Genomic DNA, 55,910 nt, shown 5'->3' with positions numbered 1-55,910 from the left:
AATTGCCGCGCTGCTCATCATTTCCGTCCTGGTGCTGCTCTTTGTGGTGCGGCCCTTCATCAGAGGCTTGAACGCGCCCGCCTCGACGGGCACCAACCTCGCCCTGCCTGCCGGTACGCAATATACGGCCGAAGACGGCACGCAGATGATTGCGCAAGGAACCGACGAGCAAGGTGAGCCCATTGCCGCCCTGCCCGGCCCTCAGGTGCAGCGCACATCCGACGTGGAAAGCATGATCGATATCGCCCGCGTCGAAGGCAAGGTGCGCGAATCCTCGGTCAAGAAAGTCGGCGAACTGATCAGCGGCCATCCTGACGAGACCCTGGCCATTATCCGCAACTGGCTGCATGAGCAGCCGGCATAAGGGGAGATGGGCACATGGCTGAACAATTGAAAATCAAAGTCAAGGAAGACCTCGATAAACTCACCGGCCCTGAAAAAGCCGCGGTCTTCATGCTCTCCGTTTCCGATGACAGCGCGTCTGCGATCTGGGACAAGCTGGATGATGAAGAAATCCGCGACGTCTCGCAGGTCATGTCGAACCTCGGCACCGTCTCGGCGCAGCTCGTGGAACGTTTGCTTGTGGAATTCACCTCGCACATGTCCTCCACCGGCGCGCTGACGGGCACGTACGAATCCACCGAACGGCTCCTCAAGCGCTTCCTTTCCGGCGAGCGTGTAGATGCCGTCATGGACGAAATCCGCGGCCCTGCCGGGCGCAACATGTGGGAAAAGCTCGGCAATGTGAATGACGAAGTGCTCGCCAATTACCTGAAGAACGAGTACCCGCAAACCGTTGCCGTCGTTCTTTCGAAAATCCGTTCCGAACATGCCGCCCGCGTGCTCAGCCACCTGCCCGAAGATTTTGCGCTGGAAGTCGTCACCCGGATGCTGCGCATGGAAGCAGTGCAAAAAGACATTCTCGACAAAGTCGAGCAGACCTTGCGCGCCGAGTTCATGTCCAACCTTTCACGCACGAACCGGCGCGATGCCCACGAGATGATGGCCGAAATTTTCAACAATTTCGACCGGCAGACCGAATCCCGCTTCATGACCTCTCTCGAAGAGCGCAACCGTGAAGCAGCCGAACGCATCAAGGCGCTGATGTTCACCTTCGAGGATCTGCGCAAACTCGATCCGGGCGGCGTACAAACGCTCTTGCGCTCCATCGACAAGGACAAACTGGCCATCGCGCTCAAAGGCGCGTCCGACACGATCCGCGATCTTTTCTTCGCCAATATGTCCGAACGCGCGGCCCGTATCCTGCGCGAGGACATGGAAGTCATGGGGCCGGTGCGGCTTCGCGATGTGGATGAAGCCCAGATGGCCATGGTCAATATGGCCAAGGACCTGGCCGCGCGCGGCGAGATCATGCTGGCCGACAACAAAGAAGATGACGAGCTCGTGTACTGATGAGTGCGGTAATGAGAGAAGAAAAAGAGAAAGTGAAATTCATGTTCGACAACGTCTTCCGTGCCGAAGACGCGCCCGTCGTCGTGAATGCGCCGCGCAAGAAACACGAGTTGACGGACGAGGAGATCGACGCCATCCGCGCCGAAGCGCGCGCCGAGGGCGAAGCCATCGGCCATCAGCGCGGGTATGCCGAAGCTGAGGCAAGTATCGAGCAGCAAACCGCGCAGACCCTTGCCGCCATCGGCGAAGCGCTGGGCGCCAGTTTCGTTCAGCTCGAGCAGGAGAACCGCGAGGTGCGCGAGTTCGCCGCCCGTCTCTCTCTCCTCGCCGCCCGCAAGCTCGCTGCCCGGCTGATCGCCGAGCGCCCGCAAGCCGAAATCGAAGCCGTGATCGAGGAATGCGTCACCCATCTCAACCGCGAACCGCACCTGGTACTGCGCGTCGCCGACGGTCTCTCGGGCCTGCTCAAGGGATATGTCGACCGCCTCTGCCATGAGCGCGGCATGAGCGAGCAAGTCCTTCTGATCGGCGATCCGGAAGTCGCCTTCGGCGATTGCCATGTCGAATGGGCCGATGGCGGGATCACCCGCTCTCTCTCTGCCATCGACGGAGAATTGACGCAGATCGTCGATCGTTACGTTCAAAGCCTGAAAGGCGAAAGCGAAACCGCCACTGCCCCTGCTGCCCAAAAGGAGCCGCAACATGTCTGAGAATGAAACCGGCATGGATCTTCCTGATCTTTCCAACACCGACGCGCCGCACGGCGCCGAGGATAAGAGCGATGCCGCGCAGAATGCAGCCGACCCGCAGCGCTCGGCAGCCGACCTGGAAGCCGTTTTCGATGTACCGGTCAACGTTTCCGCCGTGCTGGGAAAAGCGCATATCGAAGTGTCCGACCTTTTGAAGCTGGGACGCGGCGCCGTGGTGGAGCTCGACCGCAAGGTCGGCGAGGCCATCGACATTTACGTCAATGACCGGCTGGTCGCCCGCGGTGAGGTCGTCATTGTGGAAGACCGTCTCGGCGTGACGATGACGGAAATCATCAAGACGGGCATCAGCGGATGAGCGGAGAGCGCACATCGGCAACGGATCTGGCAACGCCGATCGGCCTCATCGCCGGTTTCGGCTTTGTCGGCACGGCCGTGTTTCTGGGCGGGGATTGGGAAGCCTTTCTCAACCTGCGCGCCTTCCTGATCGTGATCGGCGGCACCATTGCCATGACGCTCGTTTCTTACCGGTTCGATGAAGTGATCGAGGCCGTCCGGGCCGTTGGCCGCGCGCTGGCCTCCCGAACCGCCAATCTGTCCGAAGCCGCCCGCCGCCTTATTCTGCTTTCCGAGGCCGCCCGCAAGGAAGGCGTGCGCGGCGTCGAAAAGCGACTGCCGCAGCTGAGGCGCGATGCCGCCCTGTCCCGCGCGCTGACCCTGGTGGTCGAAGGCGTGCCGGCCGAGGAAGTCGAGCGCCTGCTCGGCGCCGAGCTGGATATGGCCAAAGGCCGCTGGGTGAAATCCGCCGCGATCCTGCGCCGCGCTGCCGAAGTTGCGCCCGCCATGGGCCTGATCGGCACGCTTGTCGGCCTCGTGCAGATGCTCACGCATCTCTCCGATCCCTCGAGCATCGGCCCGGCCATGGCCGTCGCGCTGATCACGACTTTTTACGGCGCTATTCTCGGCAACATGGTCTTTGCCCCGCTGGCCGCGAAAATCGAACGCAATTCTCAGGAAGACGGGCTGCGCCTGGCCATCTACGCGGCGAGCGCCGCCGCGATGACCCGTCAGGAAAGCCCGCGGCGCCTGCAAATGGCCATCAACGCCATGCTGCCGCCTGCCGACCAGATTCAGATCTATACGTGAGTAGAAGGAAAAAGCGACATGCGACTTCTTATTGTAGGAACGTTGAACGGCCAGCTCTCCACCGCCACGAAAATGGCGATGGAAAAGGGGGCCAAGGTGACCCACGCCGCCAATATCGACCAGGCGATGGATATCCTGCGCTCCGGACGCGGCGCCGATCTGCTCATGGTGGAAGTGTCGATCGACATTAACCGGCTGATCGCCAACCTGCAGGCCGAGCGCGTGCATGTGCCGGTCGTTGCCTGCGGTGTGGGCACCGATGCGCAGGCCGCCGTCAAGGCGATCCGCGCGGGCGCCAAAGAATATATCCCCCTGCCCCCGGATGCCGAGCTCATCGCCGCCGTGCTGGAAGCGGTTGCCGATGAAAGCCATCAGCTCGTCTTCAAAGACCCGAAAATGGGCGGCGTGCTGGAGCTTGCCAAACAGATCGCCGCCTCCGAAGCCAGCATCATGATCACGGGCGAATCCGGCTCCGGCAAGGAAGTCATGGCGCGCTATGTGCACCGTAAGTCGAAGCGGGCCGACAAGCCGTTCATTTCCGTGAACTGCGCCGCGATCCCCGAGAACCTCATCGAATCCGAACTTTTCGGCCACGAGAAAGGCGCTTTCACCGGTGCCATCGCCCGGCGCGTCGGCAAATTCGAGGAAGCCGATGGCGGCACGCTGCTGCTCGATGAAATCAGCGAGATCGACGTGCATCTGCAGGCCAAGCTGCTGCGCGCCATCCAGGAAAAGGAAATCGACAGGGTCGGCGGTAAGCAGCCGGTGAAGGTCAACATCCGCATCATCGCGACCTCCAACCGCGACCTTGCGGATGAAGTACGCGCAGGGCGCTTCCGCGAAGACCTGTTCTACCGCCTCAATGTCGTCAATCTGGCGCTGCCGCCGCTGCGCGAGCGCCCGGCCGACATCACGGCGCTGGCCGATCACTTCGTCAACAAATACGCCAATGTGAACGGCCTTGCCGCCAAGCCCCTGTCGGTGGAAGCCCGCCGCCATCTTGCCAAGCATGCCTGGCCCGGCAACGTGCGTGAGCTGGAAAACACCATGCACCGCGCCGTACTGCTGGCAACGGGCGATGAAATCGGCCTGGAAGCCATCCGCCTGCCGGACGGCACGCGCCTGGAAGAAGCCGCAGCTCCCTCCGTCGCGACCCTGGCCGCCGTTACCGCCGATGCCGTTTCCCGCTCCTTCGTCGGGCGCACGGTCGCGGAAGTCGAAAAAGACCTGATCATCGGCACGCTGGAACATTGCCTCGGCAACCGCACGCATGCCGCCAATATTCTGGGCATCTCGATCCGCACGCTGCGCAACAAGCTCAAGCAGTATAACGACGAGGGAACCGCCGTTCCTGCCCCGGCCAACGCCGCCTTTTGAGTAACCAGGGAAGCCCGGCTTCCATAAGGACGAAACGAGCATGAGCGACATCAGCGTCAATCAAGGCAAACTGACCGGCTTCGGCCCTGCGCGCATTCTGGGCGAGATCACCAAGCGCGGCGATCTGGCTCTTGCGCTCGGCATCATCACCATTCTCGTGGTGCTGATCCTGCCGATGCCCGCTTTCCTGCTCGACCTGTCGCTTGCCATTTCCATCACCTTCTCGGTGCTGGTGCTGATGACCGCGCTCTTCATCCGCACACCGCTCGAATTCAGCGCCTTTCCGACGGTGCTCCTCATCGCCACGATGATCCGCCTGGCGCTCAACCTCGCCTCCACCCGCCTCATTCTCTCTCAGGGCCATGAAGGCACGAATGCGGCGGGCAAGGTCATCGAGGCGTTCGGCAATTTCGTGATGCAGGGCAATTTCGTCATCGGCATCATCGTCTTTGCCATTCTGGTGATCGTGAACTTCGTCGTCATTACCAAGGGTTCGGGCCGTATCGCGGAAGTCGCCGCCCGCTTCACCTTGGATGCCATGCCCGGCAAACAGATGGCGATCGACGCGGATCTTTCCGCCGGTCTGATCGACGAGGAAACGGCCCGCACCCGCCGTAAGCGGCTGGAAGACGAGTCCGCGTTCTTCGGCTCCATGGACGGTGCCTCGAAATTCGTGCGCGGCGATGCCGTGGCCGGTCTTCTTATCACCTTCATCAATATTATCGGCGGCATCATTGTCGGCGTCGGCCAGCAGGACATGCCTTTCGGTGAAGCCGGGGCGACCTATTCGCTGCTCACCATCGGTGACGGTCTTGTCAGCCAGATCCCGGCGCTCATCGTGTCGACCGCCGCAGGCCTCCTCGTTTCCAAGGCAGGCGTTGAAGGCGCCGCCGACCGCGCGCTGTTCGACCAGCTTTCCGGCTACCCGCAAGCGCTCGGCATGTCCTCTTTCGTCATGGGCGTCATGGCGGTGCTGCCGGGTATTCCCGCCGTGCCGTTTCTTTTCCTAGCCAGCTGCACCGGCGGGCTCGCTTACTATCTGACATCCGCGCGCAAGCAAAAAGAACAGGCCGAAGTCGATGCCGCGCAAGCCGAAGTCGAAGCAACACCGCCGGCCGAAGAGCCGATCTCGACCGCGCTCAAGATCGATGAGCTGCGCCTTGAAATCGGTTACGGGCTCCTGCCGCTCATCAATGACAGCGAAGGCCAGAAGCTGACCGATCAGATCAAGGCGCTGCGCCGCCAGTTCGCCACCGATATGGGCTTCGTCATGCCGCCCGTGCGCATCCTCGACAACATGCAGCTCGATGCCAATGCTTACGTCATGCGCATCAAGGAACTGGATGCGGGCCGGGGCGATGTCTATATCAACCAGCTTCTCGTCATGGACCCCCACGGCACGAAGATCGAACTGCCGGGCCTTCACACGACCGAGCCCGCCTTCGGCCTGCCCGCGACCTGGATCGACGAGAACCTGCGCGAGGAAGCCGCCTTCCGCGGCTACACCGTGGTGGACCCGGCAACGGTCATCACCACGCATCTGACCGAGATCATCAAGGACAACATGTCCGAGCTGCTTTCTTATGCCGAAACGCAGAAGCTGCTCGACGAGCTCAGCCCGGAACACAAGCGCCTGGCGGACGACATCATCCCCGGCCAGATCACCGTCACCGGCATGCAGCGCGTCCTTCAGACGCTGCTTTCCGAGCGGGTCTCCATCCGCGACCTGCCCTCCATCCTGGAAGGGGTGGCCGAAGCCGTTGGCCATACGCAGAATACGACGCAGATCACCGAACATGTGCGCATGCGCCTTGCCCGCCAATTGGGCGCGGCCTATGCGGACGCCGAAGGCGTATTGCAGCTCGTCACGCTTTCCCCGCAATGGGAAGAAGCCTTTGCCGAAGCGCTTATCGGCCAGGGCGACGAGCGCCAGCTTGCCATGGCGCCGAGCCAACTGCAGGAATTCATCATGACCGTCCGCGACACGTTCGAGGAAGCAGCAGGCCTCGGCATCGTGCCGGTTCTGCTCACGAGCCCGGGCATCCGTCCTTATGTGCGCTCGGTGATCGAGCGGTTCCGTCCGCAAACCATCGTCATGTCGCAGAATGAGATTCATCCGAAAGCGAAGCTGAAAACCGTCGGAACGATTTAACCGGGAAGGCCGTTGCGTTAGACTTTCCTCTTGCTCCGAATTTTCAAATTTGAAGAGTGTGCCTTGCGTCTTAGAACTTTCACCGCGCCCAGCCTTGCCGAGGCCATGAACGAGGTTCGCCGCAGCCTGGGCGAAGACGCGATCATTGTCTCGACACATGAAGCGGCGGGGAAAGTGGAAGTGACCGCCGCCATTGAAGGCCGCCGCCGGGAGCCTGCGCCTCTGCTCGCCCCGGAAACCGGCCGCTCGCTCGATGATATTCTGCTGGAGCGGTTGCAAAACTCCCTGCGCGAGCCTGAAGCGCAAGGCGAGCGCTCTCTGGTCAAGACCTCTGCGCCCGCAGCACCCGCCGGGGCACGGCGCGTTGCTCCCGCCTCTCCGCGGGAAGCAGCCCGGCACGAACCGGCAGAAACCCGCTATGCCTCCTTCGATAGCGAGGAACTGCACCGGGCACTCAGCGATCATGGCACCCCGCCCGCACTCACCGCGTCGCTGGTGCGCACGGCCAGCGCGATGGACGCGGACGATCCTTTAAACGCCCTCGCCTTGGCGCTTGAAACCCGTTTCAATTTCGAGCCGCTTGCGCCCCTGCCGCAGCGCCCGCTGCTTCTCATCGGCATGCCGGGCGCGGGCAAAACCGTCACGCAGATCAAACTTGCCGCACGGGCCATGGGTGAAGGCGCCAAGATTACGCTGATCACCGCCGATGCGGTGCGCACCGGCGCGGCGCTGCAAAGCGAGGCTTACGGCGCGCTTCTCGAAGCGCCGGTTCTCAAAGCCGAAACCGCCGATGAACTCACCGGTCATCTTGCCGAATATCGTGAAGCCGCCTCCATGCACGGCGCGCGCGCCTGCCTCATCGACACGGCAAGCTTCAACCCTTTCAACGCCCAGGAAAGCGCAGAGGCGGCAGAGATGATCGCGGCGGCCCGGCGCGGCGGCAAAGCCGAACCGGTGGCCGTGCTCTCCGCCGCCATGGACCCGGTGCTGACCGCGGAAGTTGCCGAAGAAATGGCGCAGCTTGGCGCGCGGCGCGTGATCTTCACGCAGCTCGACCTTGCCCGGCGCATGGGCGGGCTGCTTGCCGCCGCCGACGCCTCCGGCCTGTCGCTTTCGCAAATCAGCATCAGCCCCTATCTGGGTCAGGGCCTTGCCCGGCTCGACCCGGTGCGTCTCGCCCAGCTTGTGCTTGGCGAAACCGGCACAAGCGGCAGCCGCAAGGCACGATCCGCATGACCCAACCAGCATGTCCGAGGACAAAAGCATGACCCGCGCAAACATCATTTCCGTTGCCTCCGGCAAAGGCGGTGTCGGCAAGACGTGGTTTTCCGTGACGCTTGCCCAGGCGCTTGCGCTGCGGAACGTCAAAACGCTGCTCATCGACGGCGATCTCGGCCTTGCCAACGTGGATGTGCAGCTCGGCCTCAGCCCGCGCCACGACCTTGGCAGTGTGATTGCCGGGCGCGTCTCGCTGAAAGACGCGCTCTTTACCTTCCGCCCCTTCGGCGAGGAGGAAGGCGGTGCGAGCTTCGACATCATGACCGGCCAGTCCGGCAGCGGCACGCTCAGCGCCTTGTCGATCGAAGAAGTCGCGCGCCTTAAACGCGGCATTGAAAAGCTCGCCGGTCATTACGGCGCGGTCATTCTGGATCTTGCCGCCGGGCTCGATGGCGCCGTACGCAAATTGTGCGAACATGATGGCCGCCATGTCGTGGTGGTCACGCCCGATCCGACTTCGATCACGGACGCCTATGCTTTCATCAAACTGCTTCTGCGGCAAAACCCGCGCGCCGATATCCGTCTCGTCATCAATCAGGCGGCGGACAAAACCGAAGGTCAGCGCACCTATGCAACCCTTGCCAATGCCTGCCGCAATTTCCTCGGCACCGAGCCCCTGCTTGCCGGGATCGTTCCCGCCGACACGCAAGTGCGCGATGCGATCCGCCGCCAGGCGCCGCTTTTCTTCCGTCACCCGCAAAGCACAGCGGGCGAGGCTGTGAAAAAAATTTCCGGCCTGCTTTTGGAAGATCCGCCCGTGCTTTCAAGCCAATCCGGCGGCAACCCGCCGCTTACCGGCTCTTCGGCACGTTAACCGAGACATCAATCTCCGCTGACACTCTGTCATAAATCCGTAGAACCCGTGATGCAATTTACACGCTGATCGGTTAAGCTGCGCCGATAACGTGGTGGATCGGATAGGGGGGATTTCCGATGAATAACGAATATGTCGCCCAAGCTCTGTCGCTATTTCAGCAAGGGTTCGACACTGTCAATTCCATTCAAGGGCTCATCATCGCCGCCCTCGCGGCCTATCTGATGAAGCGCTACAACCAGATCCTGGTCTGGACGCTGGTTGCAACCATTGCCCATGAGGCCGTCAATGTCGGCCGGCGCATCATGGCCGATGCACCCAATCCACTTCCCAATCTTGCCGATGTGGACGGCGATCTGAAACTGATCGGCATCCGTTTTCTCGGATACCTTATCGCCATCTCGATCCTTTACATCGTCAAACGGATCGTCTTGCGCGGGTAAATACCCCCGCTCCGGTAAAAAGATCAAAGCCCGGCTTAAGAGCCGGGCTTTTCTATTGGCGCGTACGTCGCCTCAATCTCTGAAATTCACATATTGCAGCGGCTGCTCGTCGGGCCGGGTTTTCAGATGCTGGATCACGTCCTGCAAATCGTCCCGCTTCTTGCCGGTGACGCGCAGCTCGTCGCCCTGAATGGCGACCTGCACTTTCAGCTTCTTGTCCTTGATTTCCTTCACCAGCTTTTTGGCCAGCTCCTTGGAAAGACCCTGCTTGATGCCGACCTTCTGGCGCTGGGACTGACCGGCGGCATTTTCGGCGGGTTTATAATCGAGGACGGAAGGTTCGATGCCGCGCTTGGCCAGGTGACCCTGCAAGACTTCATGCATCTGTTTCAGCTTCAACTCGTCATCGGCAAGGATAACAAGTTCCTCGTCATTGCGCTCGAGCGAGCATTTCGAGCCTTTGAAATCATAGCGCTGCTCGATTTCCCGGCGCACGTTCTGAATGGCATTGTCGACCTCGGAAAGATCGACTTTGGAGACAACGTCAAAAGAAGGCATGAAGAAACATTCTCACGAAAATGGATGAACTTGCCCGCATTATGCCGTGCCGGTTCCCATTCGTGAAGGCCTGAGCTTTTGAGGGATGTTCCCCCGTCAGCCGCCCATATTCTGGCGATGCATATTCAGCGACACTTCATCGAGCACATTCTGCTCGATCCGCGCGGCCTCGCGTTTCGCCCGGCGCTGGCGGCTCTGCTCCACAAGCTCGTATTTCTTGAGTTCGCGGTAGGCATCGGCCAGTTCCTCACGGGCCTGCTCCAATTGGCGGCTCAGCTCGCTCATGGACTCGATCATATTGTCCCGGCGCGCGCGCATGGATTTGGCGAACATCGGATAGGCATAATGGGCGACATCGGAGATGCCGGCCTTTTCCTGCTCCTGCACCACCTGGGCTTCCAGGTCGCGCTCCTTGCGCTGAAAATCTTCGAGCATGCTCTCGATATCGGCCACCTGCCGCCGCTTTTCATCTACTTGAAAGCGGTGCAGCCGGATCAACGATTCACGGCTTTTCATTAGTCAGTCCCCTCCGTCGCGCTGCGCCCGTCCTCGAGTCCTTCGAGAATTTGAGCGAGCTGAACAAATCCTTCGTCCAAGCCCGTGCACTCGTTCTGACCCTGGGCCAGAAACGCATCGAGTGCCGGCTGATAGCGGATGGCCCGATCCACCAAGGGATCGGAACCCGACCTATAGGCCCCCAGACGTATGAGTTCTTCCATATCGTCATAGGCGGCCATCAATCCCCGTGCCTTCCGGATGAGCTCTTGCTGCTCCGGCCGGTTGCACCCCGGCATGGTACGGGAAACCGATTTAAGAATGTTTATCGCGGGATAACGCCCGCGTTCGGCAATCGCCCGTTCAAGAACGATATGCCCGTCCAGGATCCCGCGCACCGCATCGGCGACGGGTTCGTTGTGATCGTCCCCTTCCACCAGAACGGTGAAAAGACCGGTGATCGAGCCTTCCCCCGTGCCGGGACCGGCACGTTCCAGAAGACGCGGCAACTCGGAAAAAACGGTCGGCGTATAGCCCTTGGCCGCCGGCGGCTCACCGGCGGAAAGACCGATCTCGCGCTGCGCCATGGCAAAACGGGTCACGCTGTCCATCAGGCAGAGCACTTCCTGATGCTGCTCGCGGAAATATTCCGAAAGGGTCAGCGTCAAAAGCGCCGCCTGACGGCGCATCAAGGCGCTCTCGTCCGAGGTCGCGACCACGATGACCGAGCGGGCAAGCCCTTCGGGGCCCAGATGATCCTCGATGAATTCCTGTACTTCGCGTCCACGTTCCCCGATCAGCCCGATGACCGAGACATCGGAGGCGGTGTTTTTGGCCAGCATGGACAGAAGCACCGACTTACCCACACCGGAGCCGGCGAAAATGCCCATCCGCTGGCCCTTGCAGCAGGTGGTAAACGTGTTCATGGCCCGGATGCCGAGATTGATCGGCTCTTTGACCCGCGCGCGCTGATGAGCAGGCGGCGGCGTGCCGCGGAACGGCATGGGCAGCGCCCCTTGCGGCAGCGGGCCCTTGCCGTCGATCGGCTCGCCCATCGCATTGACGACCCGGCCAAGCCAGCCGCGGGAAGGATGCACCACGGGCTCTGCCGCCTCGATCCAGGCCCGGCAGCCCACCCCTACCCCGTCCAGGGTAAGGAAAGGCAGGCAAAGCGCCGTTTTCTGGCCGAACCCCACCACCTCGCACGGCACGGTCTTGCCGGAGCGGCTTTCGATGACAATGCGGCTGCCCACACTCATGGCATAAAGAGGCCCGGCCACCTCGACCATGAGCCCCTGAATGCTGGCGACCCGGCCATACGACCTAACCTCTTGAATTTTCTCTACTTCTGCTAGAAGCGCCTGCACCGGCCACATCCCCGTTGAAACGACTCGCGAGATCGTCATTTTGGCCGGAACATGCTTAAAGGGCCGTAAACCCCCGCCTGATATTCGCGGAAAAGAAAAATTTACGTATTTACAATGGTTTAGCGGATATCACCGGGCTTCTTACAGTTCGGATAAAAATTTTTCTAATTTCTTCATTCTGATTAACCTTTGTTAACCAAATCATCTTAAAGTGGTATAGATGGATTAACGATAAGGGGAGCCATTAAGGACCTAAGTCCTTGGCTCGGATGAGGATTTCGATGCGGGTACTGCTGATTGAAGATGACAGCGCAACAGCGCAGAGCATCGACCTGATGCTCAAATCCGAAGGCTTTAACGTTTACACTACGGATCTGGGTGAAGAAGGCGTCGACCTGGGCAAGCTCTATGATTACGACATTATCCTTCTCGATCTCAATCTGCCGGATATGAGCGGCTATGAGGTGTTGAAAAGCCTTCGCACAGGAAAGATCGGCACGCCGATCCTGATTCTTTCCGGTATGGCGGGAATCGAGAACAAAGTGCGCGGTCTCGGCTTCGGCGCCGACGATTACATGACCAAGCCCTTCCACAAGGATGAGCTGGTGGCACGCATTCACGCCGTGGTCCGCCGCTCCAAGGGCCATTCCCAGTCGGTCATCACCACCGGCAAGCTCACCGTCAACCTCGACACGAAAACCGTGGAAGTGGACGGCCAGCGGGTGCATCTGACCGGCAAGGAATACCAGATGCTGGAACTGCTTTCCCTGCGCAAGGGCACGACCCTGACCAAGGAAATGTTCCTCAACCATCTTTATGGCGGGATGGACGAGCCGGAACTCAAGATTATCGACGTCTTTATCTGCAAGCTGCGCAAGAAACTGGCCGCGGCGACGGACGGCGAACATTACATCGAAACGGTTTGGGGCCGCGGCTATGTGCTGCGCGACCCGCACGAACAGACCCAGGCGACCAAAGCCTCGGCCTAAGTAGACCCGCGTCAGCGCGCCTGAATTTGCGTGCGAGGGGAAAATAAAGGCGTCTCTTCGGGGGAGGAGACGCCTTTATTATTTGGCGCCCCCAAATAAAAACCCGGCATAAGCCGGGTTTTTTCATGGCAGATTTCAGCGCCGATCAAGCAACGGCCGCCCGCTCCAGCTTGGAGACATCGGCCTCCGCCGGCACATAAAGCCCGCGGCAGCCTTTCAGCGGCTTGAAGGCCTTGGTGATGCCAATCACGGTTTCCGCCGCCCCCAGCACCAGGAACCCGTCGGGGGCCAATTGCTTGGCGATCCGCTCCAGCACCTGCGCTTTGGTTTGCTGGTCGAAATAAATCAGCACGTTGCGGCAGAACACCACATCGAACTGGCCGAGCGCACTGAACTCTTCCAGAAGATTGAGCTTGCGGTACTGCACCATCGAGCGGATATCGGGAGAAATCTCCCAATCATGGCCAATCTGCTTGAAATATTTCACCAGGAGTTGGATGGGCAACCCGCGCTGCACTTCGAACTGGGTATATTTGCCCAGTTTCGCCCGGCGCAGCACATCTGCGGACAGGTCCGTCCCGATGATTTCCTGACGCCAATTGGCCAGCTTGTGGCCCATTTCCTTCATCTGCATCGCCAGCGAATAAGGCTCCTGGCCCGTGGAAGCGGCGGCGCACCAGATCCGGAAGCGCTTCGTGCCCGAGCGCGAGTCCAAAAGATGCGGCAGGATCACTTTCTCGAACATTTCAAACGGCGTCTTGTCCCGGAAGAAGAAGGACTCGTTCGTCGTCATCGCCTCGGTGACCTGCTCCAGCAGCGCCACAGCGCCCGGCCGCATGGCCCCGACCAGTCCCTCAATGTCTTCAAAGCCATTGTCGCGGGCGATCGGCAGAAGCCGGCTTTCGATCAGATATTCCTTATTCGGCGTCAGCACGAGGCCGGAGCGCTCTTTGAGGAACTTAGCGAGATATTCAAAGTCCGCCTGCCTCATGACACGCCTCCAACAATCAACCGGGCCATCGTTTCGGCAAGCTGGCCGAGCGGCAGCACTTTGTGGCAAATCCCTGCCTGAGCGACCGCTCCGGGCATTCCCCAAACAACACTGGTCTCTTCGTCTTGCGCCAGCACCGTTCCCCCGCCCTGCTGCACACGGCGCGCGGCATCGCGCCCGTCATGGCCCATGCCGGTCAGAATGCAGGTCAGGATCGCAGGCCCGTAAATCGCAATCAGACTGTCGAGCATCGGATCGACGGAGGGCCGGCAGAAATTCACCGGCGCTGAATCGTCGAGCTTGATGAACGTATCCGTGCCCTTCGCCTCGAACATCATGTGAAAACCGCCCGGCGCGACATAAATCTTGCCCGGCTCCACTTTCATGCCCGTTTGGCCTTCCACGCAGGGGCGTTTCGCCACCCCTTCGATATGCTCGGCCAGAATGGAGGTAAACGTCGCCGGCATATGCTGCGTGATCACCACCGGCAACCGCGCAAGCGAGGGCGATAGCGCGCCCAGAAGATCGAAGAGAGCGCGCGGACCGCCCGTCGAGCTGCCGATCGCCACAATGCGCGGGCGCGTCTTGGAGGCAGGCTGCAAAACGATGGGTTTGGGCGCTGCGGCAGGCGCCGGGCTGAGCGGACGGCGGGCGGCAGCCGGAGAAGCGGCACTGCCCGCCCGCATGGCAGGACGGCGGCGCCGACCGAGGCCGCGGATCTTTGCAACGAGCTCGCGCTGAAACTCTTCCGGCGCATTGCCTTCCCGCGTGCTTTCGGGCTTGGGCACATAATCGGCGGCGCCCAGCTTCAGCGCTTTCAGGGAGATATCGGCATTGCGGCGCGTCAGGGTCGAGGCCATGAGAACACGCACGCCGGGCGCCGCTTGCAGCAGTTTCGGCAAGGCCGTCATGCCGTCCATCACCGGCATTTCGATGTCCAGAATGACGATATCGACATCGGCATCCGCGATCTTCTTGACCGCGTCTTCACCGTTCCGGCAGGTCACGGCGACCTCGATATCGGGCAGCGCGTCCAGCCAGCGGCTGATCAGCCCGCGAATGACGACGGAATCGTCGACGACCATAACGCGAACAGCCTGGTCGTTCCGGGGTTTGGGTGTTGCGGGTACGGCGTTCACTTAGATCAATCCGGTTTGAGCAAACTTGGACTCGATGATTTCCTTGTCGAACGGCTTCATGATGTATTCGTTCGCACCCGCGCTGATCGCTTCGGTGATATGCGACATGTTGTTTTCGGTGGTGCAGAAGACCACGATGGGTTTTTGACCGCCGGGCTTGGCACGCAATTCTTTCAGGAAATCGAGCCCGTTCATCACCGGCATGTTCCAATCGAGGAGAACGGCATCGGGCATCGCGCCCAGGCAACGGTCGAGCGCTTCTTTCCCATCCTCGGCTTCTTCGATGGAGAAATTCATTTCCTCCAGAATGCGCCGGGCTACCTTACGGATAACCGAGCTGTCATCCACGACCAGACACGTCTTCATGCCATTCTCCTAATGCCTGGACTTTCTCAAGCCGCCAGCGTTTGACCCGTAAAATTCAAAACCCGTTCGACATCGATCACGATCATCAGCCGCGATTCAAGGCGCTGCACCCCGGCGGAAATTTCGCGCCAGCGCGGATCGAGATTGGCCGGATTGCTTTCCATATCCGCATCGGCAACGCGCAGAACTTCACCGACGCTATCGATGATCAAGCCGTAAGACTCGCCTCGGTGCTCGACGCCCACCGCCATGCATCCGGCCGTACGGTCGCGCGATTGCAGACCCAGACGGCGGCGCATGTCGATCGCCGTGACGATGCGTCCGCGAAGGTTCAGAACGCCCGCCACTTCCGGTGCCGAAAGCGGCACCCGCGTCATGGATTGCGGCATGAACACGTCATGCACGCGCGGTACGGGAATGCCGAAAAGCTGGTCCTCGATCACCACGGTGATGTACTCGGACATGCCGGCACCGCTGACCGCAGCTGCGGCTTTCTTGCGCGAAGTACGCGTCGAAGCTGCTTTGGTGTCGTGCTCGCTCATGCCGCCTCTCCTTTGGCATCAAGAATTTCATTGAGAACCTGGATCAAACCGTCGCGGTCGTATTTGGCGACATAATCGTCGAAGCCCGCCTGACGGCCCTTTTCGATGGCTTCCGAAGACCCGAGCGCGGAAAGCGCGATGATCGGGATATGCGACCAGCTATCGTCTTTTTTGACCGCAGCAGCGAATTCGAAGCCGTTCGTCACGGGCATTTCGATGTCCGAAACGATGATGTCGAAGGTCTGGCCCGCATCGCGCAGTTTCCATGCCGCTTCCACGCTGGCGGCATGCACGACCTGATAGCCGGCCATCGCCAATTGCGGCGTCACCATGGTGCGGAAGAAGGGGCTGTCATCGACAAGCAAAAGCCGCTTGGCAGCGCCCGCCTGCAGCGCCGCTTCCTTGCGGCGGAACCAGTCCGCGAAAACGCGCGTCAGATAATGGGCAACGTCCAGAACTTCCGTCGCCTTGTCGCGGATCACGGCGGAGCCCAGGATGCCCGGCACTTCCGAGGTCAGCTCGATATCGAGACGGTCCGTAACGATATCCACGATCTCGTCCACCGCGAGGCCGACGGAACGTTCTTCTTCCGTGAAGACGAGGATCGGCTGGCGGCCTTCGCTGCGCAGCGCGGTGCCTTCGGCCACATGCATGATGGGCATCAGCTTGCCGCGATACTGAATGACGTTGGAGCCGTTGGAATATTCGATTTCGGAGATATCGAACTCTTCCAGGCGCGTAACCAGCGAGAGCGGTACGGCCTTGGGCTCTTTCGAGCCGGCATAGAAGACCAGAAGCGAGGTTTCGCCGTCGGAGGTAAAGCCTTGCTGTTCTTCGGCCACGATCTCTTCCATTTCGTTGAGCTCGCCGGAAATGGCCTGTGCAACACCGTTCGGGTCCATGATCATGATCACCGAGCCATCGCCCAGGATCGTGTTGCCGGAGAACACCGTGATATCGCGCAGAAGCGAGGCCACCGGCTTCACCACGATCTCTTCCGTGTCGAAGACGCTGTCCACGACGATGCCGAAAATCTGCTCGCCCACACGCGTCACCACGATGAAGGCTTCATCGGAAGTTACCGTGCGCCCATCTTCGGACAGGGCTTCGGCCGAGGAGCGCAGCCCCAGGAACTGGTCGAGGAAGACCAGCGGCAGGAGACGGTTGCGCAGACGCAGAACCGGCGTGTTGTTGATATGCTCGATACGGTGATCGGAATCGGCTTTCGTGCGCACCAGCTCCACAACGGCAAGCTGCGGAATGGCGAAACGCTCTTCGGCCGCTTCCACGATAAGCGCGGAAACGATCGCCAGCGTGAGCGGGATTTTGATGGTGAAGGTCGTGCCTTTGTGATGCGTCGAGCGCAGGTCGATCGATCCGCCGATCAGCTCGATATTCGTGCGCACCACGTCCATGCCGACGCCGCGGCCCGATACGTTCGTGACCTTGGCAGCCGTCGAGAAGCCCGGCGCGAAGATATAGCGGTGGATCTGCTGCTCGGTGAGCTTTTCCGCTTCCGCTTCGCTGACAAGGCCGTTGGCGATCGCCTTTGCCTTGATTTTTTCGACATCGAGGCCGCGTCCGTCATCGGCAATTTCGATGATGATATGGCCGCCTTCGTGATAAGCGCGCAGCGTGATGCGGCCCTTGTCGGATTTGCCCGCCGCAACGCGTTCGGCCGTCGTCTCCAGACCATGGTCGGCAGAGTTGCGCACCATATGGGTGAGCGGGTCCTTGATCAGGTCAAGCACCTGACGGTCGAGCTCGGTTTCCGCGCCGATCATTTCCAGATCGATCTTCTTGCCAAGCTCGCGGCTGAGATCGCGCACGATGCGCGGCAGCTTCTGCCAGGCATTGCCGATCGGCTGCATGCGCGTTTTCATCACCGCTTCCTGCAGTTCGCCCGTCACATTGGACAAACGCTGCAGCGGCACTTTGAATTCGCTGTCATCGAGACGGCGCACCATTTCCAGAAGCTGGTTGCGCGTCAGCACAAGCTCGGAAACCATCGTCATCAGGTTTTCAAGCGTGTCGACATTCACGCGGATGGACTGGTTGGCGACGCTTTCCTTCTTGCCGCCTTCGCCCTCACTCTCCTCCGCGCTTGCTGCGGCAGGTTCTTCAACCGGGGCCGGCGTAGGCTCGGGAGCCGGCGCGGCAAGCTCGGGGCCTTCGGCTTCCTGGAATGCGCGCTCAAGCTCGTCCAGCGAAACCTCGCCGGGACGCAGCGGGCGGTCGAGAAGCGGATCGATAGCAGCGCTGTCATCGCTGGCCGCGGTTTCGGCAGCGGGAGCTGCTTCTTCGGCGGGGGCAGCCCCGGGGGCAGGCGCGGCAGCCGCTTCAGCTTGCGAAAGCGCGTTCAGCTGATTGATCAAATCGTCGTCAGACCCGTCGGGCTCGGCTTCATTGGCCTCCAGTTCGGAGAGAATGAGCTTCAAGCGGTCGATGGAATGCAAGATCGCCGTCACGCCGCCATCGGTCACGCCCATGCCGTCGCGGTACTTGCCCATCAGCGTTTCGGCTGCATGCGCCAGCGCTTCCAGACGCGGCAAACCCAAGAACCCGCAAGTTCCCTTCACGGTGTGCACGAGACGGAAGATATTATCCAGAATCTGCGCGTTATTGGGTTCCTGCTCGAATTTCACGAGCTCGACGTCGACAACGTCGAGGCTCTCTGTCGTTTCGGTCAGGAATTCGCGAAGTAGATCATCCATAACGTCCCCTCGGCACTCTCGCATTGCGCGCCCCATGGCCAGCCATAAAGGCTTGCATGCGGGCGTGCTGTGGTTGGGTCCCTGCCTCACGGGATGGAAGGCACTGGACCGGATTGCATTCGATTGTTGGGGAAACTCGTTAAAAAGCTCTGAAATCGGGCATAGAAAAACGGCACGCGCCGCCGGGACACATGCCGCTGAAAAGCCCGAAAAACAAAGGGTTCCGGGTCACTCAGAAAACCGGTTAAGCGAAGGTAAAGGCCTAACGCGCCTGTTTCGCCGTAAAAGTGAAGTCCTCACCCGTCATCGCCGCATCGAGCTCCATATCAAGGCTGCGGGCGACAAGGCCGGTAAAATAAGGCTGTACCCCGCGCGCGTCGAGCACGTCTTCCGGACGCACGCCGCCGAGATATTTTTCCGTCTCCAAAGGAATGCGCGCAGCCTTGCCGCTGGCCCGCAGCGAAAAGCTCGGTGTGTCCGGCACCCCGTCCACCTTGACGGAAATCGTGCCGCCGCGCGGGATGGAGGCAAGCGCAATGACGATCATGTTCAGCAGCAGCTTCACATAGTCCTTGCCGATCGTGGCAACCGGTGCTTCCCACGTCACCTCGGCCTTCTCGCTTTGCGCATAGCCAAGTGCCACATCGCGTGCATCGGTGAGCTCCAGATGGGCCCCGGCAGACCCCGCCGCGCCGAACGCCAGCCGCGCGAATTGCAATTTCGCGGAAGCCTGGCGCGCGCTCTGGCGGATCAGATCCATGGCGTGGCCGCGCATTTCCGCATCGTCGTCTTCATCGTCATCCAGCACTTCAAGGCCGTTGGCGATGGCGCCCACCGGGCTGATGACGTCATGGCAGACGCGCGAGCATAAAAGCGCCGCCAGTTCGAGAGCTTCGATTTCGTAATTATCGGCCATGATTCGCTTCTCCCAGGGTCTGCAAGATTGTGATTAACACCCCCTGCCCCGCCTTGCCAGCCTTCAGCTTACACGGGCCAAACCCGGGCGGGATATAGCCCCCCTCCCCCGCGCCCGGGCCCTTCCTGCTTGACCTTGCCCGGCTGGGGTGGTGTTCTCCGGCCAGTTTCGAATGCAGCGCCACCGCCGCCCAACCTCAGCCAGAAAAGATATGAGCATAGATTACCCTTCCTTGAGCGCCGGCCTGTGCCGCATCGCCGTGGCCGCCGGGGCGGACATTATGCGTCATTATGAAGGCGGGCCGGTGGACGTCACGCAAAAGCAAGACGACTCGCCCGTCACCGCCGCCGATCAGGATGCCGAAGCGCTGATCCTGAAGGGCCTCGCCGAGCTTGCCCCCGACATTCCCGTCGTCTCCGAAGAAGCGGCCGCTGCCGGTCACATCCCGGTTTTCGGGGACGTGTTCTTTCTGGTGGACCCGCTCGACGGGACCCGCGAGTTCATCAACAAGAACGGCGAATTCACGGTCAATATCGCCCTCATCGAGAAGGGTGAGCCGACCTGCGGCGTGGTCTATGCGCCCGCCAAGCAGCGCCTCTTTTATGCCTGCGGCCCCGCACAAGCCTATGAGCAGGACGTGGAAGCGAATACGGCAGGCGATCTGAGCAAGGCGCCGCCGCCGCGCCGCATCAAAGTGCGCGCGGTTCCCGAAACCGGCATGGTCGCCGTTGCCAGCCGCTCCCACCGCGACCAGAAAACGGACGAGTATCTCGACCATTACAATGTCACCAGCTTCATCACCGCCGGCTCATCACTGAAATTCTGTCTGCTGGCGGCAGGTGAAGCCGATATTTATCCCCGCCATGGCCGCACGATGGAATGGGACACGGCGGCGGGCCATGCGGTGCTGTCCGCAGCAGGCGGCAGCGTCACGGAGCTTGACGGCACGCCGCTGCGCTACGGCAAAACCGAGCGGGGCATGGATAACCCCTACTTCGTCGCCAAAACCTGGAAGGGCCGTTAGGGCGTTAGCTCAGATCCTCGCCATCGGCGATGGAGGACAGCGTCTCGCGGTCGCAAATCTCGATCTCGTTGTGATCGCAGAGCCGGATAAGACCGCTGGTTTTGAACTTCGTCACCGTGCGGCTCACGGTTTCCACCGTCAGGCCCAGATAATCACCCATATCCGCCCGGCTCATCGGTACGGAAATCCGGTCAAGCGGCTTGGCCGCCTCACGTCCCTGCACGGTCGACAGCCAAAGCAGGAAGGACGCAAGACGTTCTGCCGCCGTCTTGCGGCCGAGCAGCAGCATCTGCTCTTGCGCCGAGGCGATGCCGGCAGAAGCCAGCGTCAACAGCCGGTGGCCAAGCTGCGGCGCATGATCGGCCACGTTTTCGAATTTCTGTTTCGGCAATTGACACAGCTTCGAGCTTTTCAGCGCTTCGGCGGTAAAGATGTGATCGGTGTGAAATGCCAAGCCGACAAAATCGCCCTTGAAAAGAAAGCCGGTGATTTGCCGGCGTCCATCGGCAAGCAGCTTGTAGAGCTTCAGCGCGCCGTCCATCACCACATAATAAGCTTCGGCCGGATCCCCCTCGAAGAAGACCGTATCGCCAGCTGAAAGATCTTTGTGGCGCGAGTGCTGGGAAAGCTCCGTCAACTCCGCATTGCTGAGCGCTGCGCAAACCGCGCGCGTGCGTACGTCGCAAGCAGCGCACGGATTGGCAATTTCAAACGTGCCATTGAGCTGCTGGACCGATGGCAATCCATTGCTGTCTGTTTTCATCAAGCTTTTGCCGACCTCAAAAGCCAGCCTCCAGAAAAAAGGTCAGCCTCAGCTTAGTGCGAAGATGAATCCACGGCAATGGGCTGTTGAATTACCGCCGCCTCACAAGACGATATGACGCAGAAAGCGCCGAAGCGCGCCACAAAGCAGAGGCGCAATCAGGCCGCTGCGATTGCCTCTCATTGTTGCGAAGAGGTGGCGCTGCGAAAGACAGCAAATCTCCGAGGCAATAGGGCGGCTGGAAAGTGGCTGGCGGCGAGGCCGGACCAAGCCCCCGTTCGGTCCAACCCCGCGCCAGCCCCACTCGAGCGCCGGCAAGCCGGGCGAGTGGAAATGATGCCGAAGACGCCCCCCAAACGTCACGTCTTCGGGCTGCCGGGCGCCATATGCGCGAGGACAAGGACATGAGGCCCGGCCCTCAACAAAGTGCAATGCCCGTGCCGCGCCGCAGATCACGCGCAATGCGCGTGATTCGGCGAAAAACAGACATAGGGGAGAGAAGGCGCTCCGCCTGCCCCGTGCCTGCAAGGGACAGGACCGGCGCCTCTGTGCCCATTTGGCACAGGCTCGGACCGAGAGTGCCGGGACCGGAATGAGAAGATCAGGAAAGCCTCAAGGCTTCTTCACCCAATTGCCCGAGGCATCTTCCACATAAGTGCCGGAGGCGGCATTGCCGATCAGCTTGGCGCCCGCAAGCTGCTCCACGGCAGCCAGCGTCGAGCCGGGGGTTTTTTCCGCAATCGAGCGGTAGGCATCGCGCCGGCGCAGATTGATGTCGTCCACCAGGCGCACAAGATCGGCGGAGGGCGCGGAAACCACGATCCCCACATAGCCGTTGCGCTTCTCGCCCACTTCCCCGCGCGCTTTGGCGCCGTCGAGACTGTCGGCCAATGCAGGCAGCGTCAGCCCCGCCACCATCAGCGTCAACGCCCCGAAAAAAAGCGCGGTGAGAAAGCGGCGGCGCGGCTGGCTCGCGGGCCGCTCGGCGGCAAGCGTGCGGGCGCGGGCTCTTGAGAAATCACGCATCAGAAAATCTCCGGGTTCTGGGCCAGCAGATCGTCGAGTTCGCGGTCCACTTTCACGCGCACTTCCTGCTCGATCTTGACGTTGAGATTGATTTCGATGGGCTTGTCCGGCGCCTCGATTTTCACCGTGGGCTGACAGGCGCCGAGCGCCAGCGCCAAAGCGCCCAGAAAAGCGCCAAAAGAAGAGTAACGGAGGATAGCTGTCTTCATGGCGCAGGCGTTCCTTGCTCGCGAATGACATCCAAGGCTCTAAAGCCCACCGTACCACGCTGCAGAAGTTCGGCAAACGCCGCTTCGGTGCGGATGTTTATTTTGAAGGGGTAGCCGTCATAAAGGTCCGGGTTCGCCCCTTCGATGAAAAGACCGAGTGTCAGCCTGTCGAGCGCATTGCCGTTCAGTGTCATCTCAAGCCCCTTGTAATGAAAATTCTTCAGCGCCTGGAAAACGAGATCGCTCTGCCCGCCGGTCTGCGCTTCGCCCGCAGGCCCATTATAGGCAAGAACGCCTTCGCCTTCCGCTTTGAGCTTGCCTTCTTTGACGAGCACCTTGCCCTCCTCGATAACGACCGGCACATAGCCGCTTACCCGGCCCGTGCCGCTTGCCCCGTCGAGCGCCAGAAGATCCAGCAACTTATCCAGCGCCACCTGGCGCACGCGCAGCGTGAATTCCTGCGACGGGGCGGCCGGCTCGATCGTGCCTTCATCAAGCGAAATCGTACCGCCTGCAAAAGGCCATGATGCTTCTTGAACCTGAACCGCGCCTGAAGGCTCGAGCTCGAATTGCACCTGCCCGTCCAGAAGCTCGATCCCGGCGGAAAGGCGCCCCACCTCAAGCCGCTGCGGCCCGGCCGTCACAGGCGGCATGAGCGAGGCCAGCGCGACGGTGCCATCGATCCCTTCGATCCGCGCGGCGGCCGTCGAAAATCCGAACCCGCGCAGCGCCGCCTCGCCTTTGCTCGTGAGCGTGCCGCCCTGCCAGAAAAGCCGCGCCTCGCCGGAAAGCTCTCCTGCCGCCCGCGTGATATGCCCCCTGAGAAGCGGCACGAGGCGCGCCAGCTCAAGCTGCCTCGGCGCGAATGTCGTAAGCGGCAGAGTAAGCGTGAGCCCGCCGCGCTCGTTTGAAAAATCGTGCCGGGCGCTCAGCCGCGTTTCAAGCCGCCGCTGCGGCGCACCTGCCGCGCTTTTCACCATGCCGGTCCAGGTGAGCGTATCTTTTTCCACCATGCCTTGCCCTGAGAGCTGCAAGGGCGCGAAGCGGTGAACGGGCGCGCTGTCTTTCACCGCAAGACTGGAAAGCGTGAAGGCAGACGTCAGCGCGCGCTCACCGGCCCCGGCTGCAAGCGATGCCTTCCCCTCCATCTCGATCCCGCTTAAAGCCAGCGCATAATCAATGAGCGCGATCTGCCCGCCCTTAGCGCGCCACGCAAGGCGGGCCCCCTCCGCGCCGTTTTCGACCTTCACTTCAAGCGCCGGCATCTGCCCTTTGGCGAAAGCCCGGCGCGCGCCTTCCCGGTGCACTTCAAAGGGAAAAGAAGGAAGCGTCAAAGACGCCTCGCCCGCGCCGGTGCCGGGTGAAAAGACAAACGCGCCGCCCTCACCGGGGCAAAGCTGCAGCGCCCGGACCCGCGCGGCATAAGGCACACCTTCCCATGCAAGCCCCGGCGGCAGTTCGAGCTGCGCGCAGTCTTCCAACGCAAGGGACAGCGTGCCGTCCTGCCAGCGCACATCGCCGCTCGCCCCGAGCCTTGCATCGCCGAGCGGCGTTTGCGCCTCGAAGACCGCATTTTTAAAAAAGAACGGCGGCAGGAGCCCCATTCCCCCTTGCGTTTCACCTTCCCCGCCCCCGTCAAGAAAGGGCGCAAGCGCGCCGAAGCCGATCCCGTTTTCTTCGTCATATGAAAGACGCAAGTAAGGAGAAACGACCTCGATGCCGGAAAGCCCGGCCATGCCGGCAAAAAGCGAGGTAATACGCACGCGCACCCGCTCGGCGCTGAAAGTGGGATTTTCCGCCGGGCCGATGCGCAAGGCAGCGATATCGACGCCGCCGAAACCCGCCTCCTCGACCTTGAAAGAAAAATCCTCCACCCCCTGCCCGGCCAGATAATCGCGGGCAAAGGCTTCCAGCAGGCCGGCCCGGTTCTGCCAGCTCCAGAAAAGCCCGGCCCCAAGCACCGCCAGAAGCAGAAGGATGAACAGGGCAAGCCGGCGCCCTTTTCTGCGCCCGCGCCGTTTCCCGCCCGCAGGTCCGGAGGCTAAGGCCGCCTGCGATGGACCGGTATCGTCTTTATCCAGGCTCAATTTGTCCCCCACAAGGTGCCGCGGGCAGCTGACCCCGCGCTCCTTCTGAAGATGGCGGCCATATGGGCCAAAAAATAGGCAAAAAGCGCAAATTTCAGGATTTTCCCCCAGAAACCAGCTGGCCCCGTTGCTGCCATGTTTCGCAGGCACAAAAACGGCTCGCTTTCGTTATTTTGCCGTTTTACCGGGCGAGGATGTGTGCGAATACGGCACAGTGCCGGGTTTCAGAACGGGTAGCGCACCCGCCTCCAGGAAAATCGCGAAGGCAATTTCCGGGGGGCCTTGCAGAAAAGGATAGTGGAATGCCGCGTTTGAAAACATTTGCCGTCTTGGGGATGCTGAGCCTCGGAACGCTGGGGATCGCCGCCCTTGCCGCGCCTGCGGCCAAAGCCGCAGCGCCGAACGAGCCCGCCCCCAACGTCGAAAGCCGCAATGAAGGCAAGACCTTTTCCGAGGACGAGGTTTTCCAAGCCGCCAGCAATTTCCTGGGGGAAACCGCCGAGGGGCTCGCCGAAGTTATCCACGCGGTCTTCGCTGAATATGGTGAACCCAATGCCTATATAGCCGGGCAGGAAGGCAGCGGCGCCATCGGCGTCGGCCTACGCTACGGCTCCGGGCAGCTGGTCATGAAGGACGGCCCGCGCACCGAAGTCTTCTGGCAGGGGCCCTCCGCCGGCTGGGATTTCGGCGGCAATGCGTCGAAAGTCTTCACGTTGGTCTATAACTTGCCTGACACCGGGCAGATCTACCAGCGGTTCCCTGGCGTGGAAGGCAGTGCCTACTATGTCGGCGGCGTTGGCGTGAACTATCAGCAGCGGGGCGATATTGTCCTCGCACCCATCCGGGCAGGCGTCGGCCTGCGCCTCGGGGCGAATGTCGGATATTTGAAATATACGCGCGAGCGTGAGTGGCTGCCCTTCTGAAGCAGCGGTAAAAACGAGGGAGAGGGGAAAAGATATGATTGAAGGGCTGATGATCTTCGCCCTGGGATTTTTCCTGGCGACCCTCTTTGCCATCATGAGCGCGCAGTTCATCTGGCGCCGCGCCGTGGCCGCAACGACAAAGCGGCTTGCGGCGGGCGAGCCCGGTGAAGAAGGCGAGACGGAAGGCGGCCCCTCGGCCCGTATCGGCGCCTTACAAGCACAAGTCAGCGCGCTGGAGGAAGAACTGGCCGCCAAAACCTCCGAAATCGCTGCCCTTTCCTCCCGCAACCGGAAGATCGGCACCCACCAGGCCGAAGAAAATGCGGCCCTCACCCGTGAAGTGAGCGGGCTGCAGGAAGCGCTTGCAGGCGCCAGAGCCGACCATGAAGCGGCCAATGCGGAGCTTGCCGAACAGCGCGCCCGCATCGCCTCTCTTGAAATCGCGCTCAAGGAAGCCGAAGCCCGGCGCAAGGAAACCGGACGCCAAGCGCGCGATGTCGCCGAAAGCGCCCGCAAACTTGCTGCGCTTCTGCAGGAGCCCGAAGAAGCCCCCGCTTCTGCCCGGCCTCACAGCCGCCCGCAAACCGCGGCCCGCCCTGCCGAACCCGAAGCGCCCAAAGCAAGGGAAGAACGCCCCGCGCCGATCAAAGCGCAGCCGCCCGCCTGGGCGAATGTCGTTCCAGCGGCAGGCGCCGCCGCGTCTGCCGGCATTGCAAGCGCGCGCCATGCCGAGAAGGCGGCGGAGGGAGAAAACACCGCCGCCCTTTCCAGCGAGGAATATGAAGAAATCAGAGAATCGCTTCTCTCCTTCTCCGACGGCGTGAAAGAAGAATTCGGCGACCGGCAGGACGAAAGCGAAGAGGAAGAGCACAGCCCTCACACGCCCGCCTCGCTCGAACAGAATCTCGAAGACCGCATCAAGGCGCTGCAAGAAGGCTCACCCATCGCTTAAGCATTAATAGAACGTAGCCACAGCTCTCTTTCGTCTGGCGCCTTTTGCAACTCACCATCTGTTGCCACGCTAAAACAAATGCCGCATCCTTCCTGAGGTGCGGCATTTTGCGTAAGGACTGTGCGCCCGTGTCGCGTTGCCCGGTCATTGATAAAGACCGACAAGACGATCTGATGGATGCGACTTCTGGGGGTGGCAGATATCGTTGCCGGAGGGGCACATACGCAAGTCGAGGGGAGAGAACCGGCGCCAGCCGCCCTTCCACTTGATCTATGCCAAAGCGTGCCTCTCTGCCCCGCCCTAAAAGAAGCCGCAGAGGCAATATTCAGGAGATTCCGATGGCGGCTTCCAAAGAAGCAGGCGCGGGCACATTCGGCGCGGCGACGCTGGGCGTCGGCGCCGCATTTGTACTGGGCGCGTTCCTAAGCATTTATATCGCAGCAAAAACGCATGAAGCGGCGATGGCCACCCATGCGACCTTCTTCCTGCTGTTCTTCGTTTTCGGGCTCTTTGCGCTGGGCAAGCGTCATTTCGATGCGCTGGAGCGCGGCCCCGCCCCGCAGGCCCAGGACGGCGTGCAATATAGCGACGGCGTCATCCGCGCCGGCGTCATCGCGACGCTCTTCTGGGGTATTGCCGGCTTTGCCGTCGGCGTGCTCATCGCCTTCCAGCTCGCCTTTCCGGTGCTCAATTTCGACGTTTCCTGGCTGTCCTTCGGCCGGCTGCGTCCGCTGCACACCTCGGCGGTGATTTTCGCTTTCGGCGGCAACGCGCTGATCGCGACATCTTTTTATGCCGTGCAGCGCACCTGCAAGACGCGCCTTGCCGGCGACATCGCCCCCTGGTTCGTCTTCTGGGGCTACCAGCTCTTCATCGTGCTGGCCGCCACGGGCTACCTGATGGGCGTCACCCAGTCTAAGGAATATGCGGAGCCCGAATGGTATGTGGACCTCTGGCTGACCATCGTCTGGGTCGTCTATCTTTTGGTCTTCCTCGTGACGCTTGCCAAACGGCGCGAGCCCCACATTTATGTGGCCAACTGGTTCTACCTCGCTTTCATCGTCACCATCGCGATGCTGCATATCGGCAATAACCTGTCGATCCCGGTCTCGCTGCTTTCCGTCAAGAGCTACACGTTCTTCGGCGGCGTGCAGGACGCGCTCATTCAGTGGTGGTACGGCCATAATGCGGTGGGCTTCTTCCTGACCGCCGGCTTCCTCGGCATGATGTATTACTTCGTGCCGAAGCGCGCCGAGCGGCCGGTTTATTCCTACCGTCTGTCGATCATCCACTTCTGGGCGCTGATCTTCCTTTATATCTGGGCAGGTCCGCACCACCTTCACTTCACCGCGCTGCCCGACTGGGCGCAGACCCTCGGCATGACCTTCTCCATCATGCTCTGGATGCCGTCCTGGGGCGGCATGATCAACGGTCTGATGACGCTGTCCGGCGCCTGGGACAAGCTGCGCACCGATCCTGTCATCCGCATGCTTGTCGTCTCCATCGCCTTCTACGGCATGTCCACCTTCGAAGGCCCGGTCATGTCCATCAAGGCGGTGAACTCGCTCAGCCATTACACGGACTGGACGATCGGCCATGTGCATTCCGGCGCGCTCGGCTGGGTGGGCTTCGTTTCCTTCGGCGCGATCTACTGCCTCGTGCCCTGGCTTTGGCGGCGCAAGGAGCTTTACTCCCTTGCCCTCGTCTCCTGGCACTTCTGGGTCGCGACGCTCGGGATCGTGCTCTACATCACCTCCATGTGGGTCTCCGGCATCATGCAGGGCCTGATGTGGCGGGCGTATAACGACCTCGGCCTCCTCGAATATTCCTTCGTGGAAACCGTGGAAGCGATGCATCCCTTCTACATCATCCGTGGGCTGGGCGGCGTGCTGTTCCTGCTTGGCGCGCTGATCATGGTCTACAACGTCTACCGGACCATCCGCGGCGATGTGCGCCAGGGCGAAAAGCTAGACGCAGCACCCGCAGGCTCCGGCCAGATCATCGCAACACCGGCCGAGTAAGGAGGCTCTCACGATGGCTAGATTCAAGCATGAAACCATCGAGAAGAATTCGATCCTTCTTCTCGTGCTTACCCTGATCACGGTGGCGATCGGCGGTATCGTCGAAATCGTCCCCACCTTCCTCATCAACACCACGATCGAGGATGTGGAGGGCGTGCGCCCCTATACCCCGCTCGAGCTCAAGGGCCGCAACATCTATATCCGTGAAGGGTGCTACACCTGCCACAGCCAGATGGTGCGCTCGCTGCGCTCGGAAGTGGAACGCTACGGGCATTATTCGCTGGCCGCGGAAAGTAAATACGACCACCCCTTCCAATGGGGCTCGAAGCGGACAGGGCCCGACCTTGCCCGTGTCGGCGGCAAATATTCGGACGAATGGCACCGCATTCATATGCAAAACCCGCGTGCGGTGGTGCCCGAATCCATCATGCCCGGCTACGGCTTCCTTGCCGAAACGCCGCTCGAATACCGCGACATCGAGAACGATCTGAAAGCCATGCGCCTGACGATCAGCCAGGCCTATAGCGACGAGCAGATCGCCAATGCCCGGGCCGACCTTGAAGCGCAAGCCAACCCCGACTCCGATTATGACGGGCTGCAGGAACGCTATGCCAAGGCCGTGGTGCGCGATTTCGACGGCAATCCGAACGAGATCACCGAGCTCGATGCGCTCATCGCCTATCTGCAAATGCTCGGCACGCTCGTCGATTTCAGCGCTTACGAAGACGCCGTCTTCGAACAGCAATAGGAGGTGCCAGTGACCTATGAAGATTTTTCGCATTTTGCCGGCACCTGGGGTCTCGTTTTCCTCTTCGTCTTGTTCATCGGCGCGATCGCTTACGCTTTCTGGCCGTCCAACAAGAAGAAGTTCGAAAAAGCCTCCCGCCTGCCTCTGAACGATGAAGAGCCCCTCAACGATGAAGAGAATGGGGAAGAGAAGAAATGAGCACCCCGCATAAAGACGAAATCACCGGCGTCGAAACCACGGGTCACGAGTGGGACGACATCCGCGAACTTAACAATCCGCTGCCCAAATGGTGGGTCTACACTTTCTATGCCACCATCGTCTGGTCGCTTGCCTATTTCGTTTTCATGCCGTCCTGGCCCGTCTTCTGGAACGGCGAATGGACGGCGCTGGAAGGCGTTCTGGGCTACAGCCAGCGCGGCGCCGTGACGGAAGAACTGGCCGCCATCGAAGAAGGCCGTGCCGATTACATGCAGGCCATTGCAGCGACGGATATTTCCAAAATTCAGGCAAACCCGGAATTGATGGAACTGGCCGTTGCCGGCGGCAAGGCGCTTTTCGGTGACAATTGCGCACCCTGCCACGGTTCGGGCGCCCAAGGCTTCAAGGGCTATCCCAACCTCAATGACGACAACTGGATTTGGGGCGGCACGCTCGAGGCCATCCAGACCACGATCACCCACGGCATCCGTTGGGAGCTGGACGATGACACCCGCTTCAACATGATGCCGCGCTTCCTCACCGACGGTATTCTAAGCCGCGAGGAAGTGGGTAATGTCACCGATTACGTCTTAGCCATTTCCGGCCAGGGCGAGATGACCGAAGGTGCCGAGGCGGGCGCTGAAATTTTCGCCCAGCAATGCGCCGCCTGCCACGGCGAGAGCGGCGCAGGCAATCAGGAACTGGGCGCGCCCAACCTGACCGATGCCATCTGGCTTTATGGCGGCAACCGCTCCGACATTTACGAAAGCATCGCCAAGGCACGGGCGGGCGTGATGCCGGCCTGGGGCGGGCGTCTGACGGATGCGGAGATCAAGGAACTGACGCTTTACGTGCATACGCTGGGCGGCGGCCAATAAGGCCCCGCGCAAGCGGATAAGACGATCCGGCAAGGCCCTGCCCTGAAGGGCGGGGCCTTGCTCTTTTAAAGACGGCAGAAAGGCGAACTTTCGCTGGTGACAAAATGGCGCAGCGTCAAATCGCCGGATCGTTCACCTTTCAGCCCTCTTTATAAGAGCAAGAGAAGGTCCATTCTTGCCACCCGGAGAGTTTTATGGCGAGCGATGTCTTGAATGCCTCCCCTGCCGACAAACTGGCTGGCCTTGCCCGCCAGGCCGCCGATTTTGACGCTGCCCATGGTACGGACGGTGAAACGATCACGGCGGTCAACGCCGAGCAGAACCGGCCGCTTTTCGCCAGCCGCGTCAAAGTCTACCCGAAGCTCGTGCACGGCACCTTCCGGCGGCTGAAATGGGCCGTCATGGCCATCACACTCGCCATCTATTACATCACGCCCTGGCTGCGCTGGGACCGGGGACCGAACGCGCCCGACCAGGCGGTGCTGCTCGACCTGCCCGCGCGGCGTTTCTATTTCTTCTTCATCGAAATCTGGCCGCAGGAAATCTATTACCTGACGGGCCTGCTCATTCTGGCATCGCTGCTGCTCTTCCTCGTCACCTCCCTCGCCGGGCGTGTCTGGTGCGGTTATACCTGCCCGCAAACCGTCTGGACGGACCTCTTCATTTATGTGGAGCGGCTCTTCGAAGGCGAGCGCGCAGCGCGCATCCGCCTCGACAAAAGCCCCTGGTCGCTGGGCAAACTTGCCCGCAAGACCGGCAAGCACATTGTCTGGCTCCTCATCGCCATTGCCACGGGCGGGGCCTGGGTCTTCTATTTCGCCGATGCCCCCACGCTTGCAAGCGATCTCGTCACGCTCGAGGCGCCGCTCATCGCTTATATCTTTATCGGCCTTTTCACCGGCACGACCTATCTGCTGGGCGGCATCGCCCGCGAACAGGTCTGCACTTACATGTGCCCCTGGCCGCGCATTCAGGGCGCCATGTTCGACGATGATTCCCTACTCGTCTCCTATAAACCCGACCGGGGCGAACCGCGCGGCCCGCACAAAAAGGGCACGAGCTGGGACGGGCGCGGGGATTGCATCGATTGCGGCCAATGCGTTGCCGCCTGTCCCATGGGTATCGACATTCGCGACGGCATGCAGCTTGAGTGCATCCAATGCGCGCTTTGCATCGATGCCTGCAATGAGATCATGGACAAGGTGGAGCGCCCGCGGAACCTGATCGGCTACGATACGCCGGCCAACAAGGAAGCCCGCCGCCTCGGGATGAAGGAAAAAGTGCGCCTCATCCGTCCGCGCACCGTCATCTATTCCGGCCTTTTGCTGCTGGTCACCGCCATCATGGTCAACACCTTCGCCACCCGCGCCCAACTCGAGGTGAATGTGCTGCGCGACCGCAACCCGCTTTTCGTCCAGCTCTCCGATGGCAGCATCCGCAACGGTTATCAGGTCAAGATCCTGAATATGGACCATGAAGCGGCCGATTTCCGTGTCGCCATCGAAGGCCTGCCCGAGGGCGTCTTGACCGTCCAGGGCCGCGACACCCAGGGCCCGCAAATCGTGGCGGCGGAGGCCGACAGCCTGAAATCCATCAAAATGTATGTCATTCTGCCGGTGGACGCGCTCGGCCGCCTGGACGACGGGGAAGCCGAATTCGCCTTCACCGTCGAAAATCTGCGCACCGGCGAAGCCGTAGAAAACGCCACGGTTTTCAGAGGACCGCAAAAATGAGCCAGCATCCGGATTTCAAACCGGCCACCTGGGCGGGCGTCCTCACGGGCCGCAAGTTTCTGCTCTATCTCGGCGCTTTCTTTTTCGTCGTCATCGGCGCCAACATCATCATGTCCTATTACGCCCTTTCCACCTTCGACGGAGTGGAAACCGAGAACGCTTACAAAAGAGGCCGCGCCTATAACGACGTGCTGGCCGCGGCCAAGGCGCAGGAAGAGCGCGGCTGGTCGCTCGATATCAGCCACAGCGTGGCTGGCGCCCTCGACACGACATTTCTTTTGACCATGCAGGACAGAAACGGCGCGCCCGTCAGCGGGCTCGATCTCTCGCTGGCGCTGCGCCGCCCGGTTGCCGAAGGTAAGGACCAAGCGCTTTCGGCGGTTGAAACCCGCCCCGGCACGTATGAAGCTGTTCTGACGCTGCCCGCCCCCGGCAATTGGCTGCTCGATGTTTCGGCCCGCCGGCAGGGCGAGCTTCTATATGCCGAAGAAAAAAGAGTGTTCCTGACGGCAGAGAGCGCATCTCCCGCCGGAACGGACGAGGCGAAAGCGCAGTAACGCCATGGCTCAGGCCCTTGCCGATCATTATGTACGCCCCCATGGGGAAGACGAGGCCGAGCTCGACCTGATCGTCGACGGCATGCATTGCGCCGGCTGCATGAACAAAATCGAAAAGGGCCTCGGCGCGCTCGACGGCATTACCTATGTGCGCGCCAATCTTTCCACCAAACGCGTCGCCGTGCGCTGGCAGCGCCGCGCGCATATTCCCCCCATCACCGAAAAGCTGAGCGAGCTCGGCTTTGAAGCCGTGCCCTACGACCCGCAAATCATGGGCGCGCTCGATGAGGAACAGGGCCGTGATCTTTTGCGCGCCACGGGCGTCGCCGGTTTTGCAGCCGCCAATGTCATGCTGCTTTCCGTCTCCGTCTGGTCCGGCCTTGTCAGCGACATGGAAGTGGAAACGCGCGCGCTTTTTCACTGGATCTCGGCGCTGATCGCTCTGCCCGCCGTGGCCTATGCGGGCCAGCCCTTTTTCAAATCCGCCTTCAAGGCCTTGAGAGCCGGGCACACCAATATGGATGTGCCGATTTCCCTCGCCGTCATTCTTTCGGCGGGCATGAGCCTCGTTCAAACCATCACCCATGCCGAGCACGCCTATTTCGATGCGAGCGTCAGCCTCCTCTTCTTCTTGCTGATCGGGCGCTATCTCGATGTCAAAGCGCGCAGCAAAGCCTGCTCGGTGGCGCAGAACCTTTTGGCGCTGCGGGCCGTTGCGGCCAACGTCATCATGCCGGACGGCACCATCAGCGCCGTGCCCGTGGATAGGCTCGATCCGGGGATGAAAATATCCGTGGCAAGCGGCATGCGCCTTCCCGCCGACGGGGTGGTGCTGGAAGGTGTGAGCGATATCGACAAATCGCTCGTCACCGGCGAGACGGTGCCGGAAACGGCGGCTCCCGGCACGAAGGTTTTCGCCGGCACGATGAACCTCGGCGCCGCGCTTACCGTGCGCGTCACCGCGCGCAACGATGAAACCCTGCTTGCCGAAATCGTGCGTCTGATGGAAGCGGCCGAGCAGGGCCGCGCGGGCTATGTGCGCCTTGCCGACCGTGTCTCGCGCTATTATGCGCCCGCCGTGCACGCGCTCGCCGCCGCCACACTGCTTCTCTGGCTGGCGCTTGGCGCAGGCTGGCAGACAGGGCTCATTAACGCCGTCGCCGTGCTCATCATCACCTGTCCCTGCGCCCTTGCCCTTGCCGTGCCCATCGTGCAGGTCGTGGCGACGGGCCGCCTTCTCCAGCGCGGCATTCTCGTCAAATCTTCCGACGGGCTGGAAAAACTCGCCGATATCGACACCGTGTTTTTCGACAAGACCGGCACGCTGACCGAAGGCAAGCCCGAGCTTTGCAACCGCGAAGAAATTTTGGACGCCGACCTGTCGCTCGCCGGCGCGCTTGCCGCCCGCTCCAAGCACCCGCTCTCCGAAGCCATGACGCGCGCTGCCGCGGGCATGCCACTTGCCGAGATAAGCGATCTGCAAGAACATCCCGGCCTCGGTCTCTCCGCCACTTGGCGGGGGCAGGAAATCCGTCTCGGCAAAAAAGCCTTCGCGCTGGAAGGCTTGGCCGAAGCGGAAAATGCGCAGCCCGCGCACAGCACAAATGCCTCCGAATTCTGGCTGTCAGGCCACGGCGCGCCTTGCCGTTTCCTGTTCACCGACCGCCTGCGCCCCGATGCCGAGGCGATTGTCCATGCGCTGCAGGCGCGCGGCCTGCCTGTCAAATTGCTTTCCGGCGACAGAGAGGAAATCGTTGCCGCCACCGCAAAGCGCCTTGCCATCACCGACTGGCAGGGCGAGTGCACGCCCCAGCAAAAGATCGCGGCGCTGAAGGCAGCGGAAGCGGACGGCAAACGTGTGCTGATGATCGGGGACGGGCTGAACGATGCGCCCTGCCTGAAAGCGGCTTACGTTTCCATGTCGCCGGCCAGCGCGGCTGATATTTCCCAAACGGCGGCGGATTTCATTTTCCAGGGCCAGAAACTTGCCCCGGTTCTCGAGGCGGTACGCATTGCGCGCATTTCCCGCCGCCTCGTGTTGCAGAATTTCGGCCTTTCCTTCGCTTACAACGCTGTGGCCATCCCGCTCGCCGTGATGGGTTTCGTGACGCCGCTCATCGCAGCCGTGGCGATGTCCGCTTCTTCGCTCTCGGTGATCGGCAATGCGCTCAGGCTCAACCTGACCCGCTTTCAGGAACGCTGAGCCATGGAAGCGCTGCTCTTCCTCATCCCCATCGCTCTCGGCCTCGGCCTTCTGGGACTTGTCGCCTTTCTCTGGTCGCTCAAGACCGGCCAATATGACGATCTCGACGGGGCGGCCGAGCGCATTCTCTTCGAAGATGACAACGAAGAGGCGCCCGAAGAGCCCAAAGAAAAATAGAAGACGCCGCTAGTTTTTCTGCGCGGTGATATCCCGGTAGGCATGCCAGGTCGCATGGCCGATCAGCGGGAAGGCGATAATCATCCCCACCAGCAAAGTGGCAAGGCCGGCTGCCATGATGACGGCAATGAGCCAGGCCCAAAGCAAAAGCTCTTTGGGGTGGCGCAACACGGCCAGCGCGCTTTCGCCCATGGCACTCACCGCATCCATATCCCGCTCCATCAGCATGGGAACGGAAATTGCCGAGATCGCGAACACGAAAGCGGCAAGCACCGCACCGACCGCCGTGCCCACAACCATCAGGCCGAGCCCGTGGCTGGTGAAGAACAATGTTTGCAGGAAATTGGAAAGCGGCGGAAAGCCTTCGCCGCCGAAAAAGAGCGCAAAAAGCAGCGTGGCAAGGCGCATCCAGATAAGCAGCACCAGCATCAGCGCGCCGCCCAAGAGGGCAAGCTGCGAGGGGGATTTCGTGGCGACGAAAAAGATATCGCGCAAATGCAGCGGTTCGCCCGCTTCAAGCCGGCGGCTTGCCTCGTAAAGGCCGACGGCCAGCATCGGGCCGACCAGCATGAACCCCGCCGCCATGGCCAGCGCCACCGCGCTCCAGCTGAGCACGGCAAGTCCGGCGACGATCGCCGCCGAGACACCGAAAAAGACCAGTCCATAAGTCAGGCTGATGCCCGGCACGGCCCACATGTCCCGCCAACCAAGCGCCAGCCAGCGCCAAGGCGAATCCATTGAAAGCGGTGCCCCGGATGCCCGTTCTCTTGCCTGTCCCCCGGCCTGTCCCCCGGTCTGTCCCCCAGCCTGTCCCATCACCATGCTCACGCTCATTCCTCCCGCGCAAAACCAGCCCCTGCCTCAGGCTGTTTCACGACCACCCGCCATGAGCATAGCGGGGAAAATGCGCCCGGCAATCCCGCTGCATCTCCGGCCCGAAAGAAAGCGCGCCAGGAGCGCCAAAAGCCCGTCTCCGAAATCGGCAAAAAAGCGGCCGCAGTTTTCCGCCGATTTTGCTTGCGTCATTTGGGCGCAGAGCGGAGCAGCGCACAACTTGACCCTGCGTCATATGGAAGAAAACAGGAAAACCTCTGCAGTTACAAAGTGTTAACCAGCGCTTAAAGAATTAAACAATGTGCTGCAATGCAAAAAATTGGAATTGACAGGATGTCAGAAATGGCCGATAAAAAGCTCACCAAGCCCGGCAGCCAACCTCCTCCCTGGCTAAGGGCTTCGAAAAAAGAACCGCCTGCGCTCTCCTCCTCCTCCCCCCGCGCAGGCGGTTTCTTTTTGCCTGAACGGCAAATACCGCCTGCCGGAGCGCGCACCCGGTTTCCCGTCCCGGATCTATTCGAATCGCGTGGCGCTCAGCGCGTGCCGCGGATCACCTCGATCTGGCGGACCACCGTGCCGGTCTTCGCATCGACTACGCGGATTTCCTCGCCCTTATCGGTATGAAGATAAAGCACCAGCCGTTCCTCATCCCCGCCAAGCGAGAGAAGCCGCTCGCCGGCTTTCAGATGAATGCGGCCATCCGGGCCCGCCTCTTCTGCCGGCCCCTCATCGGCGCGCGGCGCGGCGATCTCGCCGGTGTCCTCGCGGGCAAGGCCGCGCGGGTCTTCTTCATCGCTTTTCGAGGCGCGCAGCGCCATAACGACGACGACGAAAACAAAACCGAGCAGCAGTACCAGACCCATGGCAATGACGATGGCAAGCTGCACCATCTGCCGGGTGGACAGCGCCGAGCGGCCCGCTTCGGCCGCGCCTGCGCTTTCTGCTTCATTCGTTTCCATCTCACTCCCTTCAGGGATATTGTCAGGCATGATGTCCTCTCACGATTCTTCACCCGGTTCTTCTTCCCCGCCCGCGCCTGATGCCGCATCGGGCGGCACCACCATAACCATCTGCGTGGAAGAAGACGACAAAGGCGTCCGGCTGGACAAACTTTTGACCGACCGGCTGGCGCATCTGCCCGAGCCGCCGAGCCGCTCGCGCATCCGCGTGCTCATCGAAACAGGTCAGGTCAGGGAAGCGGCGGGCGGAACGAGCGGCATGATCATCGAGCCATCGGCCAAGGTAAAACCGGGCGCGGCCTTCACCGTCACCCTGCCGCCGCCCGCCCCCGCCGAGCCGCAAGCCCAGGACATCCCGCTCACGATCGTTTATGAGGACGAGACGCTCATCGTCATCGACAAGCCTGCCGGGCTCGTCGTCCACCCCGCTCCCGGCAATCCGGACATGACGCTCGTCAACGCGCTGCTTGCCCATTGCCCGGATGGCTTTACCGGCATAGGCGGGGAAATACGCCCCGGCATCGTTCACCGCATCGACAAGGACACGAGCGGCCTTCTCGTCGTCGCCAAGACAGAAGGGGCGCTGAAGGCCCTGCAGGCCCAATTCGCCGCCCATGGGCGCGACGGGCGCCTCTCACGCGCCTATATCGCCTTTGTCTGGGGCAAGCCCGGCACGTTCCGCGGCACGATCGACGCGCCCCTCGGCCGCTCCGCCCAGAACCGGCGCAAAATGGCCGTACGCAAGGACGGGCGCGAGGCGATCACGCATTTTCAAGTTGCCGAAAGCTATGGCGAGCCGGAGGCGCTGGTAAGCCGCCTCGTCTGCCGTCTTGAAACCGGCCGCACCCACCAGATCCGCGTGCATTTGACCCATAAGGGGCACCCGCTGCTCGGCGATCCCATCTATGGCGGCAGCCATGCCACCCGCAAGGTGAAGCTGAGCCCGGACGCCCAGGCCTGCCTTGCCGCCCTTGGCCGCCAGGCGCTGCACGCCTGTGAACTGGGCTTTGAACACCCGGTAACGGGCGAGCAAATGCTCTTCGAAAGCCCGCTTCCTGCGGACCTTGCCGCCCTTGAGGCTGCCCTAAGGCAAACCTAACGCTGGGGCGTCAAGGCCCTTTAAGCCAGTTTAGAATTGCTATAGAATTAAAAATACAAACCCTTTTATCCGGTGACAGGCTGCTTATATAGGCCTGACGCCAGACGGCGCTGTTGCCCTGACCGGGCGACGCCGCCGCTTTTACCGATCAGCCAAACGAGGGGGCTCCATGGCGACGAAATCGATTCCATCGCTGACGCCCGAAGGCTCGCTCTCCCGCTATCTGCAGGAGATCCGCAAATTTCCCATGCTCGAGCCGCAGGAAGAATACATGCTCGCCAAGCGCTGGAAGGAGCATGACGATTCGGAGGCCGCGCATAAGCTGGTCACGAGCCATCTGCGCCTCGTGGCGAAAATCGCCATGGGCTACCGCGGCTACGGCCTGCCCACCGCCGAGGTGATCTCGGAGGGCAATGTCGGCCTCATGCAGGCGGTCAAACGCTTCGACCCGGAAAAGGGCTTCCGCCTTTCCACCTATGCGATGTGGTGGATCCGCGCCTCCATTCAGGAATATATCCTGCGCTCTTGGTCGCTGGTGAAAATCGGCACCACGGCGGCACAAAAGAAGCTGTTCTTCAATCTGCGCAAAATGAAAGGCCAGCTCAAAGCCTTCGAGGAAGGCGATCTGAACCCGGAAACCGTGACGACCATTGCCGACCGGCTCGGCGTGACGACGGATGACGTCATCTCCATGAACCGGCGCCTTGCTGGCCCCGACAATTCCCTGAACGCGCCTTTGCGCCAGGACGGCGAACAGTCGGGCGAGTGGCAGGACTGGCTCGTGGACGAGGAAGCCGACCAGGAAGTGCGCCTTGGCGACAGTGAAGAGCTGGAACAGCGCCGCTCCATGCTGCAAATGGCGATGCAGAGCCTCAACGAGCGCGAAATGCACATCCTCACCGAGCGCCGGCTGAAGGACGAGCCGGCAACGCTGGAGGAACTGAGCCAGGAATATGGCATCAGCCGCGAGCGTGTGCGCCAGATCGAGGTGCGCGCCTTTGAAAAACTGCAAAAGGCCATGCGCGATTCCATGAAAGAGCAAGTGCAGGCCCAGCGCGAGGCGGCCCGCGCCGAGTAAGCGCGGATATCCGGGTCTTTTGCCCGCCGGAACATTGAAAACCGGAACCGGAGTGTTTGAGCACCGGTTCCGGTTTTTTCTTGTCCCCGCTTAGGCTCATAATGGAAAGGGGTGAGCCCCCAGCAGGAGAGACGAATGCACGGCGCCAAAACAGCACTGAGAGCAGCGGACACGCGGCAAGCCGGAAACCTGCCCGGAGAGGAAGACATCCGCCAGCTTTTCTACCGCGCCATAGAGCAGCGCGACGGAAGCTATGACGGGCTCTTTTATACCGGTGTCCTCACCACCGGCATTTACTGCAAACCCTCCTGCCCGGCCCGCACACCGAAGCTGGAAAATATCCGCTTCTTCCCCACCCCCGCCGCTGCCGAAAAAGCGGGCCTGCGCGCCTGCCTGCGCTGCAAACCGAGCGCGCCCTTCGCCGGCGAAGGAAGCTGGAAAAAAGTCCGCGCCATGTGCGCGCTTTTCGAGGAAGCAGAAGAAACGCCCTCTCTCGGCGCTCTTGCAAAAGCCGCCGGGCTTTCCGAAGGTCATGCGCAAAAGCTGTTCCGCAAAACCTTGGGTGTCACACCGAAACAATATGGCGGCGCCATGAAGCTCGAGCGATTCCGCAAGGCATCGCGCGCCGGCCATTCCGTCACCCGCGCCATCTACGAAGCCGGATACGGTTCCTCCAGCCGCTTTTATGAAAAAGAATCCGCCGCACTCGGCATGCGCCCCGCCGATTACGGCAAGAAGGGTGAAGGGCAGACGATCTTCTGGACCTGCCGCAAAACCGCGCTCGGAACCCTGCTGATCGCAGGCACCGCAAAAGGGCTCTGCACCGTGCGCTTCGGCGAGAGTGAAAAGAAACTCGCGGCAAGCCTCGCCGAGGAATTCTCCAACGCCGCGCTTTTGAACGCGGAAAAAGCGGCAAAGAAAAGCGAGGCCGACACTCTCGGGACATGGGCGGATGCGCTCACCCGTTATGCGGAAGGGCTGGAGGCCTGGCCCGAGCTGCCGCTCGACATCAAGGCCACGGCCTTTCAAGCGAAAGTCTGGGCGGCCCTGCGCGCCGTGCCCACCGGAAAAACGGCGACCTATGGCCAGATCGCCGCTGCCATCGGCCTGCCTCAAAGCCAGCGCGCCGTTGCCCGCGCCTGCGCCATGAACCCTGTGGCGCTGGCCATTCCCTGCCACCGCATTCTGCCGAAATCGGGCAGCATTGGCGGCTATCACTGGGGACCGGAGCGCAAGGAAAAGCTGCTCGATCTGGAAAAAGAGCCGCCTTCGGAAAACTGACCCCCGCATCACCCGCTTTGCAGAAGGGGAACCTGCCTCCCGCGCCTGCGTTCTTCTGCCAAACCCTTCTTAAAGACCGGGAACGCGGACCGTGCAGGACAACGATACGAACAACATCCCCGGCGCAGAGGGGACAGAGGGGGTAGGCCGGATCGCCCTTGGCGGATTGATGCTGCCCGGCACGGCGCTCAGCTTCCTCTCCATCCTGGCGCTTTTCTATACGCTTTACCTTGCCCAGGCGCTGATCGCCCCGGTCTTCACCGCCATCGTCGTCTCGTTTCTCTTCACACCGCTCCTGCGCCTTTCCCCGCTCAAACATCTGCCCGATCCTGCAGCCGCCGCGATGATCGTCTTCACACTGCTCGGGCTTTGCGGCGGCGGGCTATATCTTCTCGCCGACCCGGTCAGCGAATGGGCCGAACGCATTCCCAGCGCCATAGAAGAATTTCAAGAACGCACCCGCAAGATCACGGTGCCGATGGAAGAAATGCGCGCGGCATCGGAAAAGATGCGCGAGGCAGCAGGCTCCTTTGCCAATGGCGAGGGGAAGCCTGCCGGCCAGGAAGTCGTCGTTCAGGAGGCAAGCGTTGCCAACCGCGCGCTCACGCTGATCGGCGAGGTCGGTACCTCGCTGCTAATCTTTTTCGTCTTTCTTTATTTCGTGCTGGCGACAACGCATCTCATGCGCGACAGGATCGTGCGCATCGCGCCGCGCATTTCAGACAAGGAAAAAGCCCGGCGCATCATCCGCGATATCGAGCGGGAGATTTCCGGCTATCTCGTCTCCGTCACGCTGATCAATATCGGCCTCGGCATCGCCATCGGTCTTTGCATGTGGGCGATCGGCCTGCCCAATCCGGTGCTCTGGGGCGCGGCCGGCATGATCCTCAATTACATTCCCTATCTGGGCCCCGCCATCGGCATGGCGCTGACGGGTATTGCCGGGCTCCTCACCATGCCCGACCCGGCCATGGCGCTTTTGCCGCCCGCGTTCTATTTCCTCTGCAACCTCATTGAATCGCAGCTCGTGCTGCCCACCGTCATCGGCCGGCGCCATACGATCAACGCAGCGATGGTGTTTCTGTCCATCGTCTTCTGGGGCTGGATGTGGGGCGTCATCGGCGCGGTGCTCGCCGTGCCCATTCTCGTCATCATCAAAGCGACCTTCTCGCATCTCGACAGGTTGCAGAAATTTTCCGTCTTCATCGCGGCGGAAGAACGCAAAACCCGCCCCCTGCCCGATTGACCCCTGCCAGATTGAGAAAAGACAAGAGGAACGGGCGGCGCGCCCGCGCGTTCATGAAGAAGAGAAGAACAAGACCGAAAGGAGACTTCCCATGAGTCACGTTTACGGCACCAGCGAGATTGTCGGTTCTTCCACCAAAAGCATCGACGATGCGATCAACCAGGCCGTGGAAACCGCCGCCAAATCCATCAAGAACCTGGAATGGTTCGAGGTAACGGAACAGCGCGGCCATATCGAAAACGGCAAGGTCGCGCATTTCCAGATCATGATCAAAGTGGGCTTCCGCTACGAACCGAAATAAGCGGCAAACCTTCAACAAAAAAACGCCCCGGTCCTGCCGGGGCGTTTTGTCTTTTCAAGGCGCGGCTCTTAATCGGCCGCGATGCCCGTGCCGATCGGGCAGCTCACGCCCGTGCCGCCCAGCCCGCAATAGCCATGCGGGTTCTTGGCAAGATATTGCTGGTGATAATCCTCGGCATAATAAAATTCCGGCGCCTCTTTGATCTCCGTCGTGATCGGCGGAAAACTCTGCGCGCCAAGCGCCTTTTCATAGGCGCGCTTGCTCGCCTCCGCCGCCTCGCGCTGGGCGGGCGAGGTCACATAAATGCCGGAGCGGTACTGCGTGCCCACATCGTTTCCCTGGCGCATGCCCTGCGTCGGATCATGGGCCTCCCAGAATGTCTTGAGCAGCGTGTCGAAGGAGACAACTTTGGGGTCATAAACCACCAGCACGACTTCATTGTGCCCGGTGCGCCCGCTGCACACTTCCTCGTAAGTCGGATTGGGCGTGAAGCCTGCCGCATAACCCACCGCCGTGACCCAGACGCCGTCCAGCTCCCAGAACTTGCGCTCCGCGCCCCAGAAACAGCCAAGGCCGAAAATCACCTGTTCCATGCCTTCCGGGAACGGCCCTTTCAGCGCCCGGCCGGACACGAAATGGCTCTGCGCCGTCGGGATCGGCATTTCCCGTCCCGGCAGCGCGCTCTCTGCGCTCGGCATTTCGGATTTCTTGCGGAATAGCATGGCAGGCCTCCCATCTTTGAGGGCAATATCGTCTCTCGTGCCTAATGTAGGGCGCGGGCGCGCAAACGGAAATGGCTTCACGGCGAAATGATGTGCGCGCCTCACTCCGCTTTAGGCTGCACCACCCCGTAAACCAGAATATCGGCAACGGCGCGCGCGCCCTCTTCGACGGTGGGCGGGCGGCGGTTACCTTCCTTCACCAGCCGCTCCGCGAGCGCGCGCATGGTAAAAGGCGTGCCGATGGCGCCCAAAAGAATGATATGGCCGACGCCGGGCGGCATCGCCCGCGCTTCCCCGCGCGCATGGGCCCGCTCGAAAAAGGTCTGCACCGTTTCCGTCGTCGCCTTCATGTAATTTTCGTAGATGTAATCGAAGCGCGGCCCCCCTTGGGAGGACTCGTCCATCAGCACCTTGAAATAATCCGTATGCGTCGCAGCCATCAGCGCAATGCGGTAGCTTGCCTCGTGAATGCGCTCGATCTCCTCACCCTCCGGCGCGTCCGGCGAGAGCAAATCGTTGATCCCTTCGGGCAGTTTGCGCACCGCATGATCGACGGCAGCTTTCCAAAGCCCCTCCTTGGAGCCGAAATGATGGTGAATGAGATTGTGGCTGACATCCCATTGCCGCGTCAGCTCGCGCACCGACACCCCTTCATAGCCCCGCTCGGCAAAGGCCTTCAGCGCAGCTTCCAGAAGCTCCTCGCGCGAGATCGCCTCATCGCCCTTGGCCGGCCGGCCCGGGCGGCGCTTTTGCGTGTCCTCTTTATGCTGTTCCTCGAGCGCCATCTCTTGGGTTCTTCTTGTTGTTGTGCTGCCCGCCCATTCTTTGCTCGTCATGCTCGGGCTTGACCCGAGCATCCATGAAGCGGCCCGGCAAGCAGGAAGTCCGCATGGACCCTCGGGTCAAGCCCGAGGGTGACGAAAGACAAGGCAACTACCGAAACTTGACAAAGACTCACAAAAAACTTGACGGCTGTCCAGATTTTTCCGGACAGCCGTCAAATCGTAAGGCAAACGCAAAGTCCGGTCAGCCCAGCGCTTTATTGCTGCGCTTCAGCGCCGCCACATCGCCTTCTTCCATGTAAAGTTTCGAGCCGGAATTGCGGAACTCGCTTGCCATCTCCGCCATGCCGCTTTCGGCATATTCGCGCACTTCCTGCGTGATCTTCATGGAGCAGAATTTCGGTCCGCACATAGAGCAGAAATGCGCCACCTTATGGGCTTCCTTCGGCAGGGTCTGATCGTGGAACTCCTTCGCCCGTTCCGGGTCGAGCGCCAGATTGAACTGATCTTCCCAGCGGAATTCGAAACGCGCCCGTGAAAGCGCGTCATCGCGCATCTGCGCCGCCGGATGGCCCTTGGCCAGATCCGCCGCATGAGCGGCGATCTTGTAGGTGATCACGCCCTCTTTCACATCGTCCCTATTGGGCAGGCCGAGATGCTCCTTCGGCGTCACATAGCAAAGCATGGCGCAGCCGAACCAGCCGATCATCGCCGCCCCGATGCCGGAGGTGATGTGGTCATAGCCCGGCGCAATGTCGGTGGTGAGCGGGCCAAGCGTATAGAAGGGCGCGCCGCCGCATTCTTTGAGCTGCTTGTCCATATTGACCTTGATCTTGTGCATGGGCACATGGCCCGGCCCTTCGATCATGACCTGGCAGCCCTTAGCCCAAGCAATCTGCGTTAGCTCGCCCAATGTTTCGAGCTCGGCGAATTGCGCCTCGTCATTGGCATCGGCAATGGAGCCGGGGCGCAGCCCGTCGCCGAGCGAGAAGGAGACGTCATAAGCGCGCATGATGTCGCAAATGTCTTCAAAATGCTCGTAAAGGAAACTTTCCTTGTGATGGGCAAGGCACCATTTGGCCATGATGGACCCGCCGCGCGAGACGATGCCCGTCACGCGCTTTGCCGTCATCGGCACGTAAGCCAGCCGCACGCCCGCATGGATGGTGAAATAATCCACCCCCTGCTCGGCCTGCTCGATCAGCGTGTCCCGGTAAATCTCCCAGGTCAGGTCTTCGGCGACACCGTCCACTTTTTCCAGCGCCTGATAGATCGGCACCGTGCCGATCGGCACCGGCGAATTGCGGATGATCCATTCGCGCGTGTTGTGAATGTTGCGGCCCGTGGAAAGGTCCATGACATTGTCCGCGCCCCAGCGCGTCGCCCAGACCATCTTGTCCACTTCCTCAGCAACCGAAGACGTCACGGCGGAATTGCCGATATTGGCGTTGATCTTCACCAGGAAATTGCGCCCGATGATCATCGGCTCAAGCTCGGGGTGATTGATATTGGCCGGAATGATGGCGCGGCCCGCGGCCACTTCATCGCGCACGAATTCCGGCGTGATGAATTCGGGGATATTGGCGCCGAAGCTTTCCCCTTCCGCCACTTTATGCGCCGCGCTTTCCAGCGCCTCTGCCCGGCCCATATTCTCGCGCGCCGCGATATAGCGCATTTCTTCGGTGATGATCCCGGCGCGGGCAAATTCGAACTGGGTGAGCGGCCCGTCGCCCGTGCCGCGCAGCGGCTTGTGGCGAATGGGAAAAGCCTCGGCCAGATGCGTGCCGGAGACATTGCCATTGTCCTCCGGGCGCACATCCCGGCCTTCATATTCTTCCACATTGCCGCGGCGCTTGACCCATGCGGTGCGCGTGCGCGGCAGGCCCTTTTCAAGATCGATCACCGCATCGGGATCGGAATAAGGACCGGACGTGTCATAGACGCGCACGGGCGGCTCATTAGCGCTTTCATGCAGCGAAATTTCCCGGAAAGGAACTTTCAGCTCTTCGGCGCCCGGCGCACCGGTATAGACCTTGCGCGAGGCAGGCAGAGGGCCGGTCGTGACTTGCGGTTTGACGTGAACGTTCATCGTGGATCTCCTGAGTGCCTGAAAGACATCTGTGACTCGGAAATCCGGGAAAGCGAGCGGGGGCGACCTTTGTATTCCGTCCCTTCGCCGGTATGACCCGGATCAGGTTCGAAGGGTTCGGCCTCGGCCATCTCAGTCTGCCTGTTCAGTCTACCTGCGCAAACACCCCTCGGAACAGGGGCAGTGTGACTCTCCCCGCCCGCCCCGTAAAGGGCCGATCGTGCTTTGAGGTTGCGGATTGGCCGGAAAGGTCTATTGCGCGACCTTAATATCCATGATCCGCTTGAGGCGATTGCCCTGATAGAAAATCTCGATCTGCTCGTAAGGCGCGCCCGCGCCGCGTGCCGCCTCTTCCTCATAGCGCACGAGGTGCCATTCCAGCGCCTGGGTGCCTGGGACCTTGAGCGGCTCCAGCACGAGATCGAGCATCAGAACCTTGGGATTGATGCCCTGGGGCACGCGCTTGACGAGCCGGGCCTCATAATTGCTGGCGGGCAGCTCCACCTCGCCCGTGACATAAAAGCTTGCGGGACCCGGCCCCGGCATCAGATTGAGAATGGCGATCCAGTTCTGCAGCTTCACCTCGGCAGGCAGGCCCGTTTCCCCGGCCGCGCTTTCCTCGGAAGCTTCCCCGCATCCTGCAAGGCCTGTGAAGAGCAGAAGAGCCCCTGCCAGAAACGGAGCGGCCAATACCGCTTTGACCTTCCTCATCGCGCACCTCCCTTTGTGCCGGACCACCAAAATCACCTTACGCGGCAACTTGGTGAAATCATGGCAGAGCGGAGCACATAAAAGACAAAGAAAAACCGGCCCCTGAAATAAAGGGCCGGTTTCCAAACTGCGCCGGAAAAAGCTTATTCGGCAGCTTTCGCGTCGCCTTCTTCCGTAGACGCTTCCATTTCAGCATCGGCCTCGGCTTCCATCTCGCCGGCGCCTTCTTCCATGGCAGCCTCGCCCTCAGCAGCGGCTTCTTCACCCGCTTCCTCGGTCGCTTCCATCGCATCGGAAGCGGCATCCATCGTCGCATCCGCCGCATCTTCCATCATCGCGCCGGCTTCTTCCGCCGCAGCGCCCATGGCTTCGCCCGTTTCTTCAGCGGCGGTGCCCATAGCCTCGCCCGCTTCGTTCATCTCTTCGGAAACGGACGTGTCTTCGCTGGTTTGCTCTTCCTGTTTGTCTTCGCCGCAACCGGCCAGAACGAAGGCACTTGCGAAGAGAATCGGCAACGCACCTTTTACGAGAATATTCTTCATGACGTAAAACCCCCTATGTCAGCAGCACTTACCTGCTTGCGAGCTCAGACATTCTCTCAAACTCATGGCGAAACTGTGGCAGATCGCCGCGCTAAAAGAAAGTTTTCAGTTGGCAGAACAATCTGTCTCATGCGCAAAAAAATGGCGGCCATGATGGCCGCCATTGATCCGTTCACGTCCGTGAAAAAGATCAGTCCTCGTAAGGATCCTGCATCAGGATCGTGTCGTCCCGCTCCGGCGAAGTGGAAAGCAGCGCCACCGGCGCTTCGATCAGCTCTTCCACATGACGCACATATTTCACCGCCTGCGCGGGCAGATCGACCCAAGAGCGCGCGCCATAGGTGCTTTCCTTCCAGCCTTCCAGCGTTTCATAAACCGGTTTGACCCGCGCCTGCAGCGTGGCGGAAGCGGGAAGATATTTGATGAGCTCACCGTCGAGCTCATAGCCCGTGCAGATTTTGATTTCGTCGAACCCGTCCAGCACATCGAGCTTGGTGAGCGCGATGCCCGTCATGCCGTTCGTCTTGATGGCCTGGCGCACCAGCACCGCATCGAACCAGCCGCAGCGCCGCTTGCGCCCCGTCACCGTGCCGAACTCGCGCCCGCGCTCGCCGAGCCGCTGGCCCATCTCATCGTCAAGCTCGGTCGGGAACGGCCCCTCGCCCACCCGCGTCGTATAGGCCTTGGTGATGCCGAGCACATAATCGATCGCGCCGGGGCCCATGCCCGAGCCCGTGGCCGCCTGCCCCGCCACCGTGTTGGAGGAGGTGACATAAGGATAGGTGCCATGGTCGATATCGAGCAGCGTGCCTTGCGCCCCTTCAAAGAGAATGCGCTGGCCCTTGCGGCGCACATCGTCGAGATAGCGCCAAACGGAAGAAACATGGGGCAGAATGCGCGGCGCAACCTCTTTCAGCTGCCGGGTGAGCGCGGCGGGATCCGCCTCCGCCTGGCCGAGCCCGCGGCGCAGCGCATTGTGGTGATCGAGCAGCTTGGCGACTTTGTCTTCCAGCGTTTCGGGCGCGGCCAGATCCATCACCCGGATGGCGCGCCGGCCTACCTTGTCTTCATAGGCCGGGCCGATGCCGCGCTTCGTCGTGCCGATGCGCGTGCCCGTGTTCGAGCTTTCGCGGATGACGTCGAGTTCCTGATGCACCGGCAGAATGAGCACCGCGTTTTCCGCGATCTTCAGATTGTCCGGCGTCACCTCGATGCCCATTTCGCCGAGCGCATCGATTTCCTTTACCAGCGCCCAGGGGTCGATGACCACGCCATTGCCGAGCACCGACATCTTGCCCTTGCGCACGATGCCCGAGGGCAGAAGCGAGAGCTTGTAGGTCACCCCGTCAATGACCAGCGTATGGCCCGCGTTATGCCCGCCCTGAAAACGCACCACGACATCCGCGCGCTCCGACAGCCAGTCCACAATCTTGCCTTTGCCCTCGTCCCCCCACTGGGAGCCGACAACTGCCACATTCGCCATATCTATCACCGACGGGTTTAAGGGGCAGAGCGCCCGGAAAGCCCGGATTTCCGCCCGAAACATGAGGAAAGCCCCCGCTGGAAACGGCAAGACCGGACCCAAGGGAGGCTTTGAGAGGTTTTAAACCGATTGCCCGCAGAATGAAAGTCCGAGCTGGCCTCACGCGGGTTTCCGCGGCATTTCGCGCCTTTGCGCGCGAATCGGGCCAGATTGAACGAAATGGGGGACGAAGGACGGCATGGCCATTTCCGCAGAAGCCGCCCGCCTTGGGGAAGGCGCGGCCCATATGCCGCTGGAGGGGGACCGGGAAGGAACGCCGTTCGGCACCTTTGCCGCGCGCCTTTTTGCCAAAATCGCCGCCCGGCGCCGGGCGGGCAGCGAGGATGCACTCAGCCCCGCAGCCCTTGCGCCCGACGATGTGGCAACCGCCATTCTCCTCTCGCTCTGCCTCCATATCCTGCTTGCCTCGCCCTGGTGGCTCACCGCGCCGGAGCCCGAGCCCCTGTCCTTGCGTATAGCGCTTGCCCCGCCCGCCAAATCCATCGCTGCGCCGCAGCCGCTTGGCACGCAGAACGGCACGGAGCGCTTGAAAGAACAGGAACTGCCGCCGCTCGATGAAGCGGGCATGGCGGCGCTGCGCGCCGGACAAGGCAAGCGCATCAATGCTTGCATGCGCTGCACGCTGACGCGGGGGGATTTTTCCGGCGGGCTTTACCGCATCGCCAATCTGCGCCATGCGGATATGCGCGAGGCCAATCTGGAGGAAGCGGATTTTTCCGCCTCCCGCCTGATGGGCGCCAATCTTTCCCGCGCCAATCTGCGCGGCACGCGGCTGCAAGGCGCGCTTCTCACCGGCGCGGACCTGCGCCTTGCCGATCTCACGAACGCGCGCATGCTCGGCGTCTGGATCGAGGGAGCGGATTTCACCGGCGCCAATCTGACCGGCGCCGACATGACGGAAATCGACATGGCCGACAAAGCCCGCTTCCGCGAGGCGGTTTTGCACGATGCGGACCTGCGTCGCTCGAACCTTGCGGGCATGGATTTTTACAAAGCGGATCTTTCAGGCGCGGATCTGCGCTATGGGAAAGGTCTCACCCAGGCACAGCTCGATTATGCCTGCGGCGATACCCGCACCCGCCTGCCCGAAGGGCTCACCATCCGCCCCTGCGCAAACGCTTCAAAATAAAACGGCCTCCCGGCAAGCCGGAAGGCCGTCTTCGTTTCTCTGCGTAAGGACGCTTAGAATTTCAGTGCTTTGGCCTGGCGCACATGCGGCAGCTCGTTCACCGCTTTCAGCACGTCTTCCGTCACTTCCTGATCAACCTCGATCAGCGCGATCGCATCCGCGCCAGCGCCGGTGCGGCCCAGGTTGAAGTTGGCGATATTGACCCCGGCATTGCCGAGCACGGAGCCAAGCGCGCCGATGAAACCGGGCTTGTCTTCGTTGGTGACATAGAGCATGTGGGGCCCAAGCTCCGCTTCCATATTCATGCCCTTCACCTGAATAAGGCGCGGCTTGCCGTCGGAGAAGACGGTGCCGGCCACCGAGCGTTCCTGGCGCTCGGTTTTCACCGTAAGGCGCATATAGGTTTCATAAACGCCGCGCGGCTCTTCCCGCTTCACTTCTTCCACATTGATGTCGCGCTGCTTGGCAAGCACGGGAGCGGAAACAACGTTCACATCCGCCAGAAGCGGCTTCAACAGCCCGCAAAGCGCTGCATTGGTCAGCGCGCGCGTGTTCATGCCCGCCACTTCGCCTTCATATTCAAGCGTGACGGATTCGATCCCCGTCTCCGTGAGCTGACCGGCAAAGGAGCCCAGAAGATCGGCCAGCTTGACGAAGGGTGAAAGCTTCGGCGCTTCATCGGCGGAGATAGAAGGCATGTTGATCGCGTTCGTCACCGCGCCGGTGAGAAGATAATCGGCGATCTGCTCGGCCACCTGCAGAGCGACGTTTTCCTGCGCCTCGGAGGTGGAAGCCCCGAGATGCGGCGTGCAAATGACGTTTTCCATGCCGAACAGCGGGTTCTCTTTCGCCGGCTCTTCTTCGAACACATCGAGCGCTGCGCCTGCCACCTTGCCGCTTTCAAGCGCAGCTTTCAGATCGGCCTCGACGACAAGCCCGCCGCGCGCGCAGTTCACGATGCGCACGCCGTCCTTCATCTTCGCAATGGCATTCGCGTCGATGATGTTGCGTGTCTTGTCGGTGAGCGGCGTGTGCAGCGTGATGAAATCGGCGCGCGTCAGAAGCTCGTCGAGCTCGACTTTCCCAACGCCGAGATCCTGCGCCCGCTCCGGGGTCAGGAACGGGTCGAAGGCGACGACCTTCATGCGCAGGCCAAGCGCGCGGTCGGCAACGATGGAGCCGATATTGCCGCAGCCGATGATGCCGAGCGTTTTCGCCGTCACTTCCACGCCCATGAATTTGGACTTTTCCCACTTGCCTGCATGGGTGGAGGCGTTGGCCTGGGGAATGTCGCGCGCCAGCGCCATCATCATGGCAATGGCATGTTCGGCGGTGGTGATGGAATTGCCAAAGGGCGTGTTCATCACGATGATGCCCTTGGCGGTTGCCGCGGGAATGTCGACATTGTCGACGCCGATCCCCGCGCGGCCCACGACCTTCAGATTCTTGGCCGCATCGATGACGGGCTGCGTCACTTTCGTGGCCGAGCGGATCGCCAGTCCGTCATATTGATCGATGATCTTGATCAGCTCGTCGCGCTCGAGCCCAGTTTTAACGTCCACCTCGACGCCGCGCTGCTTGAAAATATCGATGGCAGCGGGAGAAAGCTTATCGGAAATAAGGACCTTCGGCATGCCTGCCTCCTCAAATGGGATTTTGAATTGGGAAAGCGGGGCGGCACTTTCATGGGCCGCCCGCTTTTAAAACCTGTGTTGAAAACCAGAATGGAAACCGGTTACGCGGCTTCCAGCGAGGCGAGCGCTTCCCCGAAGGCCCAATCGAGCCAGGGCAGGAGCGCCTGCATGTCCGAAACTTCAACCGTTGCCCCGGCCCAGATGCGAAGGCCGGCCGGCGCATCGCGGTAAGAGCCGATGTCATAGGCAATGCCTTCCTCGTCCAGAAGCGTCACGAGCTTCTTGGCGAAAGCGGCCTGGCCGTCCGCATCAAGGGCGGCGACCTTCGGATCGGTGATTTTCAGGCAAACGGAGGTGTTGGAACGGTTGTCCACTTCCTCGCAAAGAAAATCCACCCAGCCCGTGCGCTCCACCCAATCGGAGAGCATGGCAAGGTTGGCATTGGCGCGCCCCTGCAGCGAGGCAAGCCCGCCGATGGATTCGGCCCATTTCAACGCGTCGAGATAATCTTCCACCGCCAGCATGGAGGGGGTGTTGATCGTCTCGCCCTTGAAGATGCCTTCGATAAGCTTGCCGCCTTTCGTCAGACGGAAAATTTTCGGCAGCGGCCAGGCCGGCGTGTAATTTTCAAGGCGTTCCACGGCGCGCGGCGACAGGATCAGCATCCCATGCGCTGCTTCCCCGCCCATGACTTTCTGCCAGGAGAAGGTCGTTACGTCGAGTTTGGCCCAGGGCAAGTCTTGCGCGAAGGCGGCAGAGGTTGCATCGCAAATCGTCAGCCCTTCGCGGTCCGCAGCAATCCAGTTGCCGTTCGGCACGCGCACACCCGAGGTTGTGCCGTTCCAGGTGAAGACCACATCGCGGTTGCAATCGACTTTGGAAAGGTCGGGCAGCTTGCCGTAATCGGCTTCGAACACGCGGATGTCTTCGAGCTTGAGCTGCTTCTTGGCATCGCTCACCCAGCCCGCGCCGAAGCTTTCCCAGGCCAGAATATCGACGCCGCGCGCGCCGAGCAGCGACCACATGGCCATTTCGACCGCGCCGGTATCGGAGGCGGGCACAATGCCGATGCGGTAATCTTCCGGCACACCGAGCACGGCGCGGGTGCGGTCGATCGCTTCTTTCAGCTTGGCCTTGCCGATCTTGGCACGGTGGCTGCGCCCGAGGGCGGCATCTTGGAGATTTTGGATGGTCCATCCCGGGCGTTTCGCGCAGGGACCGGACGAGAAGTGCGGATTGGCCGGGCGAGCGGCCGGACGTGTATGCGTCATATGATCTATCTATCCTCTCAGATAGTCGCCTTCCGGTGGGGGAAGGTGGCCCGCAGCCGATATATGCCTCCGCCCCGGCGCTGTCAAATGACGTTTTTGCCTTTTTGTCTTTCGTCTCTTCTCCGTCATAGTGGACGTGAAACGGCAAATATCCTTAAGAACCCTTATCCGCCGGAGCCCGGCCCGCATGATCCCTTCCCAGCGGCACGTTTTCGATATTCCAGCAGACGTCACTTATTTGAACTGCGCTTACATGTCGCCCCTGCCCAAGGCGTCTATCGCCGCGGGCCAGGCGGCCGTCGCCGCCAAGGGCCAGCCCTGGCACCTGACCTCGGATCATTTCTTTTCCGATGCCGAGGCCGTGCGCGCGCTTTTCGCCCAGCTCATCAACACACGGGCGGACAATATCGCCATCGTGCCCGCCGCCTCCTACGGCGTGGCGATTGCCGCCAAGAATCTGCCGCTCGAGCCGGGACAGGAAATTCTGGCGCTGCAGGAGCAGTTCCCCTCCAACGTCTATCCCTGGATGCGCCTTGCCGAGGAAAAAGGCGGCAAGCTCCGCCTGCTCGATCCGCCGGAAAATGCGCCGGACAACATGCCCGGCGCCGACTGGACACCGCTCATTCTGGAGGCGATCGGCGACCGGACCGGCATTATCGCCCTGCCCCATTGTCACTGGACCGACGGCGCGCTGATCGATCTGACGGCCATCGGCAAAAAGGCCCGCGCTCATGGCGCAGCACTCGTCCTCGATCTAACCCAATCCGCCGGCGCCCTGCCTTTCGATGCCGAGGCCGTCCAGCCCGACATCATGGTCGCGGCGAGTTACAAATGGCTGCTCGGGCCTTATTCACTTGGCGCGGCCTACATCGCGCCGAAATGGCATCAGGGCCGCCCGGTGGAGGAAAACTGGCTGAACCGCAAAGGCTCGGAAGATTTCGCCCGCCTCGTCGATTACCAATATGAATATCAGCCGGGCGCGCGCCGCTTCGATATGGGCGAGCGCTCGAGTTTCCATCTCATGCCGGTCTTCAAAGCCTCCCTTGAACTGCTTTTAGGCTGGGGCGTTGAAAACATCGCAAGCGCCCTTGCCGCCAAGACGGGCTTTCTAGCCAAAGGGGCCGCCGGACTCGGTCTTGAAGCCGCGCCCCTTTCCCGCCGCGCCGGGCACTATCTTGGCCTGCGCTTTCCGGGCGGCATACCGGGCGATCTTCTCACCCGCCTGCGCGAGCAGAACATTCATGTCTCCGTGCGCGGGACGTCCATGCGCGTAACGCCGCATCTTTATAATGACGAGGAAGACCTTGCCCGCTTGCTTAGCGCGCTGAGGAAATTGCGCGCTTAAATCTCAAATCCCACGGGACCGGAAAAAAGCGGCAAAAGCACCGAGATCACCATGGCGCCTGCAAGAAACAAGCGCAGATAAAACCCGCGCCGTGCCCCGGCCATGAGCGCGCTCAGCCCTTCTCCGAGCGCGAGCCAAGCCGAAGTGCATAGCAGCATGAGCCCCATCAGCACCGCCCCCGTCGCAAAGGCCTGCGGCCCGTATGCTGCGCCCGGCGTGAGGAACGCGGTAAAGCCCGTCATGGTCATGGCATAGATTTTCGGGTTGAGTGGATGCACCAGAAGCCCCGCCCAGAAAGAGGGCGGCTCGGCGGTTTCATGCCTCCCCGGCCCGCCCGCCCGCACGATGCGCACGGCGAGATAGACGATGTAACAGATCCCGGCGACCTGCAGCGCGCGGTAAAGATCGGGCACGCTTGCCAGCAAAACACCGAGCCCCGCGCCCATGGCCACAAGCACCGCAAAGCCGCCGCCCCAAATGCCCGCAAGAAACGGCACGCCACGTTTGACGCCTGCGCCCGCTCCTGCCGCCATCAAGGCGAGATTGGCTGGGCCCGGCGTTGCAATGGTCACAAAGCCGAACAGAAAGACCCCGATGAAAGCCTGCCAGCTCATCGCTCACTCCTTCGCGAAGACCTCTTCTCAAGCCGGACGAAACCGCACGCGGCCTGGAGAAATCAAACTCAGATATGGATTGTGCCTTGCAGGAAATCGGCGCAGGTCCCGGCAAGCTCCACCCGCTCGCCCTTGATGCGCAAATGCACCGTGCCGCCGCGTTTGGAAATCTGCCGCGCCACCAGCGCGTCCTTGCCGAGCCGCTTGGCCCAATAAGGCCCGCTGTCGCAATGGGCCGAACCCGTCACCGGGTCCTCGTTGATGCCATGGGCGGGCGCAAAGAAGCGCGAGACATAATCGATGCCGCTGCCTTCCTGGCCGGGCGCGCTGGCAATCAGTCCGACATTGAGCGGGGCGCAGAGCCGCATCAGCTTCAGAACATCGGGGCGCAGCGCCGCCACATCTTCTGCTTTGTCGAAGAGCGCCATCAGGTTCACGCCTTTCAAAACGCCGAGCGGGCGCGTGCCGAGCGCCTCGGCCAGCCCTTCGGGCGCGGCGGCCGGTTTCATCGGCCGGGCGGGGAAATCCATTTGCAGGCGCCCGCTTTCTTCCCGCGTGACGGTCAGCTCGCCGCTGCGGGTCTCGAAGCGCACGTCTTTGAGGCCGGGCGCCAGATGCGTGAAGAGCACATGCGCGCTTGCCAGCGTCGCATGGCCGCAAAGGTCCACCTCCACGGTCGGCGTGAACCAGCGCAAATGATAGCGCCCGCCTGCCGCATCTGCCCCGCCAGGAGCCGGCACGAAAAAGGCCGTCTCCGCCAGATTGTTCTCCGCCGCAATCGCCAGCATCACCTCTTCCGGCAGCCAGCTTGTCAGCGGCACGATCGCCGCCGGATTGCCCTCGAACGGTTTTTCGGCAAAGGCATCGACCTGATAAATCGGCAGTTCCATGGGAGCCCCCTCTGGGCGGTTGCGTTTCGATACGGGCAATGTAAGGATCAATTGAAGAGGTTCAATCAATACATTGACACCATGACAATTATCTCAGCAGAGCTGCGCGCCGCGCTTTCCTCGGACACCGGGCCGGAAACCCCGCACGCGCCCCGGTATGTGGCGATTGCCGATGCGATCGAAAAGGCGGTGCAGGAAGGCCGCCTCGCCCCCGGCGAAAAGCTGCCGCCCCAGCGCGCTCTTGCCTATGATCTCGGCGTCACCGTCGGCACGGTCAGCCGGGCATATGATCTCGCCGCCCGGAGGGGTCTTGTGGAAGGCACGGTCGGGCGCGGCACCCATGTGCTTGCCCCCCAGCAGCCGGGCTCTTACGGGCGGGGCGTCGGCTCGGCAAGTTTCCTGCGCATCGCCCCCGAAACACCGATCCCGCTGAAAGCCAATCTGCCCGCCCCTATCGGCCAACATGCCGCCGTGGCCCAGGCCGCCGAGGACGTGTTGCGCCAGAACGCCCTGCGCATGAGCCTTGCCGATTATTACAGCGCCGATCAGACCGGCGAGGACCGCGCCTTGGCCGCGGACTGGCTGGCCGCGCCCGGCTTCACCGCCGACCCGCAGCATCTGGTCCTGTGCAGCGGCGCGCAGCAGGCGTTGATGACGGCGCTGATGATCGCAACCGAGCCCGGCGATCTCGTCCTTGGTGAAGCGCTGACCTATCACGTCATTCACACCCAGTGCCGCCTTGCCGGCCGCCGCCTCAAACCGCTGCCGCTCGATGAAGAAGGCATCGTGCCGGAAGCCTTGGAAGAAGCCTGCCGCACCCAGCGCCCGCGCGCGCTCTTTCTCGTCCCAACGCTGCAAAACCCGACCGGCGCGGTGATGAGCCAAAAACGCCGCGCCGAAATCGCCGCCATTGCCGAGGCCCATGCGCTTTATC

55 protein-coding genes and 1 riboswitch (1 of these 56 running past the window's edge) are annotated in these 55,910 nt (G+C 61.5%); of the genes, 30 read left to right on the top strand and 25 right to left on the bottom strand.

The genetic code is table 11. The annotated features are described in order from the left end of the window. The 10 genes from fliF to M2A_RS14875 all read left to right on the top strand — a co-directional run. Positions 1–364, top strand: partial view of a flagellar basal-body MS-ring/collar protein FliF gene (fliF, locus tag M2A_RS14920; RefSeq protein ID WP_045449096.1) — the 3' end only. 1,325 nt of this gene lie to the left of the window's left edge; 364 of the gene's 1,689 nt are visible here — the last part of the coding sequence; the start codon falls outside the window, past its left edge; the stop codon is at positions 362–364. Positions 365–378: 14 nt separating this feature from the next. Continuing rightward, the gene (gene fliG, locus M2A_RS14915) at positions 379–1,413 is read left to right on the top strand and encodes a flagellar motor switch protein FliG (protein ID WP_045449094.1); all 1,035 of its coding nucleotides are present in this window, start codon (positions 379–381) and stop codon (positions 1,411–1,413) included. Between the two features lie 11 nt (positions 1,414–1,424). Continuing rightward, positions 1,425–2,123, top strand: coding sequence for a FliH/SctL family protein (locus M2A_RS14910; RefSeq protein WP_045449091.1), 699 nt, complete (start codon positions 1,425–1,427; stop codon positions 2,121–2,123). Further along, the gene (gene fliN, locus M2A_RS14905; RefSeq protein ID WP_081875663.1) at positions 2,116–2,478 is read left to right on the top strand and encodes a flagellar motor switch protein FliN; all 363 of its coding nucleotides are present in this window, start codon (positions 2,116–2,118) and stop codon (positions 2,476–2,478) included. Before M2A_RS14910 ends, fliN begins: the two co-directional genes overlap by 8 nt. After that, complete coding sequence (locus M2A_RS14900) at positions 2,475–3,266, top strand: motility protein A (RefSeq protein WP_045449089.1); 792 nt, start codon at positions 2,475–2,477, stop codon at positions 3,264–3,266. Before fliN ends, M2A_RS14900 begins: the two co-directional genes overlap by 4 nt. 18 nt (positions 3,267–3,284) lie before the next feature. Further along, positions 3,285–4,643 (top strand): sigma-54-dependent transcriptional regulator FlbD, encoded by a 1,359-nt coding sequence (gene flbD, locus M2A_RS14895; protein ID WP_045449087.1) that lies wholly within the window; start codon positions 3,285–3,287, stop codon positions 4,641–4,643. A gap of 40 nt (positions 4,644–4,683) precedes the next feature. Further along, positions 4,684–6,795, top strand: coding sequence for a flagellar biosynthesis protein FlhA (gene flhA / locus M2A_RS14890; protein ID WP_045449085.1), 2,112 nt, complete (start codon positions 4,684–4,686; stop codon positions 6,793–6,795). 63 nt (positions 6,796–6,858) lie between these two features. Beyond that, a complete protein-coding gene (locus tag M2A_RS14885; protein ID WP_045449083.1) occupies positions 6,859–8,031 on the top strand; it encodes a flagellar biosynthesis protein FlhF in 1,173 nt (390 codons plus the stop codon). Between the two features lie 28 nt (positions 8,032–8,059). Next, positions 8,060–8,887, top strand: a complete 828-nt coding sequence (locus M2A_RS14880; protein WP_197052962.1) for a MinD/ParA family protein — start codon at positions 8,060–8,062, stop codon at positions 8,885–8,887. 119 nt (positions 8,888–9,006) lie between these two features. Continuing rightward, the gene (locus M2A_RS14875) at positions 9,007–9,330 is read left to right on the top strand and encodes a hypothetical protein (protein ID WP_045449081.1); all 324 of its coding nucleotides are present in this window, start codon (positions 9,007–9,009) and stop codon (positions 9,328–9,330) included. A gap of 72 nt (positions 9,331–9,402) precedes the next feature. Here M2A_RS14875 and M2A_RS14870 read toward each other — a convergent pair whose 3' ends face one another. The 3 genes from M2A_RS14870 to fliI form a co-directional block, all read right to left on the bottom strand. Beyond that, on the bottom strand, positions 9,403–9,888 hold the full coding sequence (locus M2A_RS14870; protein WP_045449080.1) for a YajQ family cyclic di-GMP-binding protein: 486 nt from the start codon (positions 9,886–9,888) through the stop codon (positions 9,403–9,405). Positions 9,889–9,984: 96 nt separating this feature from the next. Further along, entirely contained in the window at positions 9,985–10,404 is a 420-nt protein-coding gene (locus tag M2A_RS14865; RefSeq protein ID WP_045449079.1) for a flagellar FliJ family protein, read from the bottom strand. Further along, complete coding sequence (fliI, locus tag M2A_RS14860) at positions 10,404–11,750, bottom strand: flagellar protein export ATPase FliI (RefSeq protein ID WP_045449139.1); 1,347 nt, start codon at positions 11,748–11,750, stop codon at positions 10,404–10,406. Before fliI ends, M2A_RS14865 begins: the two co-directional genes overlap by 1 nt. 281 nt (positions 11,751–12,031) lie before the next feature. Between fliI and ctrA the strand changes: the two genes are divergently transcribed. After that, positions 12,032–12,739, top strand: a complete 708-nt coding sequence (gene ctrA / locus M2A_RS14855) for a response regulator transcription factor CtrA (RefSeq protein WP_045449078.1) — start codon at positions 12,032–12,034, stop codon at positions 12,737–12,739. 145 nt (positions 12,740–12,884) lie between these two features. On the opposite strand, the gene M2A_RS14850 is transcribed toward ctrA, so the two are convergent. The 6 genes from M2A_RS14850 to chpT all read right to left on the bottom strand — a co-directional run bounded on the left by M2A_RS14850 (position 12,885) and on the right by chpT (position 19,407). Further along, entirely contained in the window at positions 12,885–13,730 is an 846-nt protein-coding gene (locus M2A_RS14850; RefSeq protein ID WP_045449077.1) for a CheR family methyltransferase, read from the bottom strand. Further along, complete coding sequence (locus M2A_RS14845) at positions 13,727–14,869, bottom strand: protein-glutamate methylesterase/protein-glutamine glutaminase (protein WP_280113609.1); 1,143 nt, start codon at positions 14,867–14,869, stop codon at positions 13,727–13,729. Before M2A_RS14845 ends, M2A_RS14850 begins: the two co-directional genes overlap by 4 nt. Further along, positions 14,870–15,235 (bottom strand): response regulator, encoded by a 366-nt coding sequence (locus M2A_RS14840; protein WP_045449075.1) that lies wholly within the window; start codon positions 15,233–15,235, stop codon positions 14,870–14,872. A gap of 26 nt (positions 15,236–15,261) precedes the next feature. After that, positions 15,262–15,777, bottom strand: a complete 516-nt coding sequence (locus M2A_RS14835; protein WP_045449074.1) for a chemotaxis protein CheW — start codon at positions 15,775–15,777, stop codon at positions 15,262–15,264. Then, positions 15,774–18,491 carry a hybrid sensor histidine kinase/response regulator gene (locus tag M2A_RS14830; RefSeq protein WP_045449073.1) on the bottom strand — a complete coding sequence of 906 codons (2,718 nt, stop codon included), beginning with the start codon at positions 18,489–18,491 and terminating at the stop codon, positions 15,774–15,776. The genes M2A_RS14835 and M2A_RS14830 overlap by 4 nt, the downstream gene beginning before the upstream one ends. A gap of 262 nt (positions 18,492–18,753) precedes the next feature. Then, positions 18,754–19,407 carry a histidine phosphotransferase ChpT gene (gene chpT, locus M2A_RS14825; protein ID WP_045449071.1) on the bottom strand — a complete coding sequence of 218 codons (654 nt, stop codon included), beginning with the start codon at positions 19,405–19,407 and terminating at the stop codon, positions 18,754–18,756. Positions 19,408–19,618: 211 nt separating this feature from the next. Here chpT and cysQ point away from each other — a divergent pair, with 211 nt between their 5' ends. Beyond that, a complete protein-coding gene (gene cysQ, locus M2A_RS14820) occupies positions 19,619–20,431 on the top strand; it encodes a 3'(2'),5'-bisphosphate nucleotidase CysQ (protein WP_045449069.1) in 813 nt (270 codons plus the stop codon). Between the two features lie 4 nt (positions 20,432–20,435). Here the strand turns inward: cysQ and M2A_RS14815 are convergent, their stop codons facing one another. The 4 genes from M2A_RS14815 to M2A_RS14800 form a co-directional block, all read right to left on the bottom strand. Then, complete coding sequence (locus tag M2A_RS14815) at positions 20,436–21,194, bottom strand: cyclic nucleotide-binding domain-containing protein (protein ID WP_081875661.1); 759 nt, start codon at positions 21,192–21,194, stop codon at positions 20,436–20,438. Positions 21,195–21,806: 612 nt separating this feature from the next. Continuing rightward, positions 21,807–22,220 (bottom strand): YdbL family probable chaperone protein, encoded by a 414-nt coding sequence (locus tag M2A_RS14810; RefSeq protein ID WP_081875660.1) that lies wholly within the window; start codon positions 22,218–22,220, stop codon positions 21,807–21,809. Further along, the gene (locus tag M2A_RS14805; protein ID WP_045449068.1) at positions 22,220–22,429 is read right to left on the bottom strand and encodes a YnbE family lipoprotein; all 210 of its coding nucleotides are present in this window, start codon (positions 22,427–22,429) and stop codon (positions 22,220–22,222) included. The genes M2A_RS14810 and M2A_RS14805 overlap by 1 nt, the downstream gene beginning before the upstream one ends. Further along, entirely contained in the window at positions 22,426–24,516 is a 2,091-nt protein-coding gene (locus tag M2A_RS14800; RefSeq protein WP_156101781.1) for an intermembrane phospholipid transport protein YdbH family protein, read from the bottom strand. Before M2A_RS14800 ends, M2A_RS14805 begins: the two co-directional genes overlap by 4 nt. Before the next feature lie 302 nt (positions 24,517–24,818). On the opposite strand from M2A_RS14800, the gene M2A_RS14795 reads away from it, so the two are divergent. The 10 genes from M2A_RS14795 (at position 24,819) to ccoS (ending at position 34,906) form a co-directional block, all read left to right on the top strand. Further along, the gene (locus tag M2A_RS14795; RefSeq protein WP_045449065.1) at positions 24,819–25,439 is read left to right on the top strand and encodes a DUF1134 domain-containing protein; all 621 of its coding nucleotides are present in this window, start codon (positions 24,819–24,821) and stop codon (positions 25,437–25,439) included. 34 nt (positions 25,440–25,473) lie between these two features. Then, positions 25,474–26,391, top strand: coding sequence for a hypothetical protein (locus M2A_RS14790; RefSeq protein ID WP_045449062.1), 918 nt, complete (start codon positions 25,474–25,476; stop codon positions 26,389–26,391). A 338-nt stretch (positions 26,392–26,729) separates the two neighbouring features. Beyond that, positions 26,730–28,412: a cytochrome-c oxidase, cbb3-type subunit I gene (ccoN, locus tag M2A_RS14785; protein WP_045449061.1), complete on the top strand. Its 1,683-nt coding sequence runs from the start codon at positions 26,730–26,732 to the stop codon at positions 28,410–28,412. 13 nt (positions 28,413–28,425) lie between these two features. Then, on the top strand, positions 28,426–29,160 hold the full coding sequence (gene ccoO / locus M2A_RS14780; protein WP_045449059.1) for a cytochrome-c oxidase, cbb3-type subunit II: 735 nt from the start codon (positions 28,426–28,428) through the stop codon (positions 29,158–29,160). Between the two features lie 9 nt (positions 29,161–29,169). Continuing rightward, positions 29,170–29,358, top strand: a complete 189-nt coding sequence (locus M2A_RS14775; protein WP_045449056.1) for a cbb3-type cytochrome c oxidase subunit 3 — start codon at positions 29,170–29,172, stop codon at positions 29,356–29,358. Next, entirely contained in the window at positions 29,355–30,236 is an 882-nt protein-coding gene (gene ccoP / locus M2A_RS14770; RefSeq protein WP_045449055.1) for a cytochrome-c oxidase, cbb3-type subunit III, read from the top strand. The genes M2A_RS14775 and ccoP overlap by 4 nt, the downstream gene beginning before the upstream one ends. A 194-nt stretch (positions 30,237–30,430) precedes the next feature. Beyond that, complete coding sequence (gene ccoG / locus M2A_RS14765; protein ID WP_081875659.1) at positions 30,431–31,969, top strand: cytochrome c oxidase accessory protein CcoG; 1,539 nt, start codon at positions 30,431–30,433, stop codon at positions 31,967–31,969. Further along, on the top strand, positions 31,966–32,526 hold the full coding sequence (locus tag M2A_RS14760) for a FixH family protein (RefSeq protein ID WP_045449053.1): 561 nt from the start codon (positions 31,966–31,968) through the stop codon (positions 32,524–32,526). Before ccoG ends, M2A_RS14760 begins: the two co-directional genes overlap by 4 nt. Before the next feature lie 4 nt (positions 32,527–32,530). After that, positions 32,531–34,729 (top strand): heavy metal translocating P-type ATPase, encoded by a 2,199-nt coding sequence (locus tag M2A_RS14755; RefSeq protein ID WP_081875658.1) that lies wholly within the window; start codon positions 32,531–32,533, stop codon positions 34,727–34,729. 3 nt (positions 34,730–34,732) lie between these two features. Beyond that, positions 34,733–34,906, top strand: coding sequence for a cbb3-type cytochrome oxidase assembly protein CcoS (gene ccoS, locus M2A_RS17855; RefSeq protein ID WP_081875657.1), 174 nt, complete (start codon positions 34,733–34,735; stop codon positions 34,904–34,906). Between the two features lie 9 nt (positions 34,907–34,915). On the opposite strand, the gene M2A_RS14750 is transcribed toward ccoS, so the two are convergent. Both M2A_RS14750 and M2A_RS14745 read right to left on the bottom strand, forming a co-directional pair. Continuing rightward, the gene (locus tag M2A_RS14750; protein WP_052379529.1) at positions 34,916–35,644 is read right to left on the bottom strand and encodes a DUF2189 domain-containing protein; all 729 of its coding nucleotides are present in this window, start codon (positions 35,642–35,644) and stop codon (positions 34,916–34,918) included. Positions 35,645–36,273: 629 nt separating this feature from the next. Beyond that, positions 36,274–36,729 (bottom strand): hypothetical protein, encoded by a 456-nt coding sequence (locus tag M2A_RS14745; protein WP_147446304.1) that lies wholly within the window; start codon positions 36,727–36,729, stop codon positions 36,274–36,276. Between M2A_RS14745 and M2A_RS14740 the strand changes: the two genes are divergently transcribed. From M2A_RS14740 to M2A_RS14720, 5 genes are all read left to right on the top strand, one after another. Continuing rightward, positions 36,728–37,798, top strand: a complete 1,071-nt coding sequence (locus tag M2A_RS14740; protein WP_244444468.1) for an RluA family pseudouridine synthase — start codon at positions 36,728–36,730, stop codon at positions 37,796–37,798. The two genes, M2A_RS14745 and M2A_RS14740, sit on opposite strands and share 2 nt — an antisense overlap. 169 nt (positions 37,799–37,967) lie before the next feature. Next, positions 37,968–38,876: an RNA polymerase sigma factor RpoH gene (gene rpoH / locus M2A_RS14735; RefSeq protein ID WP_045449046.1), complete on the top strand. Its 909-nt coding sequence runs from the start codon at positions 37,968–37,970 to the stop codon at positions 38,874–38,876. A gap of 135 nt (positions 38,877–39,011) precedes the next feature. Continuing rightward, positions 39,012–40,157: a bifunctional transcriptional activator/DNA repair enzyme AdaA gene (locus M2A_RS14730; protein ID WP_052379528.1), complete on the top strand. Its 1,146-nt coding sequence runs from the start codon at positions 39,012–39,014 to the stop codon at positions 40,155–40,157. A 91-nt stretch (positions 40,158–40,248) separates the two neighbouring features. Beyond that, a complete protein-coding gene (locus M2A_RS14725; RefSeq protein ID WP_156101780.1) occupies positions 40,249–41,403 on the top strand; it encodes an AI-2E family transporter in 1,155 nt (384 codons plus the stop codon). Between the two features lie 91 nt (positions 41,404–41,494). Continuing rightward, positions 41,495–41,704, top strand: a complete 210-nt coding sequence (locus M2A_RS14720; RefSeq protein ID WP_045449043.1) for a dodecin — start codon at positions 41,495–41,497, stop codon at positions 41,702–41,704. A gap of 68 nt (positions 41,705–41,772) precedes the next feature. On the opposite strand, the gene msrA is transcribed toward M2A_RS14720, so the two are convergent. The 6 genes from msrA to M2A_RS14690 all read right to left on the bottom strand — a co-directional run bounded on the left by msrA (position 41,773) and on the right by M2A_RS14690 (position 48,033). Then, complete coding sequence (msrA, locus tag M2A_RS14715) at positions 41,773–42,426, bottom strand: peptide-methionine (S)-S-oxide reductase MsrA (protein WP_045449041.1); 654 nt, start codon at positions 42,424–42,426, stop codon at positions 41,773–41,775. 101 nt (positions 42,427–42,527) lie between these two features. After that, complete coding sequence (locus M2A_RS17580; protein WP_052379527.1) at positions 42,528–43,211, bottom strand: TetR/AcrR family transcriptional regulator; 684 nt, start codon at positions 43,209–43,211, stop codon at positions 42,528–42,530. A 241-nt stretch (positions 43,212–43,452) separates the two neighbouring features. Beyond that, positions 43,453–45,297: a phosphomethylpyrimidine synthase ThiC gene (gene thiC, locus M2A_RS14705; protein ID WP_045449040.1), complete on the bottom strand. Its 1,845-nt coding sequence runs from the start codon at positions 45,295–45,297 to the stop codon at positions 43,453–43,455. A 62-nt stretch (positions 45,298–45,359) separates the two neighbouring features. Continuing rightward, positions 45,360–45,477: riboswitch (TPP riboswitch) on the bottom strand. 72 nt (positions 45,478–45,549) lie between these two features. After that, positions 45,550–46,008 (bottom strand): hypothetical protein, encoded by a 459-nt coding sequence (locus tag M2A_RS14700; RefSeq protein WP_045449037.1) that lies wholly within the window; start codon positions 46,006–46,008, stop codon positions 45,550–45,552. Between the two features lie 143 nt (positions 46,009–46,151). Beyond that, positions 46,152–46,550, bottom strand: coding sequence for a hypothetical protein (locus M2A_RS17575; protein ID WP_052379526.1), 399 nt, complete (start codon positions 46,548–46,550; stop codon positions 46,152–46,154). 190 nt (positions 46,551–46,740) lie between these two features. After that, positions 46,741–48,033 carry an adenylosuccinate synthase gene (locus M2A_RS14690; protein WP_045449035.1) on the bottom strand — a complete coding sequence of 431 codons (1,293 nt, stop codon included), beginning with the start codon at positions 48,031–48,033 and terminating at the stop codon, positions 46,741–46,743. Positions 48,034–48,271: 238 nt separating this feature from the next. Here M2A_RS14690 and M2A_RS17570 point away from each other — a divergent pair, with 238 nt between their 5' ends. Further along, positions 48,272–49,222 (top strand): pentapeptide repeat-containing protein, encoded by a 951-nt coding sequence (locus tag M2A_RS17570; RefSeq protein WP_052379525.1) that lies wholly within the window; start codon positions 48,272–48,274, stop codon positions 49,220–49,222. Between the two features lie 53 nt (positions 49,223–49,275). Here M2A_RS17570 and serA read toward each other — a convergent pair whose 3' ends face one another. Together serA and M2A_RS14675 are read right to left on the bottom strand one after the other, a co-directional pair. Then, positions 49,276–50,856 (bottom strand): phosphoglycerate dehydrogenase, encoded by a 1,581-nt coding sequence (gene serA, locus M2A_RS14680; RefSeq protein ID WP_045449034.1) that lies wholly within the window; start codon positions 50,854–50,856, stop codon positions 49,276–49,278. A 101-nt stretch (positions 50,857–50,957) separates the two neighbouring features. Then, complete coding sequence (locus tag M2A_RS14675; RefSeq protein WP_045449032.1) at positions 50,958–52,127, bottom strand: phosphoserine transaminase; 1,170 nt, start codon at positions 52,125–52,127, stop codon at positions 50,958–50,960. Positions 52,128–52,314: 187 nt separating this feature from the next. Between M2A_RS14675 and M2A_RS14670 the strand changes: the two genes are divergently transcribed. Next, positions 52,315–53,472 carry an aminotransferase class V-fold PLP-dependent enzyme gene (locus M2A_RS14670; protein WP_045449030.1) on the top strand — a complete coding sequence of 386 codons (1,158 nt, stop codon included), beginning with the start codon at positions 52,315–52,317 and terminating at the stop codon, positions 53,470–53,472. Here M2A_RS14670 and M2A_RS14665 read toward each other — a convergent pair. Both M2A_RS14665 and M2A_RS14660 read right to left on the bottom strand, forming a co-directional pair. Next, on the bottom strand, positions 53,469–54,086 hold the full coding sequence (locus M2A_RS14665; RefSeq protein ID WP_052379524.1) for a LysE family translocator: 618 nt from the start codon (positions 54,084–54,086) through the stop codon (positions 53,469–53,471). The genes M2A_RS14670 and M2A_RS14665 overlap by 4 nt on opposite strands. Positions 54,087–54,154: 68 nt before the next feature. Next, positions 54,155–54,976: a PhzF family phenazine biosynthesis protein gene (locus M2A_RS14660; protein ID WP_045449028.1), complete on the bottom strand. Its 822-nt coding sequence runs from the start codon at positions 54,974–54,976 to the stop codon at positions 54,155–54,157. Between the two features lie 81 nt (positions 54,977–55,057). Between M2A_RS14660 and M2A_RS14655 the strand changes: the two genes are divergently transcribed. Beyond that, on the top strand, positions 55,058–55,910 hold an 853-nt coding region (locus M2A_RS14655), incomplete at its 3' end, for an aminotransferase-like domain-containing protein (protein ID WP_156101779.1).

Source organism: Tepidicaulis marinus (assembly GCF_000739695.1).
Lineage (GTDB): Bacteria > Pseudomonadota > Alphaproteobacteria > Parvibaculales > Parvibaculaceae > Tepidicaulis > Tepidicaulis marinus.
Note: the sequence above shows the minus strand (reverse complement) of the source record. Positions and strands in the feature narration are given on the sequence as shown.

What these genes read in the sequence shown, in the direction of transcription:
- ccoN (WP_045449061.1), top strand. Translation starts at nt 26,730, where the DNA reads ATGGCGGCTTCCAAAGAAGCAGGCGCGGGCACATTCGGCGCGGCGACG.
- M2A_RS14840 (WP_045449075.1), bottom strand. Translation starts at nt 15,235, where the DNA reads ATGAAGACGTGTCTGGTCGTGGATGACAGCTCGGTTATCCGTAAGGTA.
- serA (WP_045449034.1), bottom strand. Translation starts at nt 50,856, where the DNA reads ATGCCGAAGGTCCTTATTTCCGATAAGCTTTCTCCCGCTGCCATCGAT.
- M2A_RS17580 (WP_052379527.1), bottom strand. Translation starts at nt 43,211, where the DNA reads ATGGCGCTCGAGGAACAGCATAAAGAGGACACGCAAAAGCGCCGCCCG.
- M2A_RS14910 (WP_045449091.1), top strand. Translation starts at nt 1,425, where the DNA reads ATGAGAGAAGAAAAAGAGAAAGTGAAATTCATGTTCGACAACGTCTTC.
- M2A_RS14690 (WP_045449035.1), bottom strand. Translation starts at nt 48,033, where the DNA reads ATGGCGAATGTGGCAGTTGTCGGCTCCCAGTGGGGGGACGAGGGCAAA.
- ccoP (WP_045449055.1), top strand. Translation starts at nt 29,355, where the DNA reads ATGAGCACCCCGCATAAAGACGAAATCACCGGCGTCGAAACCACGGGT.
- M2A_RS14660 (WP_045449028.1), bottom strand. Translation starts at nt 54,976, where the DNA reads ATGGAACTGCCGATTTATCAGGTCGATGCCTTTGCCGAAAAACCGTTC.
- M2A_RS14865 (WP_045449079.1), bottom strand. Translation starts at nt 10,404, where the DNA reads ATGAAAAGCCGTGAATCGTTGATCCGGCTGCACCGCTTTCAAGTAGAT.
- M2A_RS14700 (WP_045449037.1), bottom strand. Translation starts at nt 46,008, where the DNA reads ATGAGGAAGGTCAAAGCGGTATTGGCCGCTCCGTTTCTGGCAGGGGCT.
- M2A_RS14815 (WP_081875661.1), bottom strand. Translation starts at nt 21,194, where the DNA reads ATGAAAACAGACAGCAATGGATTGCCATCGGTCCAGCAGCTCAATGGC.
- fliG (WP_045449094.1), top strand. Translation starts at nt 379, where the DNA reads ATGGCTGAACAATTGAAAATCAAAGTCAAGGAAGACCTCGATAAACTC.
- M2A_RS14720 (WP_045449043.1), top strand. Translation starts at nt 41,495, where the DNA reads ATGAGTCACGTTTACGGCACCAGCGAGATTGTCGGTTCTTCCACCAAA.
- ccoO (WP_045449059.1), top strand. Translation starts at nt 28,426, where the DNA reads ATGGCTAGATTCAAGCATGAAACCATCGAGAAGAATTCGATCCTTCTT.
- M2A_RS14670 (WP_045449030.1), top strand. Translation starts at nt 52,315, where the DNA reads ATGATCCCTTCCCAGCGGCACGTTTTCGATATTCCAGCAGACGTCACT.
- M2A_RS17575 (WP_052379526.1), bottom strand. Translation starts at nt 46,550, where the DNA reads ATGAAGAATATTCTCGTAAAAGGTGCGTTGCCGATTCTCTTCGCAAGT.
- M2A_RS14675 (WP_045449032.1), bottom strand. Translation starts at nt 52,127, where the DNA reads ATGACGCATACACGTCCGGCCGCTCGCCCGGCCAATCCGCACTTCTCG.
- rpoH (WP_045449046.1), top strand. Translation starts at nt 37,968, where the DNA reads ATGGCGACGAAATCGATTCCATCGCTGACGCCCGAAGGCTCGCTCTCC.
- M2A_RS14900 (WP_045449089.1), top strand. Translation starts at nt 2,475, where the DNA reads ATGAGCGGAGAGCGCACATCGGCAACGGATCTGGCAACGCCGATCGGC.
- fliN (WP_081875663.1), top strand. Translation starts at nt 2,116, where the DNA reads ATGTCTGAGAATGAAACCGGCATGGATCTTCCTGATCTTTCCAACACC.
- M2A_RS17570 (WP_052379525.1), top strand. Translation starts at nt 48,272, where the DNA reads ATGGCCATTTCCGCAGAAGCCGCCCGCCTTGGGGAAGGCGCGGCCCAT.
- M2A_RS14730 (WP_052379528.1), top strand. Translation starts at nt 39,012, where the DNA reads ATGCACGGCGCCAAAACAGCACTGAGAGCAGCGGACACGCGGCAAGCC.
- M2A_RS14665 (WP_052379524.1), bottom strand. Translation starts at nt 54,086, where the DNA reads ATGAGCTGGCAGGCTTTCATCGGGGTCTTTCTGTTCGGCTTTGTGACC.
- chpT (WP_045449071.1), bottom strand. Translation starts at nt 19,407, where the DNA reads ATGGCCGATAATTACGAAATCGAAGCTCTCGAACTGGCGGCGCTTTTA.
- M2A_RS14805 (WP_045449068.1), bottom strand. Translation starts at nt 22,429, where the DNA reads ATGAAGACAGCTATCCTCCGTTACTCTTCTTTTGGCGCTTTTCTGGGC.
- ccoS (WP_081875657.1), top strand. Translation starts at nt 34,733, where the DNA reads ATGGAAGCGCTGCTCTTCCTCATCCCCATCGCTCTCGGCCTCGGCCTT.
- M2A_RS14745 (WP_147446304.1), bottom strand. Translation starts at nt 36,729, where the DNA reads ATGCCTGACAATATCCCTGAAGGGAGTGAGATGGAAACGAATGAAGCA.
- M2A_RS14750 (WP_052379529.1), bottom strand. Translation starts at nt 35,644, where the DNA reads ATGGATTCGCCTTGGCGCTGGCTGGCGCTTGGTTGGCGGGACATGTGG.
- M2A_RS14760 (WP_045449053.1), top strand. Translation starts at nt 31,966, where the DNA reads ATGAGCCAGCATCCGGATTTCAAACCGGCCACCTGGGCGGGCGTCCTC.
- flhA (WP_045449085.1), top strand. Translation starts at nt 4,684, where the DNA reads ATGAGCGACATCAGCGTCAATCAAGGCAAACTGACCGGCTTCGGCCCT.
- M2A_RS14790 (WP_045449062.1), top strand. Translation starts at nt 25,474, where the DNA reads ATGATTGAAGGGCTGATGATCTTCGCCCTGGGATTTTTCCTGGCGACC.
- M2A_RS14830 (WP_045449073.1), bottom strand. Translation starts at nt 18,491, where the DNA reads ATGGATGATCTACTTCGCGAATTCCTGACCGAAACGACAGAGAGCCTC.
- ctrA (WP_045449078.1), top strand. Translation starts at nt 12,032, where the DNA reads ATGCGGGTACTGCTGATTGAAGATGACAGCGCAACAGCGCAGAGCATC.
- thiC (WP_045449040.1), bottom strand. Translation starts at nt 45,297, where the DNA reads ATGAACGTTCACGTCAAACCGCAAGTCACGACCGGCCCTCTGCCTGCC.
- M2A_RS14870 (WP_045449080.1), bottom strand. Translation starts at nt 9,888, where the DNA reads ATGCCTTCTTTTGACGTTGTCTCCAAAGTCGATCTTTCCGAGGTCGAC.
- M2A_RS14795 (WP_045449065.1), top strand. Translation starts at nt 24,819, where the DNA reads ATGCCGCGTTTGAAAACATTTGCCGTCTTGGGGATGCTGAGCCTCGGA.
- M2A_RS14880 (WP_197052962.1), top strand. Translation starts at nt 8,060, where the DNA reads ATGACCCGCGCAAACATCATTTCCGTTGCCTCCGGCAAAGGCGGTGTC.
- M2A_RS14875 (WP_045449081.1), top strand. Translation starts at nt 9,007, where the DNA reads ATGAATAACGAATATGTCGCCCAAGCTCTGTCGCTATTTCAGCAAGGG.
- M2A_RS14755 (WP_081875658.1), top strand. Translation starts at nt 32,531, where the DNA reads ATGGCTCAGGCCCTTGCCGATCATTATGTACGCCCCCATGGGGAAGAC.
- M2A_RS14740 (WP_244444468.1), top strand. Translation starts at nt 36,728, where the DNA reads ATGATGTCCTCTCACGATTCTTCACCCGGTTCTTCTTCCCCGCCCGCG.
- msrA (WP_045449041.1), bottom strand. Translation starts at nt 42,426, where the DNA reads ATGCTATTCCGCAAGAAATCCGAAATGCCGAGCGCAGAGAGCGCGCTG.
- ccoG (WP_081875659.1), top strand. Translation starts at nt 30,431, where the DNA reads ATGGCGAGCGATGTCTTGAATGCCTCCCCTGCCGACAAACTGGCTGGC.
- M2A_RS14835 (WP_045449074.1), bottom strand. Translation starts at nt 15,777, where the DNA reads ATGAGCGAGCACGACACCAAAGCAGCTTCGACGCGTACTTCGCGCAAG.
- M2A_RS14810 (WP_081875660.1), bottom strand. Translation starts at nt 22,220, where the DNA reads ATGCGTGATTTCTCAAGAGCCCGCGCCCGCACGCTTGCCGCCGAGCGG.
- M2A_RS14850 (WP_045449077.1), bottom strand. Translation starts at nt 13,730, where the DNA reads ATGAGGCAGGCGGACTTTGAATATCTCGCTAAGTTCCTCAAAGAGCGC.
- flbD (WP_045449087.1), top strand. Translation starts at nt 3,285, where the DNA reads ATGCGACTTCTTATTGTAGGAACGTTGAACGGCCAGCTCTCCACCGCC.
- cysQ (WP_045449069.1), top strand. Translation starts at nt 19,619, where the DNA reads ATGAGCATAGATTACCCTTCCTTGAGCGCCGGCCTGTGCCGCATCGCC.